The organism is Empedobacter sp. UBA5924 (genome assembly GCF_002431085.1).
Classification (GTDB): Bacteria; Bacteroidota; Bacteroidia; order Flavobacteriales; family Weeksellaceae; genus Empedobacter; species Empedobacter falsenii_B.
In genome coordinates, this window is the sequence record NZ_DJDM01000034.1 from 1 (window position 1) to 57,671 (window position 57,671).

The window sequence follows — 57,671 nt, forward strand, 5'->3', positions numbered from 1 at the left end:
GCAATTGCGAGGTTTTTTTATGCTTTTATTTTAGATAATCTAACGTATTTACTTCTTTAAACTTTGGCGAACGTCGTAAGAAATCTTTGAAGAAAGCCGTATGCGTAGCACCCATTAATACAAAAATACGATCGTCTTTTGTAATCGGCACATTGTTCATATTTGAGAACATAGCTAAATTTCTATGATAATATTTCGCCGCTTGCTCTGCTCCTACTGGATATTTTTTGTATGAAACCGTCGTTAACATATCCGCATTAACTGCAACAGAAAAATCTAAAAATTCTGGTTGATTATAGTACTGCAATAACTCTTTTAATTTTACATCTTTTTTTGTTACTCCATTTTTCGATTCATTATTTCGGAACATTTCAATGTATCTTTTGAATGTAATCGAATCATCTTGCTCTTTCAACAAATCACCAAGCATATAAAGATAATCTTCTTGATAATTAATTCCGTAAATTTTCTTCGATCCGCTTAGTCTCCCAACTTCATAAGCCAATAACTCAACTTCGTTTGGATTTTCAAACTTCATTTTAGGATTAAGTAAATAATCTTGAAAAAGTTTATTCAACACTTTATTGCGAGAAGGATTTTGTTCAACTAAAATAATTGTAGGTTTAAAAGCCGCAATCTGCTTTGCTATTTCATGTATTTGACGAACATTATCTTGGTTATTCTCATCAAATTCAGTCGTACTTGCATCTGGAGTATATCCCATGTGAAAAGTCCCAACATTAAGAACTGGAATCGCATCATCAAATTTTGTTTGAAAATTATATTTTGCCTGAGCAGATAAATTAACAGAACCTAAAACGGTAATGATTGTGATAAATAAGTTTTTCATTTGAATTAATTTTTAATTATGATTCAAATTTCTGTGATTCTGAAAAAATTGACTTCTATTTATCGACTAACCCATTTGATTTATCGACGAATCACTTCACTTTTATCTAGAAAAGAATCTAATTTTACAAAAAACAAAAACAATGGAGAGTGATAAAAAAAATTTAAGTTTCTCAAATCAAAAAAGCGTATTTATACTTTTAGGTTTTTGGGTTATTTACATTCTGTTTGATTACATAACAATTGGATTAGTTAATCTAACTAACGGAAATTCATTTTTTAAATCAATTACATTATTTGCATCAACAATGTATATTGTTCAGTTAATTACAATTTTTATTATCTATTTTTTTATTGCCCCCTATTTTCTTAAAAAAATAAATTGGAAATCGATATTATTCTCTATAGTATGTTCCTTTACAACATTCATTATTGTTCGTTATTTTATTGAGCAAATTATTACAGATTTTTTGTTCCATAAAGTCAATTATTTTGAAGGAACAACAATTAGTTTTTACATTTACGACAATTTACATTATGGTTCTTTTATCGTTTTTTCGTCACTTTTTTTATGGATGACATTCCATTCAATCCATACACTAAAACAAAATAACATCATTGAAAAAGAGAAAAAAGAAGCTGAAATTAATTTTCTCAAATCTCAAATTAATCCTCATTTTTTGTTTAATACACTCAATAATATTTATAGTTTGGTGAGTGTAAATTCTCCTCATTCGTTAAAAGCAATCGAAAATTTGAGTGCAATTATGCGTTTTACAACCTACGAAACCAATAAAGATAAAATTGAAATTGAACGAGAAATTGATTACATCAATCAATATTTAGATTTGGAGCAGATTCGTTATGGAGAAAAATTTTATGTCGAAAAAGAATTTTTGATTGAGAATTCTAAAAAATTAATTCATCCATATATTATTTCGCCTTTAATCGAAAATGCAATAAAACATGGTGTTGTAAAAGACATTAATCATCCAATTAAAATCAATTTAAAAACTAATTCTGAATACCTTGAGATTTCCGTTTCAAATAAAATTAATCAACATCAAAAAGATGAAACTTCAGGAATTGGATTAACGAATTTGAAAAAAAGATTGAATTATTATTTCGGAAATAATTATACTTTCGAAATTAAAAACGATTATGAAACCTTTCATATTTACTTAAAAATTCCATTAAATGACGAAAATTAAGTGTATTATTTTAGACGATGAACCTTTAGCTGTTGAATTATTGAAAAAACATGCTTCTGAAAATGAAAATTTAATTGTTTCACTTGCAACAACTGAAGTTTTTGAAGCAATTGATTTTCTCAAAAATAATAAAGTTGATCTTATTTTCACAGATATTCAAATGCCCGAATTGACTGGAATTCAGTTGATGAAAATCCTTGATCATTCTCAGAAATTCATTGTCACAACAGCTTATCAAGATTATGCTTTAGAAAGTTTTAATTTTCATGTGGTTGATTATTTATTGAAACCTATTACGAAAGAACGTTTTGATGCCTCTATAAAAAAATATGTTGATTTTTTTCAAACGACATCAACTAAAAATCAGTCGACTTATTTGTTTGTAAAAGCAAATGGAAAGCAAGTAAAAATTAATTTTTCAGATTTAATTTACATTGAAGGTTTGAAAGATTATATTCGAATTCATACCAAAACTGAAAAAATATTAGTCTTAGAAACCATGAAGTCTTTCGAAGAAAAATTACCAAATCATTTCAAAAGAATTCATCGTTCGTATATCATCAATCTTGATTTTTTAACTTCTATTGATGGAAATTCTGTTTATCTCAATCAGAAAATTTTACCAATTGGAGAAACTTATCGAAAAGAAATGAAGGATTTTGGTTAAGAATTATTAAGAACAAAAAATACTTGTCTTTTCGAGCTTGTCGAAAAATCTCAGATTCTTCATTTCGTAAACACTGCATTCAGAATGACAATAACAAAAAACTCCAACTTTAAAGGTTGGAGTTTTTTGTTTATATATTTCTTGTTCGTTGTATCAGCAACATATCAGCCAAAACCATCGCAGCTAAACTTTCTACAATAGGAACGGCTCTTGGAACAACACAAGGATCGTGACGACCTTTTCCATGCATTTCTACCATTTTGCCATCTGCATTCAACGTTGTTTGTTCTTGCATTAATGTCGCAACTGGCTTGAAAGCAACTTTAAAATAAATATCCATTCCATTTGAAACTCCACCTTGTATTCCTCCAGAATAATTGGTTCTTGTTGTTCCATCTTGGTTGAATTGATCATTCATTTCTGAACCTTTCATCGATGTAGAAGCAAAACCTTCGCCGTATTCAAAACCTTTTACGGCATTTATCGACATCATCGCCTGTCCTAAACGTGCATGCAATTTATCAAAAATTGGTTCACCTAAACCAACTGGCACATTTTGAATAACACAAGTTACTTCACCTCCAATTGTATCACCTTCTTTGCGAATTTCTTTGATATGATTAATCATTTTTTCTGCCATTTCTAGATCTGGACAACGAACTGCCGTTTCTTCAATTTTAGAAAAATCTAATGTAGAATAATCATTATCCAACTTCAACTCACCTACTCCGCTTACATAAGCTGTAATATTGATATTTGGAATCACATGTTTTGCAACAGCACCACCAACAACCCAATTAGCCGTTTCTCGCGCAGAAGTTCTTCCTCCACCTCTATGATCGCGAACACCATATTTGGTTTCGTATGTAAAATCGGCATGAGAAGGACGAAAAACGTCTTTTATATGATCGTAATCGTGAGATTTTTGATTATCATTCGGAATAATAAACCCGATAGAAGCACCTGTTGTTTTTCCTTCAAAAATACCTGAAAGAAATTGTACTGTATCTGGTTCTTTTCGTTGTGTCACAATTGCAGATTGTCCTGGTTTACGACGATCTAATTGCGCTTGTATCCAATCAAAATCTAATTCGATTCCACTTGGAACGCCATCAATTACACCTCCAATCGCTACACCATGACTTTCGCCAAAAGTTGAAATTTTAAATAATCTTCCGAATGTATTCACAATAGTATATGAGTTTTTGTTTTTATTTTTCGAATTGATAAATCACCGCATTAACATTCATTGTAGCTCCAACAGAAGCTAAAATAATTGTATCATTTGCGTGAAATTGATGAGGAGCTAATTCTCCTTTTTTGATTAAATCAAACATTGTAGGAACCGTTGCTACAGATGTATTTCCTAAGAATTGAACAGTCATTGGATCAATTTTTTCTGGAACAGCTACACCATATAATTTGTATAAACGCTCTATCATCGCATGATCCATTTTTGCATTTGCTTGGTGCAATAAAATTTTATCAATATCAGTAATTGATAAATTTGTTTCATCTAACAATTCTTTAATTGCTGGTGGAACATTTTTTAATACGAATTCGTAAACTTTACGGCCTTTCATATTAATTGTTTTGATTGAACCTTTATAATCTGGATTAGCAGAACGTCCATTTGTCAAATAAGCCAATTCATCACCTGTATAACTTAAAGTTTCATGATTGATGATTCCATATTTATAGTCAGCTTCTTTTGCTTCTAAAACCACTGCTCCTGCTCCATCTGCAAAAATCATCGCAGAACGATCATGTGGATCTACAGCACGAGATAACGTATCAGAACCGATTACCAAAACTTTCTTTGCAATATTTGCTTGAATAAATTGATGTCCTAAAATCAATGATTCTATCCAACCTGGACAACCAAATGTCATATCATAAGGTTTACATTTTAGGTTTTTGATTCCTAAATTATGTTTTACTTTTGCCGAAATAGACGGCATAATATCAATTTGATGACCAACAGGATCAATATCTCCAAAGTTATGCCCAACGATTATATAATCTAATTCTTCTGGATTAACGCCAGATTCTTCAATTGCTTTTTTAGCTGCAAAAGTTGCGATATCAGAATTTAATAAATCATCTTCTACATATCTTCTTTCTCTGATTTCTGTAATTTCCTCAAATTTACGCGTAATTTCTTCACCAGTTTTATCCAAACGATTTCCACTTTCGTCATAAAATTCGTGGTTAACAAAATCTTCGTTCGTAACAATTCTATTTGGTAAATAGTGTCCAGAACCTGTAATTACAGAGTTTATCATATTAATATTGTTCAATTTTAATAAAAAAATAATAGCGACAAAGTTACACATTTCATTAAAATAGTAATGAAAAATATGTAATAACTCATGCCGAAATTAATAAAGTATAATTAATTTAGCAGCATGAAAAAAAATCCTTCATTAATTGGTCTTTTAATCGTCTGTGGATTAGCTGCTTTGATCGTTGTTATTTATAACACTTTTTTGAGCAAAAAAGATGGGTATGTGATTGACAATCCATCAAACAAAACCTTGACAATCAAAATTAACGATAAAGATTTTACAATTGCACCGCAACAAAACGCAAGAGTAGACCTGAAAAAAGGAAAAGCGCATATCGTTTATAGTTTTAATAACAAAAATGTAGATACAGTTGTAGATATTACAAGAGCAAATGGTTTTATAAATCCAACGCATCAAGAATATTATACATTTACACGACCTTATGGTGTTAGAAAAAACAAAGATTCTATCTTTTTATCAAACAATATTGCAATAGATAACAAGGTTTATCACGGAATTATCGAAAAATCTTCTCAATTATACATCGAAAACTTTTACTATAACATCGATCAAGATTATCCTAAAATGTTCATAAAAAGTAGTGGAAGCGAGAAAGCAACTGATTTATCGAAAATATTTAACAAAGAAGATTTTAAACAATTTTATTTCGAGAATTACGAATAAGATTTAGATTTTATAACTTTACAAAATGGCAAATCATCAACACGATGCAGTAACTCCTTACGAAGCATCAGATCTAAATAAAAAGAAACAAGTCGAGCAAATGTTCGATAATATTTCGCCAAAATACGATTTATTAAACCGTGTTTTATCAATGGGAATCGACATTCAATGGCGAAAAGATGTTATCAAAATGGTAAAAGCTTCTCAACCAAAAACGATTTTAGATATCGCGACTGGAACAGGAGATTTAGCGATTATGATGGGTAAAAATACCGATGCAAAAATTACTGGATTAGACTTATCTAACGGAATGTTGGAAGTTGGTCGCAAAAAAGTAAAAGAAGCTGGATTAGAAAATCGTATCGAAATGGTGCAAGGTGATTCGGAAAATTTACCTTTTCCTGATAACACTTTTGACTGTGTGACCGTTTCTTTTGGTGTTCGTAATTTTGAAAACTTAGAGAAAGGTTTAGCAGAAATTAATCGTGTTTTAAGACCTGGAGGAACTTTCGTTATTTTAGAATTTTCTTATCCTACAGCTTTTCCAATGAAACAGTTGTACACATTTTATTCTAAAAATATTTTACCTGCAATTGGTAAAATGGTTTCGAAAGATCAAAGTGCTTATACCTATTTACCAGATTCAGTTCGTGCTTTTCCACATGGAGAAGAAATGAAAAACATTCTGAAAAGTGTAAAATTTACACAACCTATTGATAAAAAACTTACTTTTGGTATTGCAAGCATTTATAAAAGTATAAAATAAATTTGCTTGTTATTCGTTGAAAGTCTATGAGAAAAAATCTAATCATCGCATTATCGTTAACTGTTGCTAGCATTGCAAATGCGCAGTTTCGCCCTAATAATGACAGAAGCGAAAACAGAACTGAAACTGATCAGAAAAAATTTAGTTTTGGATATTTCTTGGGAACTAATATGATGAGTTACAAGATTGTTCCTAAAGCACAAACTAACCCTGTCCCTGGAGCTCCTCAAATTCCAGAAGATGATGGAGTAAATGAACACGGTTTAGTTTATTTAGATCAAGAAAGTAAAGCTGGTTTCTCTGTTGGATTAATCGCTAAAATGCGTGTGAATGATTACATCGACTTAAAGTCTGAACCAGGATTGCATTTTGCACAACGTATTTTACATTTTCGTAACGCCCCTTTAGCTGGAACATCAACTGGTACTTACGAAGGAGATTTAGAAGATTCTAATGTAAAACGCGAAGTAAAATCTACTTATATCGAAATCCCATTGTTACTTAACTTTCACGGAGATCGTTGGTTCAATACACGTCCATATATTCAAGGAGGTTTGGGTTATCTAATGAATTTACAATCGAACGAAAATAAAGAAGACGATAACGCTACTGGAGTTTTCAGAACAACAACGAATAACTTTAACTGGCAAGCAGAAATTGGTGTTGAAATTTATTTCAAACGATTTAAACTTACACCAGCCCTAAAAGGTATGTTCTTCTTTAATAATGAAATTGTTCCTGATAAACCTTCTACAGATCCTTATTGGACAGGAAGTTTGAATTCATTATCAACCAGAGCATTTGTTTTTTCTCTAAAATTTGAATAAAAATTTAAAGTCATAATCATAAAATAATAAAAACCATAAATAATATAATCACATGAATTTTCAATTATCGGAAGAACAATTAATGATTCAAGAAGCTGCTCGTGATTTCGCTAAAGCCGAATTATTACCAGGAGTTATCGAACGCGACGAAACATCTACTTTCCCAACTGATGCAGTAAAAAAAATGGGAGAACTTGGATTCTTAGGTATGATGGTTGACCCAAAATACGGAGGATCTGGTTTAGATAGTGTTTCTTATGTCATTGCAATGGAAGAAATAGCTAAAGTTGATGCTTCTGCTGCTGTTGTCATGTCAGTTAACAACTCTTTGGTTTGTGCTGGTATGGAAAAATATTGTAACGAAGATCAAAAACAAAAATATTTAGTACCATTAGCTTCTGGTCAAGTGATTGGAGCATTTTGTTTATCTGAGCCAGACGCTGGTTCTGATGCAACTTCTCAAAAAACTACTGCGGTAGATATGGGAGATCACTATTTATTAAATGGTACAAAAAACTGGATTACGAATGGTGGAACAGCTTCTACTTATTTAGTAATCGCTCAAACTGATCCAGAAAAAGGTCACAAAGGAATCAATGCTTTCATCGTAGAAAAAGGATGGGCAGGCTTCGAAATTGGACCAAAAGAACAAAAAATGGGAATCCGTGGTTCTGACACACATTCATTATTCTTTAATGATGTTAAAGTGCCAAAAGAAAACCGTATTGGTGAAGACGGATTTGGATTTGCTTTCGCAATGAATGTCTTAAACGGAGGACGTATTGGTATCGCTTCTCAAGCTTTAGGAATTGCACAAGGTGCTTATGAATTAGCGTTAGATTATGCAAAAATTCGTAAAGCATTCAAAACAGAAATCATCAATCACCAAGCTGTTGCATTCAAATTAGCAGATATGGCAACTAATATTACAGCTGCTCGTATGTTATGTTTTAAAGCTGCGGTTGAGAAAGACGAAGGAAAAGATATTTCTATTTCTGGTGCAATGGCAAAACTATTTGCTTCTAAAACAGCGAACGAAGTTGCTTCGGAAGCCGTTCAAATTCATGGAGGAAATGGTTATGTTCGCGAGTATCATGTAGAACGTATGATGCGCGATGCAAAAATTACTCAGATTTACGAAGGAACATCAGAAATTCAAAAAATTGTAATTTCGAGAGGAATTGCTAAATAATTTTAAATAAATATAATTATTTTTTATCTTTATAAGACATCTGTTAATGACAGATGTCTTTTTTTATTTATTTAATCAAAAAACAATACGTCGTATATTTGTGGCGGAAAAAATATAAAGAAGATGAAAATTTTTAGATTCGGACCAAAAGGTCAGGAGAAATCAGGTGTAATCATCGATGAGAAAAAATTCGATGTTTCAGCATCAGGAATTATTTATGATGATGATTTTTTTGGAAATACAGAAAAACAAGAAACTTTACAAAAATATATCGAGCTTAACATTAACAGCTTGCCATTAGTTGAAGATGATGTACGTATTGGTACACCTTTAACTCGCCCAGGAAAAATTGTTTGTGTAGGTCTTAACTTTGATGATCACGTAAAAGAAACAGGTTTACAACAACAAGCAGAACCGATTATGTTTATCAAAGCTAATCAATCGTTTAACGGACCAGAAGACGGAATTATGCAACCAAATGGTTCTACAAAAATGGACTGGGAAACAGAACTTTGTATTATTATTGGTGAAAAAGCAAATAATGTAACGGAAGAAGAGGCAATGAATCACGTATATGGTTATGCCTTAATTAATGATATTTCTGAGCGTGCTTTCCAAACAGAACGTGGAGGAACTTGGGACAAAGGAAAAGGATGTGATACATTTGCACCTGTTGGACCTTTTATTGCAACAAAAGACGAAATCGAGGATGTAAATAATTTACGTGTTTGGTTAAAATTAAACGGAGAATTAATGCAAGATGGTAATACAAGTGATTTTATTTACCGTATTCCTAAATTAATTTCTTACCTATCTCAATTTATGTCTTTCTTACCTGGAGATATTATTTCTACAGGTTCACCTGCAGGATCAGGAATGGGAAAAACACCTCAAGTTTGGCTAAAACCAGGAGATGTTATCGAATATGGAATTGAAGGTTTAGGTTCTACAACTCAAACTATTTTACCTTTCTCAAGAGGTTAAAATAAGATATCTTACAATAAAAAAAACCGTGCAATTTAAATTTTGAATTGCACGGTTTTTAAATTTTGTTTAGCGTCATACTTAATTGATTAAACAATAAAACGAATTCTTTTTCATACAATCAATCGATTAAATAGAACGTCTAATTCGAAAAAAATATTGGATATTCAATTAATTAACGTAATTTTGCAAACGTTTTGACAACCATCTAAATGGTACAAATCCATCAAAATGACGAATAATTCCTAAAATCTTTTGGGAAAACAGAATCATTTTGTACATTTGCACCCCGATCGGATTGTCGGTAATTTATAAAATATTAAAAATCAAGATAGTGGACACGTTAAGTTACAAAACTTCATCAGCCAACAAAGAAACTGCTCAGAAAGAATGGGTAGTTGTGGACGCTTCTGACTTATCATTAGGTCGTTTAGCGTCAGGTGTTGCGAAGCTTATCAGAGGTAAGCACAAAACAAACTTCACTCCTCATGCAGATTGTGGAGATTATGTAATTGTTTTAAACGCTGACAAAATTCAATTAACAGGTAACAAATGGGATGACAAATTATACATCCGTCACACAGGTTACCCAGGTGGACAAAGATCATTAACTGCGAAAGAAGTTTTTGCAAAAGATCCTGTACGCTTAATCGAAAAGTCAGTAAAAGGAATGTTACCTAAAAATAAATTAGGTAGTAAATTATTGACTAATTTACATGTATTTGTTGGTACTGAGCACAATCACGAAGCTCAACAACCAAAACAAATCGATATTAACGAATATTTATAATCTAATTCCATGGCAATAGTTCATAAAATCGGACGTAGAAAAACATCTGTTGCTCGTGTATACTTACAAGAAGGTAATGGAGAAATCTTCATTAACGGGCGCGAGTTAGCAATCTACTTCCCTACAGCAGTATTACAATACAAAGTAGAACAACCATTTTTAATCACTGGTACAAAAGAGAAATACAATGTAGATATCAAAGTATTTGGTGGTGGAATCACTGGTCAAGCTGAAGCAATTCGTTTAGCTATTTCTAGAGCTTTATGTGAAGTTGACGCAGATTTTCGTTTACAATTAAAACCAGAAGGGTTATTAACACGTGACCCACGTATGGTTGAACGTAAAAAATTCGGTCAAAAGAAAGCGCGTAAGAAATTCCAATTCTCTAAACGTTAATTTATTCAATTCATTAAAAAATCCATTTTCCGTTGGTTTAGCATCTAAACAAATAAGGCTAGAATTTTTCGACCACTTGTTTGTTGCTTGTTGAGATAACGGAACGTAAACTAAAAAAAAGAAAATGGCAAAAGTAAATGTAAAGGACTTATTAGGTGCTGGTGTGCACTTTGGTCACTTAACAAGAAAATGGAATCCGGCTATGGCTCCTTATATTTTTATGGAGAAAAACGGAATCCACATCATCGATCTTCACAAAACTGCAGTGAAATTAGATGAAGCATCTGAAGCTTTAGGAAAAATTGCTGCATCTGGACGTAAAGTTCTTTTTGTTGCAACTAAAAAACAAGCAAAAGATGTTGTAGCTAAGCATGCTGAAGAAATCAACATGCCTTATATTACAGAACGTTGGCCTGGTGGGATGTTAACTAACTTTGTTACTATCCGTAAAGCAGTTAAAAAAATGAATTCAATCGATCGTATGAAAAAAGACGGTACGTTTGAAACACTATCTAAAAAAGAAAGATTACAAGTTGATCGTCAAAGAGCATCTTTAGAGAAAAACTTAGGTTCTATCGCTGATATGACACGTTTACCATCTGCAGTATTTATTGTAGATATCGTACGTGAGCACATCGCTGTAGCAGAAGCTCAAAAATTGGGTATTCCAATCTTTGCAATGGTTGATACAAATACTGACCCTCGTCAAGTAGATTTCCCAATCCCTGCAAATGATGATGCTTCTAAATCTATCGATATCATCTTATCTACAGTAGCTGATTCTATCAAAGCTGGTTTATCTACACGTAAAGCAGAAAAAGAAAAAGCAAAAGAAGGTAAAGAAGAAGGAGCTGAAACAAAAGAAGCTTAACATTAACTTGATGATCAATTCATCGATATAATATACCTTGTAGCTCCTACACCACTTTGTGGTGTACGAGCTACTTTTATTTAAAATATTAAGAAACAAAATAAAAATATTACTATGAGCTACAAAGCAACAGCCGCTGAGGTAAGTAAATTAAGAAACGCAACTGGTGCGGGAATGATGGATTCTAAAAAAGCTTTAGAAGAAGCTGGTGGAGATTTCGATAAAGCTGTAGAAGTTTTACGTAAACAAGGACAAAAAGTAGCTGCTAAAAGAGCTGACCGTGATTCTACAGAAGGTGCAGTTATCGCTAAAGTTAACGCTGACCAAACTAAAGGTATCGTTATCGCTTTGAACTGTGAGACTGACTTCGTTGCTAAAAATGAAGCTTTCGTTGCTATGGCTAACGAAATCGCTGATTTAGCTTTAACAGTTAACTCTAAAGAAGAATTATTAGCTTTACCATTCGCAGGAATTACAGTTGGTGAAAAATTAACTGAGCAAACAGGTGTTATTGGAGAAAAAATCGAAATTGGAACTTTCCAAGCTATCGAAGGTGCTATCGTTAATTCTTACATCCACGCTGGTAACAAAATTGGTGCTGTAGTTTCTTTATCTGCTAACGTAGAAGGTGCTTCTGAAGTAGCTCGTGACGTTGCTATGCAAGTTGCTGCTATGAACCCAGTAGCATTAGATGAAACTTCTGTTGCTCAATCTGTAATTGACACTGAATTATCTATCGCTAGAGAAACTTTAGTTGCAGAAGGTAAACCAGAAAACATGATTGAAAACATCGCTCAAGGTAAATTACAAAAATTCTTCAAAGAGAATACATTAGTTCACCAAGCGTCAATCAAAGACGGAAAAACTTCTGTTCAAGATGTCGTTAAAGCTGTTAACGCTGACTTGAAAGTAACTGGATTTATCCGTTACAGCTTATAATAAGTTTATAATTTTTATTATATATCTTAAAGTGATGCTAAAATTTAGCATCACTTTTTTGTTTGGTATATATTTTGAAATGTTTGTTTTATAATTATTTATTTTTATATTTGTTAGGATTACAAGCATATGAAACACTTTATACTATTTATAACTATATTTTTATTCACCATAACATCTGCATCAGCTCAGTCGAGATTTGATCAGGACAAAGGCTCTGTTAGCATTTATCCAAATCCTGCGAGTTCTACGTTTACAATAAAATTTGATAATCCATCGAAAGCAAGTTCGGTATCTATATACTCGATTATTGGAAATGAAGTGATGAATAAAAAATTAGACGGAAGCCAGAAAGCAAACTTTAACGTACAAAGTTTGAAAAAAGGAAAATACATTGTTCGCGTTTTTAATGAAGATGGAACAACAGAAACACAATCGTTAATTAAGAATTAAGATTATTCATATAAAACAAAAAAGCTTCTCAAAAATTTGAGAAGCTTTTTTTATATCGTTACCCGAAAGTTTATTTCGCTTTCTTGTAATTATCTTCAACTTGTTTCCAATCCAAAACATTGTTAAACGCTTTCAAATAATCATCGCGTTTATTTTGGTATTTTAAATAATAAGCATGTTCCCAAACATCAATTCCTAAAATTGGCGTTCCTGCAACCTCTGCTCCTGGCATCAATGGATTATCTTGATTTGCTGTAGTTGTAACCGCCAAACTTCCGTCCGCTTTCACAACCAACCAAGCCCAACCAGAACCAAAACGTTTAGAACCTGCTTCGTCCAATTGCTTCATCAATTCTTCTGTAGAACCAAATGTTGCATCAATCTTCGCTTTAAGATCTCCTGTAGGCGCTTTCTGCGGCGTTGGAGACATAATATCGAAATATAGCATGTGATTGTAATATCCACCAGCATTGTTGCGTAAAGCAGCATTATTCATATCCATTTTTTTCAAAATGTCTACAATATCATTCGATTTGATATTTGCTTCTTTTAGCGCTGTATTCAATTTGTTGATGTATCCTAAATAATGTTTAGAGAAATGAACTTCCATTGTTTTTGCATCAATGTATTCGTTCAATTCATCGTAACCATATTTTAAAGGTTTAATTTGGAAAGTTCCTGGGTCAGCTTTAACATCTGTAGGATTTCCAACAGGCTCTGCAGCAGCTTGCACTGTATCTTGTTTTACAACTTCTTTAGTTGTTGAGTCAGCATTTTCTTTCTTCGTTTCGCATGACTGAACAAAGAAAAGAACACCCAAAACTGACATCAAAAATATACCCTTTTTCATCTTATTCTTTTATGTAGTTTACTTATGATATTAATATTTCTACTAAAATATACTAAAACTATCGAATATAAAATTGATTTCTTTTAATTTTCTGTTAAAATGGAGATTAGAATGTATTTTTATTACATTTATAATAATTAACACGAAACAAAATGACGATTAAAAATCTATTTGCAATCATAATCAAATTGATTGGTTTTTTCTTTATTATAGAAACTTTTATAACATTTTTTCCCGAGCAAATCAATCTGTTAATGAACTTTGATGTAATATTTCCTGAAGAAATAAAAAGTCAAAATATCGTTTTATTTCCTTACATCACGCTTATAATTCTATTCATTGTACTGTTTTTGATTTATTATACTTTCATTTATAAAACAGAAATTATGATTAGATTTCTTAGAATCGAAAAATATTTTGAAGATACAAGAATTGAAAATCTTACAATTCCTATTCAAAAATATGCGCAGATTTCAATAATAATCGTTTCGATTATTTTATTGATTTTTCAATTACCTATTTTTATCAATACAACAATTAAGTATTTTAGTGTAAAAGATTCTTTTCAAGATGGACTAACTTCTGATTTAATTTCGAGTTCAATTATTATTCTACTTTCATTTATTGGAATTATTTTCAGCGATAAACTCTCAAAAAATTTTGCAAAATAAACACTATTTTATTTCAGATATTTTAATTATTCTTATTTTATTAATTATAAAAAACCAAAAATGAAATATTACCTAACTTATATTCTATTTATAATTTGTTCAATTTCTTTTTCACAAAATATTGATGAAAAAAGAGATATACTAATTCATAATCTTTGTAATATCCTTTCCGAAAATAAAAATCTTAATGATTTAGATAGAATTAATTTAGTTAATCAAGATGTTAGTTTAATTAAATATTTTAAAGATTTTTCAAAAGATGAAATTCAAGCTGAAGAAGAAGCTATTTTTTATAGATTTCAAAAAAAATGTAAAGAATACACTGATATAATAAAGAAATTCTCTGAAAAAAATAATGAAAACTGGATTACTTTAGAAAATTTGCCTAAATCAACAATCAATGATAAAGATTATAATTTAGTAAAGTCAGCTTCTGAATTATATTATTTTGACTACGAAGGAAATAAAACAATTGTAAAAATTGAAGATAATAATTGGATTGAATATTTTATTGATGAATCTTTTTCTAAACTAAAATTATATTGGATAAAAAATAATGATTTTAATCTAGAGTTTTTAGAAAGCAATAATTCAATGAAAAAATCATTTAGTAGAAAAGGAGAAATATATCAATATAGAATTTTAAGTAAAGAGAATAATTATTATTGGATCGCTTATTATACAAAAGATCTAAATAATATCGTAAAATTTAAATTATATATTCAATAAAAAACCTTCCATTACGGAAGGTTTTCTTGTTATATCGAGTTTCTTAATCTCTCTTATAATTTACGACAGCTTCTATAAAAGCTTGTGCATTTTCTACTGGAATATTTGGTAAAATTCCGTGACCTAAATTGGCAATATATTTATACGGACCAAAATCGTCAATCATTTCTTTTACCATTTGCTGAATAGTTTCTGGTGGAGATAACAAGCGAGAAGGATCAAAGTTACCTTGTAACGTCTTTTTGAAACCTGTAAACTCACGCGCTAATTGTGGCGTAATTGTCCAATCAACACCCAAAGCAGAAGCTTTAGAATCTGCCATTTTCTCTAAAGCAAACCAACAACCTTTTGCAAAAACTGTTACAGGAACTACTTTAGAAACTTCGTTCACAATTTGCTCGATGTATTTCCAAGAAAATTCGTCATAATCTTTTGGAGATAACATTCCACCCCAAGAATCAAAAATCTGAATCACATTTGCACCATGTTCCACTTTTTTCAACAAATATTGAATCGTAGTTTGAGTGATTTTCTCTAACAATTGGTGCGCTGCAACTGGATTTTGGAAACAGAAACCTTTCGCTTGATCAAAAGATTTAGAACCACGACCTTCCACTGCATAACACAACAATGTCCAAGGCGATCCTGCAAAACCAATCAACGGAATATTATTATCCAATTCTTTCTTTGTGATATCCATCGCTGCATAAACGTAACCTAACTCTTCTTCAACATCAGGAATATAAACTTTTTCTACATCTTGAGCTGTACGAATACGATTCTCTAACCACGGACCAACACCAGGTTTCATCTCGAAATTCATTCCCATTGCTTGTGGTACAACCAAAATATCCGAAAAGATAATGGCTGCATCCAACGGAAAACGACGAATTGGTTGAACTGTAATTTCAGCCGCTAATTCTGGCGTTTGACAACGTGTAAAGAAATCATATTTATCTCTCAATTCGATAAATTCTGGTAAATAACGTCCTGCTTGACGCATCATCCACACTGGCGGACGCTCTACCTCCTCACCTCTCAATGCTTTTAAAAGCAAATCATTTTTTATCATTGATGTATTTTTTTATATTTTCGATAACCACTTCCACCAAAGGTGTTTGCGCAGTTATAATTTCATAATTTGGATAAACTTCTTGTATCGCAGAGGTTGTTGTATTTCCGATTGTAAAAATACGCGAACTTTCTGAAATTTCATTTTGTTGATGAAACGCTTTGAATGACAACGGACTAAAAAAAGCATACGCATCAAAAGTTTCATTTAATTGATAAACAATTTGTTCTGATTGATATGTCATAATTTGATTGACTTTGTGATTTGCTTTTGACAATTCATTTACCAACAAATCTCGGCGCGAAGAACCGCATAAAAAATTCCATTTCGGAGAATAATTTCCTGAAATCAATTTCGGAGCTAAATCTTCTGCATAATCTTCAACCAACACAACTTCTCTGTTTTGTGCTTTTAGTTTTTCTGCCGTTTTTTTTCCAACAACAAAAAAATGACCATTCAATTCCAATCCTTGAATGGCATTTACTGTATTTTGACTCGTCACGATAAATTGATGAACGGATTCATCAACCTGTGCAGAAATTTCATTTTTCGAAGTCAATTCAATTTGTAAAGTTGGTTTACAAACCACCTCAACATCAGTTCCAAATTCTTTTTCAAGCAATTCAGGAGAAATAAACTTCGTGAATAAAACTTTCGTTCGCACTATTTCGTTCCGATTTCTTTTTTAATTTCTTCAATCATTTTTGCTGCACCTTGCGCAATACATTCTTCAGCAAACTCACGACCTTTCGTCAAATATTCATCTGCTTTGAATTGTCTTTCGATTGAAATCATCTCTTGTCCATCAATTGATAAAATTGCTCCTTTGAACGAGTAATTTTCTTCATCAATTTTTTCAACTAACGCACCAATTGGCGCTGTACAACCTCCTTCTAAAACATTCAAGAATTGACGTTCTACCGTAGCAAAAAGTTCACATTGAGCATCATTAATATCACTCAAATCCAAACCTTCTTTGGCAACAATTCCCAAAATTCCTTGTGATGGCGCAGCAATCATCCAATCAATCACTTTATAATGAAGACCTTTTTCAGCCAATTCATCTAAAATATCTGAACGATCCAAACCTGCAAAAGCAAATACAGCTCCGTCCCAATCTGCATTATCTTGCAATTTTTTCAGACGTAATTGCACATTTCCACGTAAATCTACAATCGTATCATTTGGATATTTATGATTCCAAAATGCTTTACGACGCAAAGATCCTGTTGCAATAATTCGGTGTTCTTTCTCGAAAATATCTTCCGATTTGTACACCAAAATATCCGCAGAACTTGCACGTTCTGGATACGCAATCAACTCTAATGTTTCTGGTAAAACAGTTGGAACATCTTTCAACGAATGAACCGCAATATCTACTTGATCATTCAACAAAGCAATGTCCAATGAACGCGTAAAAACACCTGTTAAACCTAATGAATAAATGGGTTGTTTTAGATTTGCATCACCTTCAGAAGTAATCGGAACGATTTCTGTTGGATGACCTTTTGCCTCAAGAATAGAAGCAACTTTATTGGCTTGCCAAAGTGCTAACGGACTTTGACGTGTACCAATTTTTATTATTTTCATGATTGTATTAAGCTTGTTTTAAATGAAACATTTTTTCGATTAACTGAATTGTTTCGTCTGCATTTTCTTTATTTTCAATCAAATAAGAAGCAAACTGATTTGTAATTTTCTGAATTACTTTTTCAGTTAAAATCGTTTCATTTTCGTCAATGTTTACATTATCTTTTTTCAAATTATTTAAAGCAAAACTCTGAAAAAAGTCTAATCTATCTTTGAAAGATTGAATAGCTGGAACCAATTCTCTGGTTTCTAACCATTCGTAAAACTCTGTAGAATGCTCCTCTATAATTGCCAAAGCTTCTGGAATTGCATTGCGACGTTGCGCAATCGTATCATCTACCATTTTAGATAATCCGTCCACATTTACCAATTGAATAGATTCGCGAGCAGCCAATGTATGAATTACATTTTCTGGAACTGACATATCAATAATCGTCATTTCCTTATCGAACGGAATCATTTCTTCTGTAATCGTGTAATTACTTGCTCCCGTTGCAACAATTAGAATATCTGTTTTTTGTAATTCTTCTTTTAATTCGCTGTGATCTTTTACGGTAATATCATATTTCAATCCAAGAACTTCTGCCTTTTCTTTTGTACGATTGATTAACGTAATGTTTGTATTTGGATAATGTTTGACCAAATTAGCGCATGTATTACGACCAATTTTACCAATTCCGTACAACAAAATATTTTTGTCGACCAAGTTTCCTTGCGTTGCTTGAATAAAATTAACTGCCGAATATGCAACCGAAGCAGAACCGTTACTTAAGAAAGTTTCGTTCTTTACTTTTTTACTAATTTGGATCGCAGTATTTACCAAACGCTCTAAAAAAGCATTTGATGCGCCTTGTTTTTTGAAACGGGAAAACCAAATTTTGATTTGTCCGATGATATCAAAATCACCTAAAATCTGACTTTCTAATCCCGACGAAACACGGAATAAATGTGTAATCGCTTCTTCTCCTTCTTTTACCATCATAAATTGACGGAATTCATCTGCATTACCTTCTGTGTATTTACAATATTGCTCAACGATTTGATCTTCGTTTTCTGCAAAACCATAAAATTCAGTACGATTACAAGTTGATACAATAAAAAAGTTTTCTAAACCATTCGTTTTAGAATCTTGTGTAAACATTTCAACTTGTTCCGGGAAAAAAGTAAATTTACCTCGTGTAATGGCGTCAGCTTTTTCATAACTGATTCCGATTACGTAAAAATTTTCTTCCGTTTTATTACCTCTAATTGCCATTTCTTCAAATACTGATACAAAAGTAGTTTCAAAAGTCTTCGAAAAATAACTTTAAAAAGAAAAAATAACGCTAAAAATTAAAGTTTGCTTTTTTAGAATAATTATAAATTAAAGGTTTATATTTGTATGTAAACCATTATAAAGAGCGAAGTTGACAATTATCACGTTTTTTATATGACAAACCTCATCATTCGAAATGGATTTAAAAAATACCCATAAAAGTAAAATTAACGAGTATAAATTGTCAACAGACGTATTTATCGCTCAAATAGACAACTTTACAGCTTCTACAGACACGATTCTAAAAGGAATTGACAAGCGTTATATACAATTCTATTTTTGTACAAAAGGTTCGTTGACATTTAATTTTAATAATGGTATTTATAAAATCAATTTGAACGAAGGAAAAAGTTTTTTGTTTTATTATCCAACATTAGACATTCCATTATCGTTAAATATAAATGCAGAAAGTAAGGTTTATATTGTGGTTTTGTCTATTCAGAAATTACATCAATTGTTTGCAGAATATCAAATTCAGAATAATTTGATTTCGAGCATGACGCAAGAGAAATTTTATATTGAACGCGAAATTGGGCCAGCGATAAAATTAGTTTTGAATCAGATTGAACAAATGAAACTTTCTCCACAATTTCAAAATTTATTTTTGATTGGAAAAATGTACGAATTGTTCACGCTTTATTTTTCTGAAATCGAAAATCAAACTGAGCATTGTCCTTTCTTGAATGATGAAAATGAAGGAAAACGAATCAAAGAAATCAAAGATTATTTATTAGCTGATTTTAAAAATCCTCCAACCATCAAACAACTTTGCGAAAAATTTTCGATCTCGGAATATCATCTGAAAGAAGGTTTCAAAGAACTTTATGGAACAACTGTTTATGGTTATTTATTGGATAAAAAACTGGAATATGCGTTGCATAAATTAGAAGAAAATCAACAAATGGTAAAAGATATCTCGTTTGAAATTGGTTACGAAAATCCATCTCATTTTATATCAGCATTTAAGAAAAAATACGGCTTGACACCTAAACAATACATTAAACAATTTCAGTAAAAACTTTAATAATTGTTAATCTTAATATCATTTATTAACTACTTATAAATACTTACTTTTGTTAAATATTTATAAATAGTTATGCAAAAATTTTTACTTCTTTTATTTCCTTTTGCCGCTTTTGCGCAACAACCCGACTATTATGAAGGGATTGATTTTAAACAAAATGGAAAAACGATAAAGGAAGAATTACGCGATTTAATCAATGCTACGCATCATGCAGTTAGCTATACGCCTGGAGTTTGGAATATTTTAATGAAATCAGATTTAGAGATTGGTTCTAAAGACAGAGTTTTATTGATTTATGGTTTTACTGATAATTCTACTGTTTATGCTGAACAGCGCACACGCGATGTCAACAATAGAAATACGGGTTCTTCGGCTCCCGGTACTTGGGAACGCGAACACGTTTTTCCGAAATCATTGGCAAGTCCAAAAATGAATGAGCAAATTCCTGGTATAGGCACTGATGCGCACAATTTACGTGCAGTTGATAGACAATTAAATTCGACAAGAGGTAACAATGCTTATCGTGAAAAATGGGCGCAGGATGTGACAGGACAAGCTAAATTGATCAATGGAGGTTTTTATCCTGGTGATGAATGGACGGGAGATGTGGCGCGAATTATTATGTATATGTATGTACATTATGGGTTAGAAACCGATCCTCAATTGGTTGCGTATAACAATACCACGACAAACAAAGAAGATAGAATGCCTGATATGTTTTTGAAATGGAATGTACAGGATAAAGTATCTGAATTCGAGAAAGTGCGAAACGAAATTATTGCCGAAACGCAAGGAAGTCGAAATCCATTTATTGATAATCCGTATTTAGCAACGTTAATTTGGGGCGGAGATAAAGCTGAAAATACATGGGCTGAATTATCTGCGAACGATTACAATTATCAACAAACGCTTGTAGAAGTTTTTCCTAATCCAACAACAGACAAAGTAAAGATTAATGCTAAGAATTTTGATTATGTGAATTTATATGATTTTAACGGTCGTTTACTTGGAATTGAATTAGGTTCGGAAGTTAATTTGAAAAATTATCCAGCTGGAATGTATATTTTATCTATTCACCTAAAAGATGGAAACATCGTCACAAAAAAAGTGATTAAAAAATAATTTTAAACAAAAAATTCCAACTCTAAGAGTTGGAATTTTTTGTTTATTCATTTTAACAACCTTCATTATACATTACATCGAAAGAAACTACTTTATCATTCACTAAATAAAATTGTAGAATCGATCCATTATCATAATCTTCAACATTAAAATAACGAAAAGCTTTTGTTCTTTTATCCGTTTTATCATCATAACCATCGAAAATAGAAATATTCAGATTTTTATATTTATTAATTAACTCATCCAAAGATGAGCCAATTTTAATTCCAGATAATGTTTTAAGACTAGAATCCGAAGACTTTACACTATATACAGTTAAAGTAGAAGAACCTGCTGTCTCCTCACCATTTGTTGTCAATCCAACTTTATATGTTACTCCTTTAGAGACAATTGTTACATCACCATCAGGATAACCATATTCATTCAATTTTATTTTGAATTTTTGTCCAGTTAATTTTTCTAATTCAGACAATTTCATTCCAAGTTTTACGTCATTAATACGAGTTGTAGAAACTTGCGCTTGCAAAGCTATTCCAGCTACAAAAGCAGCTATAAAAAATATTTTTTTCATTTTTATGTATTTAGGTTTTAATCATTATTTTAAAGTGTACATTCTTCTGGGTTATAAGAACTCAATCTTATTGTTGTTACAATTTCATTTTTCAAAGAAAAAGTCAATATAACACCATTTTCTCTATCATCAATTCTAAATTCTCTGTTATTATTATTCGATTTATCCAAAAACACATTATATTTTGACGAATAAGCTTTCCACAAATCCTCCAACGTACTACCAATTCCAATTCCAGACAAAGTTTTGATATTTTTACTTGTTGTAGAAATAGAACTTAAATAGGTGTCATTTTCTGTTTTACTCAAATAACCACTTCTTATTTCGATTGTATAATCAATCCCTTTTAGGGTGACATTCGTTTCTCCTTCATCAACAATTGCAGCAATTTCTTCACCTAACAATTTCAACACTTCGAACGGACGCATACCAATTTTCAGTTCATTCATTCGTGTTGTAGAAATCTGACCAAATCCAACAACCGAAAGCAAGAAAAATCCTAATAAAGTTATTTTAATCCTCATAAATATTATTGTTTAAATATCCCGATTCATTCGACAAAACCATTTTTACGACTTTATTATTTTTCAAATAAAAATTTAATGTACATCCATTATCAGGATCATTTATTGAAAAAGCTCTAACCGATTTTGTCTCATCATCTTCAAAAATATCTTGCACCGAAATATCATATTTTTTGTATGCTTTCCATAAATCATCCAACGAACTTCCAATTTTTATTCCTGATAAAGTCGAGAGTTTAGAGCTGACAGACGAAACCGTATAGACTTCAAATTGTTTTGTTTTCAAATTTTTATAGTACGAAATATGATATTTAATTCCATTCAACTCAATGTCCTGTTCAGGCATTTCTGCATTATTTACATCATAAAGAGCTAATTGATTTGGTGTTAAAGCTGCAACTTGTTTTTGCTTCATTTCGTACGAAATATCTCCAAATTTGGAAGTCGTTACTTTTTGAGCAAACATTATCGAAGTGAATAGCAAGAAGCACCCTAAAATTGAAAAAAATCGACTAAGCATAAGCATTAATTTGAGCAATATGTTTTACAATTTTTCCATTATCCAAAACCCAAAGTGCATCATAAACACCAGCTCCATCGCTATATGTACCGAACAAATAATATTGATTTAACTCTTTATTGTAAGTAAGTTTTGTTGCTGATAAATTCGCATTATATAAATTGATAAAATATTCTTTTGGAATGATAATTTCTTTTCCTTTGAATGATATTTTAAACGATTTGAATTCTGTTTGAGGAATCATTCCATCCGAACCAAAAAAATCTTTTTCATCAATCGCATAAACAAAATCACTTTCCTTGAAAATTTTATGTTTTTTCGAATTAAATTCTTTCGTTTCGAGCTGAATGGTATAATCAGCAACCGAAAATTCTATTTTAGAATCATTGACTGAAGTTGGTGAAATAGTTTCAAAATCTTCTAACTTTTTGATTCGATCATAGTAAACATAACCAGCTTTTTCAGGTTGATATTCAACTAAATACCATTTCAAGTTTTCTTCATCAGAATCAATTGGATAAATTGAATTTGAATTGACTTTAGCAACAATTTTAGACGAAATATTTTTATCATCTCGCACATTTGCAAAACCATCTTTATCTTGCACAATCCCAAATTGAGCTTGCACAAAATAGACTAAAAAAGTAGTAAGAATGAATAAACTTTTTTTCATTTTTTGATTCGATTTTCTTGAAGTAAAGCTAACAAAATCTAAACCAAAAATTTTCACGAATTATAGTGATTTTACAAAATCAATATTTCTTTTCAAACCATCAAATTTTGTACGTTTTACAGGCGATTTCTTAAAAATTTCTCGAAAAACATCCTCTGTAATTTCTTCCCAATCTTTCTTCGAGAATTGATTAATTTTTTCGTTACCAACAAAACGAGTTTCTTTCGTTTGCAACGAAAAACGATTCCACGGACAAACTTCTTGACAAACATCACAACCAAAAATCCAATCATCAAATTTCCCTTTCATTTCGGTCGGAATTTGATCTTTCAATTCAATTGTAAAATACGAAATACACTGACTTCCGTTCACTGTTTTATTGGGTAAGATTGCCTCAGTTGGGCAAGCATCAATACAACGCGTACATTTTCCACAATGATCTGTTTCGATTGGAGAATCATAGGCTAAATCCAAATCAATAATTAATTCGGATAAAAAGAAAAACGAACCTTTTTGTTTAGATAACGTCAACGAATTTTTTCCAACCCAACCAATTCCAGCTTTTTTCGCCCATGCATGTTCCAGAATTGGTGCTGAATCGGTAAAAGCTCTTCCGCTCACCTCCCCTATTTCTTCTTGAATAAAATCTAACAACTCGCGCACTTTTTCCTTCACGACAAAATGATAATCTTCGCCTTGCGCATACATCGCAACTTTGTAAGAATTAGGATTTCGATCTAAATCTTGGTAATAATTATACGCCAACGAAATCACAGATTTTGCTCCTTCGACCAAAATTCGAGGATCCAGTCGCATATCGAAATGATTTTCCATATACTGCATTTCTCCATGATAATTATTCTTTAACCAAGACTCTAAACGTGGAGCTTCCTCTTCCAAAAAATCTGCTTTGGCAATACCACACGAAATAAATCCCAATGCTTCAGCTTTTTCTTTGATTCGATGGGACCATTTTATTTTGATATGTTCTTCTGTTTGAAGGAGCATTAGTTAATTCGTAATTATGAATTTATAATTATTATATCGACGAAATTAAATTTTGTCATTCTGAATGAAACATTAGTGAAATGAAGAATCTTAGATTCCTCCTAACATCGGAATGATATTGTCATGTTGAACTCGTTTCAACATCACATCTTATTTAATTTTTCCTAAATTGAGATTAACGATTTTCAGGTAAAATATCTTTAAATTCTCAAATTCTGTTAGATTAACTTTTTTAACACAATTTGCGTAGATGCAGTATATTTAGATAAATATTTATTTGGTCGAATAGGTCTTGGAGTAAAATTACCGCCACAATTCGGACAAACATTTTCCAAAATATTATCAACGCAATCTTTGCAAAAAGTACATTCAAATGTACAAATCATCGCTTCTGTTGAATTTGGCAATAAATTCTTTCCACAATTTTCGCAATTAGGTCTTAATTCTAACATAAAATATTTTTAATGATAAATACTATTCTCTTTTTAGATTCCTCCTAACGTCGGAATGACAACGAACTTAGAACTTAGAACTTAGAACTTAGAACTTAGAACTTAGAACTTAGAACTTAGAACTTAGAACAAAATTACAAATCAAACAAATCGGTTTGAGGTGAATTTTCTCCACGATATTTTACACCAATATGTTTGAAAGCTTTTTCTGTTGCCACACGTCCACGAGCAGTACGCATCAAATAACCTTCTTGAATGAGATACGGTTCATAAACTTCTTCTAATGTTCCACCATTTTCTCCAACTGCTGTTGCTAAAGTTGTAATTCCGACTGGTCCACCTTTAAATTTTTCAATAATTGTTGATAAAATTCTGTTATCCATTTCATCTAAACCATTATCATCAACTTTTAGAGCTTTTAAAGAAAATTCAGCAATTGATAAATCAATTTTTCCATTTCCTTTAATTTGTGCAAAATCTCGAGTCCTTCTCAATAAAGCATTTGCTATACGAGGAGTTCCACGACTACGACCTGCAATTTCTATCGCCGCTCTTTCGTCAATTGGTGTGTCTAAAATACGAGAAGATCGCTCAACAATCGTACTTAATAATTCAACATTATAATATTCGAAACGGAAATTAATTCCAAAACGAGCACGAAGCGGCGCAGTTAATAAACCAGAACGCGTTGTTGCACCAATTAATGTAAAAGGATTCAAACCAATTTGAACCGAACGTGCATTTGGTCCAGATTCGATCATAATATCAATCTTAAAATCTTCCATTGCCGAATACAAATATTCTTCGATAACGGGAGACATACGATGGATTTCATCAATAAAAAGCACATCATTTTCTTCCAAATTCGTCAATAAACCAGCTAAATCACTCGGTTTATCGAGAACTGGTCCAGATGTAATTTTGATTCCTACACCTAATTCATTCGCAATAATATTTGCCAATGTCGTTTTTCCCAAACCTGGAGGTCCATGCAACAAAACGTGATCCAACGCTTCGCCTCGAAGTTTAGACGCCTTTACGAAAACTTCTAGATTCTCGAGAATATGCGCTTGCCCAGCAAAATCATCAAAACTTTGCGGACGAACAGTATTTTCGTGATTTAGATCGTCGTCTGGATAAAATTCTTTATCAGGATTTAATAAATCTGACATAAAATGATGATATAAATTATAATGATGATATTACGAAGGACAAATTAAATTATCCTCCGTACTTTTACACCTACAAAGAACGCAATATTTTTTTAGATAAAAAGAATTATGAGCAAAGGAATATTATTAGTGAATTTAGGTTCGCCCGATTCTACCAATGTTGAAGACGTAAGAACTTATTTACGCGAATTTTTAATGGATAAGAAAGTTTTAGATTCTCCTTGGATTATTCGTAAAACTGTTGTTGAATTATTTATTTTACCAAAAAGACCAGAAAAATCTGCTGAAGCTTACCGAAAAATTTGGACAAAAGAAGGTTCTCCTTTGATTGTTTACTCTAAAATTTTGAGAGATATGGTACAAAAACAAATGGATATTCCAGTTGTTTTGGCAATGCGTTACAAAAACCCTTCAATAGAAGCTGGTTTACAAGAGCTTTATGACAAAGGAGTTCGCGACATTTTGGTTGTTCCTTTGTATCCTCAATACACGATGTCTTCTACAGAAACTGTTGCGGATAAAGTGCTTGAAATTCAGAAAAAAAGCTACAAAGATACCAACATTAATTTCTTGAAAGCTTTTTACAATCATCCAGATTATATCAAAGTTTTAGCTGAATCAATCAAAGAAAAATTACCTGAGAATTTTGATAAATTATTGTTTTCTTATCACGGAATTCCAGAACGTCACGATAATAAAGCACTTCGTGCTGCAAAAGTGAGCAAATTACCTATTGAAACTTATCGTAATCAATGTTTTGAAACGACACGTTTGGTAACCGAATATTTGCAATTACCAGAAGATAAATATACCACTTCTTTTCAGTCTCGTTTAGGTCGTGATCCTTGGATTAAACCTTATACAGACCACATGTTAGAAGAATTTCCTGCACAAGGCGTTAAGAATTTAGCGGTTTGCACCCCTGCCTTTGTTTCGGATTGTTTGGAGACTTTGGAAGAAATTTCGATGGAAGGACAAGAAGAATTCTTAAAAGCTGGTGGTAAGCAATTTACATACATCCCTTGTTTGAATGATCGTCAAGATTGGGTGGATACATTAGTGAAATGGTTGAAAGGTTGGCAAAATAATTAAGAAAGGTTTTTAGCCTTACAAAATAAATTAGATATCTTTGTTTGGAATTTTTCAATTTTAAACAAAGATATTTTTTTTAAAATGAGACTAATTTTCTCAATTATATTTTTAGTCCTATCACTTTTTAGTTCGGCTCAATTTTTAGATACTAGTGGAAATCTAATTATTGATGGTCGAAAATATCTGAAATCCAAAGTGGATACTACAGGACGAAAATCGGGTTGGGAAATTTATGGTGCAAATACTTTAACCGTTAATCAAAATACCTTTTCCAATTGGATGGCAGGTGGTGAAAATTCGGTTTCACTAAATGCTAAAGCTGATTACGAATTTAATTTCCGAAAAAAGAAACACTTTTGGGACAATCGTTTTATTTTTGAATATGGTTTTTTAGACAATAAAACCAATGGAACGCGTAAAACTGCTGACAATCTAAATATCACAACTTCTTATGGATATTTGATAAAAGAAAAGTGGTACCTAACCTCATCACTTAATATTCGTTCACAGTTTTCTACAGGTTACAATTACGGAACAACTCCAAAAACAAAACTATCAAACTTATTTGCGCCTGCATATGTAACAATTGGGGTCGGTGCGAATTATACGCCAAATTCTAATTTTTCTGTCAGTTTTCAACCTTTAACATCAAGAACAACAATTGTAGCAGACAAAGATTTGCAAAAGAAAGGAACTTATGGTTTACGAAACGATGGAGATACGTTTCTTTTTGAAGTTGGAGCATATTTAGGTGGTCGATACAAAATGAAACTTTTTGATAACGTAACTTACGATAATAATATTGGAATTTTCTCTAATTATTCGAACAAATTTTATAACCTCGATATTGTATATGCTGGATTATTAGACATGAAAATTAATAATTTTATGTCCACACAATTAACCATCAATTTGATTTATGATGAAGATCAAGTTACTCAAACACAATTTAAACAAGCCCTCGGAATTGGCTTAACATATAAAATAGACAGTACTAAGAAAAAAGATAAGAAGAAACGTAGAAAGAAGGAAATTCTCCCATATTTCGATACATCTGGCATTTCCCCAGTCAAATTACCTAGAATAAAACTGGATAAACAAAACTATGATCAAGTTTTTGATAAAAATACAATTGACGAAAAATCAACATATATTAAATCAGAATCCATATTTTTGGAGTAAGTTAATATAAATCAATCAAATCTACATGAAAAAATTTTTATTTGTATTAGCAATTTTAGGAAGTGCTACAACTTTTGCGCAAACAGTAAAAGATGGTAAAGTAGCTACTGATAGCAAGCGTTATTTAAAAGATCAAAAATTTGATGGCCGTCAACCAGGATGGTTCGTTTCGGGAAATAATTCACTTTTATTTTCTCAAAGTGCATTCAGTAATTGGGTTGCGGGAGGTGTAAATTCGTTTGCGCTGAACGGAAGTTTAGATTACGAATTTAACTTGACAAAAGAGAAACATATTTGGGATAATCGTGTTGTTTTAGGATACGGAATCCAGACTAACAAAGGCGAAAGTTCTCGCAAAACAAATGATGTTATCGACTTAACTTCTTCTTATGGTTACAGCATCGGAAATCATTGGTATTTAGCTTCCTCTATGAATTTTCGCACACAATTTACAGATGGTTTTGATTATTCAAGAGATCCAAAAACGAAGATTTCAGCCTTGATGGCTCCAGGTTATTTAAGTTTAGGATTGGGTATTGATTACAAACCAAGCGAAAATTTTCAAATTAATATTCACCCATTTACACCAAGAATGACCTTTGTCTTAGACAAAGATTTACAGAAAAAAGGAAATTTTGGACTTAAAAATGATGGAGACAATACTTTATTTGAATTCGGTGCATATTTAGGTGCGCGATATAAACTACAAATTATGGAAGGAATTTCTTATGATAACCGTGTCGGAATCTATGCAGATTACCTGAAAAATTTCGGAAATATGGACGTTGCTTATCAAGGAATTTTGGATATGAAAGTGAACAAGTTTGTTTCGGCACAAGTAAGTGTCAACCTATTGTATGATGAAGATCAAATCAAAAAAACACAGATTAAACAAACACTTGGAATTGGATTTAATTACAAATTTGATAACACGCCACCAAAAATAGAAGAAGCTCCAGCAATTGCATTTATGCAAGAAGCACCAATTTTCGAAGAAAAAGAAGAAACTGTAGAAGTAGCAACAAATATTCTAAAAAGAGAACCAATTCTTAATGAAACAAAATTAGTCACTCAATAATATTTTTAACCTGCTTTTAATAAGCAGGTTTTTTATTTTTCTTATTTTTATAACTCAATAGAAGAATAAAATGACAAAAAATATTTTCGGCGCACTTTTACCACAAATTTTAATAATTGTTTGGGCAGCTTTCGAGCTTTACCTTGGGTTCAACAACGAACAAAATAACCGCATCATTCTTAGCGCAATCGTGATATTAATCTTCGTTATTTTTACAATTATTACATTACTCAAGGTAATTAAATATCCCAACGACCCAACTTATTTGAAGAAAAAGTAATTTATATAAATGTAATTCTTAAAACTGAACGTTTAACTTTGAGACCAGTCACACTTGATGATACTGAAACAATTCATCAATTATATTCTATCGAAGAAGTTGATTAATACAACACGTAGGAATTCCAGAAAATATAGAGGTTACAATTCTTCATGTAAAAGATTTAGTAAAATCTAATCAAGGAGAACAACCACAAGCTTATACTTTTGTTATCGAAAATGACAATCAATTTGATGGATTAATTTCTTTAAATTTAGGTAGGGCTAAATACAAGAATGCAGAAGTTTGGTTTAAACTTCATCCAGATTTTTGGAACAAAGGAATTGCAACAGAAGCTTTAAGAGAAATTATTTCTTTTGGATTCAATACGTTAAATCTTCATAGAATCGAAGCTGGATGCGCAATTGAAAATATTGGTTCTTACAAAGTTCTTGAAAAAGTTGGAATGATTCGAGAAGCACATACCAGAAAGCTTCTTCCTCTAAAATCTGGTTGGGCAGATAATTATGGCTACGCTATTTTATCGACTGACTTACGATAAAAATTAAGTCATTGCAAACTCATTTTAGAATCATATCTTATTTGATAACAAGTTCAGCTTATCTACAAATTCTCCCTTAAATTTCGTAAACTTGTGTTATAAAACAACAAAAATGAAATTAATCGGTCCTTTCAGACAAATTATAACACTTGCCAATTTACCTTTAAAAGGTGCTATTCACGAAAACCAAGTCGAAGTTCTCGAAGATGGAGGAATTATTATTGATGATGAAACAATTGTAGAAATAGGAAATTTCGAAACGCTTTCTCAACAACATCCAACTATCGAAATTGAACATATCGAAACGGAACAAATTCTTCTTCCTGGATTTGTAGATTCGCATACACACGTTTGTTTTGGAGGAAATCGTGCCAAAGATTTCGCCATGCGTTTGGACGGAAAAACCTATTTAGAAATTGCCGAAAGTGGTGGTGGAATTTGGTCTACTGTGACAGAAACACGTAAGAAAACAGTTGACGAACTGAAAGATATTACGCTAAAACATATTGCCCAATTAGCTAAACAAGGAATCACAACTGCTGAAGTAAAATCTGGTTATGCTCTCTCTGTTGAGGGTGAAATTAAAATGTTAGAAGCGATAAATATGGCGAATCAAGAAAGTGAGATTGATTTGATTCCTACTTTTTTAGGTGCGCATATGAAACCAAAAGATTTTGAAGGTTCGAACAAAGAATATTTAGAACTTTTGGTGAAAGAAGTTTTTCCTAAATTAAAATCTGATGATTTAGCAAATCGTATCGATATTTTTGTGGAACAATCTGCTTTCTCTGTTGAGGAAGGCGATTATTTCTTAAACGAAGCAAAAAATCAAGGTTTTGATATTACGATTCACGCTGATCAATTTACAGCTGGAGGAAGTTATTTAGCTACAAAATTCGATGCTTTGAGTGCAGATCATTTAGAATTTTCAGGAGAAGAAGAAGTGAAAAAACTTGCCAATTCTGATGTTGTTGCAACTGTTTTACCTGGCGCTTCTATCGGTTTGGGAATGCAATATGCACCTGCTCGAAAATTGTTAGATGCTGGTTGTTGCGTTTCGATTGCTTCGGATTGGAATCCTGGCTCAGCTCCAATGGGAAATCTTCTTACACAAGCTTCTGTTTTAGCTACTTTTGAAAAATTATCAATGGCAGAAGTTTTAGCTGCAATTACTTTTCGTGCTGCAAAGGCTTTAAATTTAGTTGATCGTGGAACAATAGAAAAAGGTAAAAAAGCCGATTTTATCAGCTTCTCTACCTTCGATTATCGTAATATTATCTATTATCAAGGACAATTACAACCAACAAATGTGTGGAAAAATGGTGCGTTGATTAATCAATAGTGTAAATATTATCAGGAGTGATGGTGTTTGTCGGCGTGTAAATTAACCAATCGGTAATCATTTCTTGCGGATAAAGACCTTCATCTCCTTCATTCAAACCTTCTACAGCATAAGGACGATTCAAACAAACGCCAAAAATTTCGTTGTTCTCATTGATTCCGTACACATCAAACCAAATGTGTTCCTTATTCATTTCATGATCGACATCAAATCCTAATTTAATTAAAAATCGATAATAATTTTCTTCATCTGCTTCTGGATTAAAATATGTGTTAAATGCTTTTTTATACAATTCAAAACGTTGATAAGCCAAGGCTGACATTCGTTCCGTTTCCTGATCGCTAATAAAGAAAATCGGATTATCTGCAATTGTCGCCGCATAAACTTCTGGTGTCAATGTATGTCCTTCTTGCACCGCTAACAAAACGCCACAAGGTTCATAATTTTCGTTTTCTGGCTGACGTTCATTGTAACCTCCCGGAATTGTTGCAGGATAATCTTTCACAACATCTTCCCAACGTTTCCAACAAAATGTAATATCCAAACCATCATAACCAATATTAAATTCTTCATTTTCTGGCGAACGAAAATCTGGTTTGATAAACGCATTTACAATCATATCCAAAGCCGAATTCATCTGCTCTACTCCATCTTTGATGTTCAACATCTCCAACTCCACAGAACCGCAACGATGCAAACCATGCGTATGCATCCAATACACGCGATCGCCATTTTCATCCTCATCATAAACGCCATGAATCACATATAAATACGAAGGCGCAGGCGGAATTTCTGACTCTGCTGTCACTTTAGCCCATTTACCAGAAAGCAAACGATAAGGCATAAAATCGACAACAATAGACGGGTTTTCAACAATTGCTTGCATAATTTTTAATTGCAAATGAAAACTATCCAATGCATCATTTCCAAAATACATCACAGATTCCAAATAAAAATCTTGTTGCGTTGCAATTTCCATTTCTTCGTCCGAAATCATATTTCCAAAACCAAATTCAGAATAATCGTTACTTCTCGCATCCACAACATACAAATTCACATCAAATTCTTCCTCCAAATAAGACACTACAAGTTGATATTCTTGCTTTACAGCTCCATTTTCGTCTTTATCAATCTCGATAAGATCAAAATTGATTAATTGAAAATAATCGGTTGATTTTAGACTTTTTTCAATTGATTCTCTTGAAAATACAAAATCTTTCGACGAAGGAAAAATTCCCATTGTAGAAGGTAAACTCAATCCATCCTCTGCAATTCCTTTGTACAATTCTTGATTTGTCATAGTTATTTTTAGTTTGTTTTTTGTTAAAGATAAATGTTTTAAGTTCATCAAAATTTTAGCAAAATGTTAAACTTTAAAATGATTAAAGATGATAATTCAGTTCGCATTACGTTAATTTATTGTAATTTTGTTCGCATAATTTTACAATTATGATAGCATCTATGACAGGTTACGGTAAATCCGTATTGGAATTACCTGAGAAAAAAGTAACGATAGAAATCCGTTCTTTAAACAGTAAAACACTAGATTTAAACACGAGAATTCCTTCTTTTTATCGTGAAAAAGAATTAGAAATCAGAAACCTTATTTCAGAAAAAGTTCAACGTGGAAAAGTTGATTTTTCGATGTTAGTAGAGTTAAATCCTGCTGCAAGAAATCAAAATATAAATGCTGAATTAATCAAAAGTTATATGGCAGAATTTAAATCAATCACACCAAATGTGACTGATGGTGAATTATTGCCTGTAGTAATGCGCCTTCCAGACGTTATTTCGTACACGCAAGACGATTTGAGTGAAGACGAATGGAATCAAATTCGCGCAACAATTATTGATGCGATCGACGCATTAAATCAATTTAGATTAGATGAAGGAAAAGTTTTAGAGAAATATTTGACTTTAAACTTGAATAACATTCTTGAGCTTTTAACACAAGTTGTCCCTTTTGAAAAAGAACGAATTGAAACTATAAAAGAACGTTTCAATAAACGTTTAGAAGAATTAAAAGTTGATGTTGATCAAAATCGTTTCGAACAAGAATTAATTTTCTATTTGGAGAAATTTGATATCACAGAAGAAAAAGTTCGTCTAAAAAACCATTGCGAATATTTCTTAAAAGAATTAGCTGGAACTGAATCAAATGGAAAAAAACTAGGATTTATTTCGCAAGAAATTGGTCGTGAAATCAATACATTAGGTTCTAAATCAAATCATTCTGAAATGCAAAAAATTGTTGTTCAGATGAAAGATGAATTAGAAAAAATTAAAGAACAATCGTTAAACATTTTATAATGAAAAAAGGAAAATTAATCGTCTTTTCGGCTCCATCAGGCGCAGGAAAAACAACTTTGGTTCGTTACGCTTTAGAACAATTGGAGAATATCAAATTTTCTATTTCTTGTACAACTAGAGATAAACGCGAAGGTGAAACTCACGGAGAAGACTATTATTTCTTAACACCAGAAGAATTTAAGGCAAAAATTGCAAACGACGAATTCGTAGAGCACGAAGAAGTTTACCGCGATAATTTTTACGGAACTTTAAAATCGGAAGTTGATCGCATTACATCTGAAGGAAATTCTGTAATTTTTGATATTGATGTTATTGGTGCATTGAATATCAAAAAATTGTACGGAGATCAATGTTTAACAGTATTTGTAAATCCTCCATCTTTGGAAATATTGAAAGAACGTTTAATTTCTCGCAACACAGAAAGCGAAGATAAATTGAAACAACGTATTGATAAAGCAGGAATTGAAATGGAAAAAGCTAAAGAGTTTGATATCATTTTATTGAACGACGATTTAGAAACTGCAAAAGCAAAAACCTTAGAAATTATTACAGATTTTATTAAATAATAATTTTTAATCATCATGATATAAATGCCTCGAATAAATAAAATCGAGGCATTTTTGTTATCTTTAGCTTTCGAAAAAATCACTACATAAAATGGAAATAGAAAATAGTTTAGAAATCAACAACGCCAATATTCATTATGTTCACCACGAAATAAATCCAGAAAATCCAACACTTATTTTTTTACACGATTCCTTAGGTTGCACCCAACTTTGGAGAGATTTCCCAAAAGAAGTTGCCGAAAAAACAAATTGTAATTTATTCATCTACGATAGAAAAGGTTATGGAAAATCGTCGCCTTTTACCATTGATCGTCGCGAATTGACTTACATGCATGATGAAGCAGATTTTCTAAATGATTTGGTTCAATATTTCAACTTCAAAGACATTATTTTATTTGGACATAGCGATGGCGGATCGATTGCGTTACTTTATGCTTCGAAATATCATCAAAATTTAAAAGGAATTGTTGTAGTTGGTTCGCACATTATTGTAGAAGAAATTTCTTTACAAGGAATCAGAGATGCAAAAATTGCATATGCAGAAACTAATTTGAAAGAACGTTTGACAAAATATCATGGCGATAAAACGCAGAAAGTTTTTGAGATGTGGACAGAAACTTGGTTACGCCCAGATTTTATTGATTTTGATATTCGAAAAGAATTGCAAAACATCGAATGTCCAACTTTGGTTATTCAAGGAATTGATGATGAATATGGTTCGATTGAGCAAGTAAATGGAATTATCAACAATGTAAAAGGAAGAAAAGAAAGTTATCTTGTTCCTGATGCAAAACATACACCTTACAAAGAGAATAGGACGCCGACTTTGGCAAAAACAGTTGAGTTTATTGATTCGTTATAACGAATCAATAAACCTAAATATTACCATTTTACTCAATTTTTTCTCCTACGTTTAATCCATTTATAAACTTCAAACCACAATACAGATAACATTGCTACAAGCATCGCCATTCCTAATTCTTTTAGATTCAACGAAGAAACTTTAAAAAATAAAGAAATTGGCTTTATATACAGTATTGCAAAAAGTATAAGCAATGTAAGAATTATAACGCCAACCATTAAATTATTTTTATTTTTAAAACTTGACCACAAGCTATAATAAAACGATCTATTCGTTAAACTTAACCAAACATTTGAGAAAATCAACGTTGTAAAAACCATTGCTCGGGTTTTCTCTTCATTTCCGCCTAACTGATAAGTGTATTGATAAACAAAAAGCAATCCTAATGTGATGATAATTCCTTGAATAATACTTGTTGAAAGTTCTTTCCAATTCAGAAAAGTTTCCGTCATAGGACGAGGTTTTTCGTTCATAGAATTTTTCTCTAAAGGCTCGTTTTCATACACAATAGAACAGGTTGGTCCCATTACCAATTCTAAGAAAATAACATGAACCGGTGTGAAAATTTGCGGAAAAGCCCAACCTAAAAACAACGGCAATGAAACAATTAATATAATTGGAATATGAATCGAGATAATGTATTGAACAGCTTTTTTAAGATTCGTATAAATGCGTCTTCCAGCAGCTATTCCGATAACTAATTTTCCTAAATCATCATTTGTTAAAATTAATTGCGCAGCTTGTTTGGCTATTTCAGTTCCTTTTTCGCCCATTGCAACACCAATGTGTGCGGCTTTCAATGCTGGTCCATCGTTTACTCCGTCGCCCAACATTGCAACTACTTCTCCATCCTCTTTCAAAGCTTTCACGACGGCTAATTTTGCTTCGGGAAACATTCGTGCAAATAAGACTTTTTCGTCGGCTGCTTTTAATAATTCTTTTTCAGAAAGTTGTGTAATTTCACTTCCTGTAATACTATCTTCAGCATGAATAATTCCTGCCTGATTCGCAATACTCATCGTAGTTTCGGCATTATCGCCTGTAATTACTTTTACTTTTATTCCGGCATTATATATTTTCTCGAAAACCTCATTTATTCCCTTTTTAGGCGGATCATAAAAGACAACAAAACCTAACAATTCAAAAGGTAAATCTTGTTGTTGTTTTGGAAAATCGTTTGAATTAAAAGTAGATTTTGCAACACCCAAAAGTCGGAAACCTTTTGTTCCAAAATCGCGAATAACGTTTCGTAAATGATCTTTTTGTTGATCAGAAAGATTCGAAACTTGTAAAATAGCTTCTGGAGCACCTTTTGCCGCAATTATTCGTTGATTATCTTTATTTTTAAAACAATGCGTCATCATCGGAGGTTTTCCAGATAAAGGATATTCGAAAAACATTTGATATTGATTGCGCTCATCAACCTGTGTTTGTTCGTAAACTCGGTGCAACGTTTTTTCCATTGGATCGAATGGAACAGGTTCACTACTCCACATCGCATATTGTATAATCTTAGAAATTTCGACATCATTGAATTGAATTTCATCAAAAACCGTAGACATTTTTGCATCATAAATCGCTTTCAATTTCATCGAATTTTCGGTAATTGTGCCTGTTTTATCACTACAAATAACAGTTGTGCTTCCTAAAGTTTCGACAACGCTACTCTTTTTTACAATAATTCCTTCGCGTAATAATTTCCATGAACCCAATGCCATAAATGTAGTAAATGCAACTGGTATTTCTTCGGGTAAAATAGACATTGCCAAAGTCAAACCGTTTAATAAACTACTTACAATGTCTTTTGTTTGAAAATAATTGAATCCGCAAACCATTGCAAAAACAATAATTCCAATGATTGCCATTCCTTTCACAAATTTTTCTATCTGCAATTGCAAAGGCGATTTTTCTTCTTTTATAGATAAAATTGACGTTCCTATTTTTCCCAACTTCGTTTCTGCTCCAATGGCTGTCACTTCAAAAATAGCCAAACCAGAAACTGTCAAAGTTCCACTGTAAATTTCTGGATGATCTATATCTTTAAAAACTGACATACTTTCGCCTGTTAAAGCCGATTCATTCACCGAAAAATCATTACTATGAACAATATTTCCATCCGCATTAATCATTTTTCCTTCTTCCGTAATACACAAATCACCAATTGTAATTTCGTGTGTTGGTATCTCAACTAATCGTCCATTACGAATAACTGAACTCAAAGGTTCGTTCAACTTTTCTAACTCTTGCAGAGCTTTTTGATTACGAGAACCTTGGTAAAATGAAATTCCTGTCACAGCAACAATAGCCACAAACATAAATGCAGCTTCGCCCAAATCACCAACCAACACATAAATAATTGATACAGCAATCAAAATTAGCGTCATTGGTTCTTTTAGAATATCAAATAATAAACTATACCAAGCAGAATTCTGTTCACCCTTTATAGCATTATCTCCGTATTGTTGTTGAGCTTTTTTGACTTCAGAATCAGATAACCCTTTTAAATTTTCAGGAATTTTTATAGACATTATTTCAATCGATTAGTGTTTACTAAAGTTACAGCTAAATCCAATTAAAAAATAGTTTAATACTTGATTATATCCTATTTAGATTTGATTTCAATTAAAACAAAAAAATCATTTCTTTCGAAATGATTTTTGCTCTATTATTAAGGAATTAATTTTCGAATGCATCGCAGTTTATGCGAATATTTTTGAGAATCGGTATTGAAAATTCCATTTGTATCGATTGGATCAATTCTAACTTTTCCGTGTGCGTGCAAAATTTTTCCATTGCCACACATAATTCCGACATGAATAATTAGACCTTCTGCATTATCAAAAAAAGCTAAATCACCTGGTTCTGCTTCTTCTACAAAACTCAAAACTTCACCCATTTCCGCTTGTTGATAAGCATCTCTTGGAATTTTATAGCCACCTATTTTGTACACTTGTTGCGTTAAACCAGAACAATCAATACCGAACGAAGATTTTCCTCCCCACAAATAAGGTACATTTAGATAGGCTTTTGCAATTTCTACCAATTGATCTTTTGATTTTTTACCAGACGTATATACCCCAAAATATTCAAAACATTTTGGACCAATTTTGATTTTACTTTCATTCAAAGTACGAACCTCAGCTCCAATTGTCAACGTCATTGGCAAGCCATTTTCCATCGCATGATTATACGGATTAATTGCAAATTTCTCGATCGAATCTTTATTATATTCTTCTTCCGAAATTTCTACAATTTGTTTTGGATCTAGCCAACCTTCGTAACCATCAAAAGCTAACTGAACTTTAGTCCATTTTTCTAATTCTTCTAAAATAATCAACTTTTCTCCAAACAAAACCTGACTCACCATTTCTGATGAATCTCTTGCTTCGTAGCGCAATGGCGCAACACTTACTTGACAAATGGCGTACTTCATTATTTTTTTCGAATTAACGTAATTCCGTCACGAATTGGTAAAATTATCGACTCTACTCGTTTGTCTTTCGTTACCATTTCATTAAATTCTTTCAAAATTTTTGTCGAAGGATCTTTTTTATCTTCCTCTTCCATCATTACTTTTCCGTACCACAAAACATTGTCAACTAACATGGTTCCTCCTGGACGTAAAAGTTCTAAAACTTTTTCAAAATAATAAGGATAACTCTCTTTATCAGCATCAATAAAAGCTAAATCTACAGAATTTTTCTCGATTGTTTCTAATTCTTCGCGTGCATCATTGATTCTAAAATCAATTTTTGAAGCAAATTCAGATTCATCAAAATATTTTCTGCACAAATATTCCAATTCATCATTTTTATCCATCGTAATGATTTTTCCATCAGCAATCAAACCTTCTGCCAAACACAATGTTGCGTAACCTGTAAAAGTTCCTAACTCTAAAATAGTTTTTGGGGCTAAAATCTTTGACAAAATACTTAACAAACGACCTTGATATTCTCCCGAAATCATGTGTGGCTGCGTTGTACATTGATAAGTTTCAACACGTAAACGGCTCAAGATTTCAGGTTCTTGATCCACATGATGATCTAAATACGATTCTAAAACTGGTGAAATTTTTATCATACCTTTAAAAAGTCAACAAAATTACAAAAAATGCATTGAATATCGGCTATATAAAGGAAATTTAGAAGAGAAAATTTATCCAAAATAATCAAACCAAAAAAGCATTACTTTTTGGGTAATGCTTTTTGTTTTGAAAATTATTTTGATAAGCTTAGACTAAATCTTAACCTCAGCCTTACTTTAAACTTTTCCTTTCTGAATAACAGTTACAACATCTGGATCTAATAATGTTGATGTATCGCCAAAATCAGTTTCGTTGCTTGCTATTTTTCTTAAAATACGACGCATAATTTTTCCGCTTCGCGTTTTTGGTAAACCTGAAACAAACTGTATTTTATCTGGCTTTGCAATTGCTCCAATTAATTTAGAAACTCCATTTTTTATTTCTGCTTCAAGTTCTGGTGAACCTTGTACTCCATCTTGCAAAATCACATAAGCATACAATGCATTTCCTTTGATATCATGAGGATAACCAACAACCGCGCTTTCTGCTACAGCTTCGTGTTCATTTATCGCATTTTCTATTGGTGCAGTTCCTAAATTGTGTCCAGAAACAATCACTACATCATCTACACGTCCTGTAATTCGATAATTTTCCATTACATCACGATACGCTCCATCTCCTGTAAAATAATATCCCGGAAATGTTGAAAAATAGGTTTCTACATAGCGTTTATGATTACCATAAATAGTACGAGCCATAGATGGCCAAGGAAATTTAATTGCTAAACGTCCTTCTGCTTTTTCATTTACTGCTTCTACTTCTTTTCCATGTTCATCCATTAAAACTGGCTGAATTCCTGGAAGCGGTAATGTTGCAAACGTTGGACGAAGCGGCGTAATTCCTGCTAATGGCGAAATCAAAATAGATCCCGTTTCTGTTTGCCACCATGTATCTACAATTGGACAATTTCCTTTTCCAATATAATCATTAAACCAGTGCCAAGCTTCCTCGTTAATTGGTTCACCAACTGATCCTAAAACTTTAAGACTTGATAAATCATATTTCTCGACATAATCTAAGGATTCACGAGCTAACGAACGAATTGCTGTTGGAGCTGTATAGAAATGTGTCACTTTTAATTTTTCGACAATTTCCCAAAAACGTCCAAAATCAGGAAAACTTGGAATTCCTTCGAACATTACTGAAGTTGCTCCACAAGCCAAAGGTCCATAAATAATGTAACTATGTCCTGTAATCCAACCGATATCTGCTGTACACCAATAAATATCGTTGTGCTCCATTTGAAAAATATTATCGAACGAATAAGCCGTTTCCACCATATATCCACCACATGTATGCACCATTCCTTTTGGTTTTCCTGTAGAACCAGAAGTATACAAAATAAACAAAGGATCTTCGGCATCCATAATTTCCGCAGGACAATTATCGTCTACCTTATGCATTTCATCAATCCAAAATTTATCACGTCCACCAACCATAGAAGTAGGCTCGATAGCACGTCGATAAACAATACACGACTGAATAGAAGCACAATCTTTTAAGGCTTCATCACAAATTGCTTTTAAGTTAATTGATTTCGTTCCACGAAAAACTTCGTTTGCTGTCACCAAAACCTTACATTGCGCATCGTTGATACGAGAGGCAATTGCAGCAGAAGAAAATCCTGCAAAAACAATAGAATGTACCGCGCCAATACGAGCACAAGCTAACATCGCGATGGCTAATTCTGGAATCATTGGCATATAAATACACACACGATCTCCTTTTTGTACGCCATTATTTTTTAAGACATTCGCAAATTGGCAAACTTTTGAATGCAATTGACGATATGTAATAATTCTAGATTCCTCTAAAGGATTATTTGGTTCCCAAATTAAAGCTGTTTTGTTTCCATTTTTTTCCAAATGACGATCCAAAACATTTTCGGTAATATTTAGTTGTCCACCTTGAAACCATTTAAAATCTGCTTGTTCAAAATTATATTCAAGTGTTTTGTCCCATTTCTTTTGCCAAACGAAGTTTCCAGCAATTTTATCCCAAAATTTTTCAGGCTCCTCGACACTTTTTTTATACGCTTTCTTATATTCAGAAAACGAATTGATTCTAAAATTGTTAATCATTTTAATTTTAATTGTGGTTTTGAATACTAAATATAAAAAAAGCGAATCAATTTATCAAATTAACTCGCTTATATTTTACAAATGAATAAAAACTATTCTATTTTCCTTTATACGGACTTGCATTGTAATATGCTAAAGCAGTTGGTAAGGCTTCCTTTATTTTAGCCATACGCGTCGCATCCGAAGGGTGAGTACTCAAGAATTCTGAAACTCCTGCATTTCCACTTTTCGCCGCCATACGTTCCCAAAAAGGAATTGCTTGAGAAGGATCATAACCCGCCATCGCCATTAAATACAATCCTGTAACATCAGCATCTAATTCCATTTTACGAGAATAGTTTAGTAAACCAACTTGTGCACCTACAGGATATAATTGTTCAAAAACTTTTGCATATTCTGCATTTCCAATGGATCCACCAACTATTTGTCCTAAACCTTGTGCGGCCATTTGCTGAGAAGCTTGCTCCGCACTATGACCAGCCAAAGCGTGACCAATTTCGTGACCTAAAACAACAGCCAATCCCGTTGCATCTTTGGTAACAGGTAAAATACCTGAATAAACCGCAACTTTACCTCCAGGCATACACCATGCATTTACTTCGTTTGCATTTAACAACGTAAATTGCCATTGATAACCTTGTAATTGAGAAGATATTCCCTTTTCTTGATAATATTTTTCAGCGGCATATTTTAAACGTTCCCCTACTGTTTGCACCATTTTAGCATCGGCAGTACCTGTAATTACTTTCCCTTGTTTAAGAACCTGAGAATATTGATTGTAAGCTGTCGGAAATAAATCTGCATTAGAAACTAATGACAACGATTTACGTCCGGTAACAGGGTTTGTAGCACAAGAAGCTAATACTAAAGCTCCTGCTACAGTTAAAATTATTTTCTTCATATTTTTAAGTTTATTTACCAAGTTTCTTTTTGATTTCGTTCAATTTCATCAATGCTTCAACAGGTGTTAACGTATTGATATCTGTGTTCAGAATTTCTTCTCTTATAGAATCTAAAATTGGATCATCTAACTGAAAGAAACTTAATTGCATATTATCTTGCGTTATTTTCTCCGTTTTATTCGAGATTCCTTCATCTGTTTTCGTTGCTTCCAAAATTTTCAACACATCATTTGCTCTGTCCACCACTCGTTTTGGCATCCCAGCCATTTTAGCAACATGTATACCAAAACTGTGCTCACTTCCTCCTGGAACTAATTTTCTCAAAAATAATATTGTATCTTTTGTTTCTTTGATACTAACATTAAAGTTTTTGATACGTTCCATCGATTTTGACATTTCATTCAATTCATGATAATGCGTTGCAAACAATGTTTTTGGTTTCAAGGCACTTTGATGTAAAAATTCTGCAATTGCCCATGCAATCGAAATTCCATCGTAAGTCGAAGTTCCTCGACCAATTTCATCCAATAAAATCAAACTTCGTTCCGAAATGTTATTTAAGATACTTGCTGTCTCATTCATTTCGACCATAAATGTCGATTCACCTGATGAAATATTATCTGAAGCACCAACTCGAGTAAAAACTTTATCAATGATTCCTAAATCTGCAGCTTGAGCTGGAACAAAACTTCCCATTTGCGCCATCAAAACAATCAAAGCAGTTTGACGTAAAAGCGCCGATTTACCAGACATATTTGGTCCAGTAATCATAATAATTTGCTGATGATCCGAATTTAACTCAACATTATTCGACACATATTGTTCACCAATTGGTAATTGTTGCTCAATCACAGCATGACGACCTTCTTTTATATTTAGTTCAAAACCATCATTAAGAGAAGGTTTTGTGTAATTATTTTTCTCTGCTATTTCTGCAAAAGTTGACAAAACATCCAAAAATGCAATTGCTTTTGCCGTTTGTTGAATCGGTAAAAGTTTAGTGATAATTTCTTGTAACAATTCAATAAATAATTGATTTTCTATAGCAAGAATTTTTTCTTCTGCACCAAGAATTTGTGTTTCGTACTCTTTTAATTCTTCGGTAATATAACGCTCTGCATTCACCAAAGTTTGCTTACGAATCCATTCTTCTGGCACTTTATCTTTGTGCGTATTTCGAACTTCAATATAATAACCAAACACATTATTGAATGCAATTTTCAAGGACGAAATTCCAGTTCGTTCTGTTTCGCGTTGACACATTTGATCCAAATAATCTTTTCCAGAAAACTGAATTTTTCGTAATCGATCCAATTCTTCTGAAACACCTTCTCTAATTACATTTCCTTTTACAATTTGATGCGGAGGCTCGTTAGAAAGTGTATCAAAAATCTTTTGTGTTAAATGATCAATTGGTTCGATTCGAGAAAATAAATCTGCAACTTCTTTGATATTCGATTGTTCAGCAACTTCTTTTATTTCTTCCGAAATTTTCAAACTTTGTGCTAATTGTTGCAATTGACGAGGTGTAATTTTACCTGTCGAAACTTTTCCAGCCAAACGTTCTAAATCGGTTAATTGACCTAATTTTTCTCGCAAATCGTAACGTAAATCTCCAAATTTGTAGAAGTATTCGACAATATTTTGACGACGTTGAATTGATTTCAAATCTTTCAACACCATTACCATCCAACGATTCAACAAACGTGCTCCCATCGGAGTTTTGGTATCGTCTAAAACATTTAATAACGTAACACCTTTTGGATGTGGAGAATAAACCAATTCGAGATTGCGAATCGTAAATGGATCCATCCACACAAAACTATCTTGATTAAGACGCTGAATAGATGTTAGATGCTGAATTTCGAAGTGATGTGTGTCATCCAAATAAGCTAAAATTGCACCCGCAGAAATGATTCCATCTTTTAAATCCTCAATTCCAAAACCTTTTAGATTCTTAGTTTTAAAAAGATTGGTTAATTTATCAACTGCAAAATCATATTGAAAAGCCCAATCATCCAACAAAAATTTACTTTTGACATCAGAAAAATTATATTTAACACGTTTTTGGTAAATCACTTCACTTGGTCGAAACGATTGAATAATTTTCGCTACTTGATCTTCTTGTCCTTCCGAAACCAAAAATTCTCCTGTCGAAACATCTAACAACGCAATTCCAAAAGCTTTATCACCTTGATGAACAGCCATCAAAAAGTTATTCGATTTTGACGATAAAACCTCATCTTGCAACGCAACACCAGGCGTTACCAATTCTGTAACACCACGTTTTACGATACCTTTTACCATCTTTGGATCTTCGAGCTGATCACAAATTGCAACGCGTAAACCGGCTTTCACCAATTTCGGTAAATAAGTATTCAAACTATGATGAGGAAACCCTGCCAAAGCACTATTATCAGAACCATTGGCGCGTTTTGTTAAAACTATATCTAAAATGCGAGAAGCTCGCACAGCATCTTCTCCAAATGTTTCGTAAAAATCTCCCACACGGAACAACAACATTGCATCAGGATATTTCGCCTTGATGGTGTTATATTGTTTCATTAGAGGAGTTTCCTTATTCTTTACTACTTTTGTCAAATTATTATAAATTTTGAACAGCTAAGTTAGTTAAAAACGAAGTGATGAGAAAACTAAAATTAGACGAATTAGGTCGCGTTTCTGCGGAAGAATATAAAGCTATTGAAAAACACCCGATTGTTGTGGTGTTGGATAATGTGAGAAGTATGCACAATGTTGGTGCAGTTTTTAGAACTTCGGATGCATTTTTAATTGATAAAATTTATTTGTGTGGAATTACAGCAACTCCACCTCATAAAGAAATTCATAAAACGGCCATTGGTGCAGAAAATTCTGTTGATTGGGAATATGTGAAAGATTCGAATGAATTGGTTGCTAAATTAAAAGAAGATGGTTATCAAATTGTAACGATTGAACAAACGGAAGGTTCTGTTTTGTTAAATGAATTTGAAGTTGACCAATCTCAGAAATATGCAATTGTGATGGGAAATGAGGTTGATGGTGTGCAACAATCAATCATTGATCAATGTGATACGTGTATCGAAATTCCACAATCAGGAACAAAACATTCGCTTAATGTTTCGGTTTGTACAGGAATTATTTTATGGAAATGGTATGAAAGTTTTATGAAATAGCGTTAAGCAAAAATATAAACTCCAACTTTTCATCAAGTTGGAGTTTTTTGTTATTAAAAATTCACCGAAACATTAATCCATTCTGGATCAAAATCTGCGTTATATTTTTTATAGAAATTAATTGCAGGTTCATTCCAATCCAGAACTTGCCAAACCATTCCGTGGTAATTATTCGCTTTTCCATAAACAATTAATTCATCCAATAATAATTTACCAATTCCAGAACCGCGCATTTTTTCGGTTACAATCAAATCCTCCAAATATAATCTGCGTCCTTTCCAAGTCGAATAACGATCGTAATGCAACGCAATTCCTTCCACATTTCCGTCCACTTCTGCAACCAAAGAACCCCAAACTGGTTTATCTCCAAACCCGCATTCTTCCATTTCTTCTAAGGTTACCGTTACTTCGTCTGGTGCTTTTTCGTATAAAGCTAATTCGTGAATTAACTCTAAAATTCGAGGACAATCTTCTTTTCTTGCTTCTCGTATTGTTACATTTTTCATTATTGTGTGATGTTATTTAGTTATTCGTTATTCGAGACTAGAAATTAGTTATCTAGTTTACGAAACGTAGAATTCATTATTTTTTGTCATTCTGAATATAGCTTCAGCGAAATGAAGAATCTATAGATTCCTCCATTCGTCGGAATAACAAATTCGCTAATTTTTGATGAGATACTGAAACGAGTTCAGCATGACAATTTCTCTAAATTCGAGCTTCGTATTTCTAACTTCGTACTTAAATCGTCATTCCAATTTCGATTCCTTTGATACGACGATATAATTCTGTTGCGTAATTATCAGTCATTCCCGAAACATAATCCAAAATTCCCATTACCTTTTGATACTTTGTTCCTTTCTCATATAAAAACTGAGCAGGAACTAAACGCAAGGCTTTTTTCTCAAACGTTTTGCGTTCTTTTTCATCTTTTAAAATTGGAGGAATAAATTGCGAAAGCAATTCTGACATTACATTATAACCTGCATTTTCAATTTCGAGAACAGAACGATGATTATAAATATTTTCAATCGAGAAACGTTGAATTTCGTCTAAAACTCGTTTCGTTACTTGTTCCGTTTCATTTTTAATCACATCTAATAACGCCGTTTTAAATTCTCCTTTTACAATTTGATCAAAATTATTTTGGTAAACTTCAACCGATTTTTGCGTCAATAAATTAATTGATTTTGCACGTAAATAGGCTATTCGATCATTTTTATCTGAAATTGATTTTAATGTATTTTTTGTTTTATCAATTTGAGATGGATCTAAAGATTCAACTAAATTCAAAAATAATTTTCGGCATTTATCATGATCAATAATTCCTAAACGTTGCGAATCTTCGACATCGATAATCGAATAACAAATATCGTCAGCCGCCTCTACCAACCACACAAACGGATGTCGCTTGTAAATAATTGGTGAATCTTGTTCCAAAATCATATTCGTTTTTTCAGCAATTGTTCGGAAAGCTTCCTTTTGCGCCTGAAAAAATCCAAATTTCTTACGATGCAATTGATTTTTATCTTTTGCAACCGATTCACATGGATATTTTGCAATCGCAGCCAATGTTGAATACGTCAAACGTAAACCACCTTCCGATTTTCCGTTTTGTTGTTGTGTTAAAATTCGAATTGCATTTGCGTTTCCTTCAAAATTGATTAAATCAGCCCATTCGGCTTCAGTAAAATATTGTTTCAAATCTGTTTCATGGCGATCAAAATAAGAAGCAATTGCATCTTCGCCCGAATGTCCAAAAGCTGGATTTCCGATATCGTGACACAAACATGCCGCTGAAATAACATCGTGAATACTATATTTATAAAATTCTTGTGATTCTTTTGTTAATTTATAATTTTCGGAAATAAACTTTCCTACCAAATTTCCCATCGAGCGTCCAACAGACGAAACCTCTAACGAATGCGTCAATCGATTGTGGACAAATACACTTCCTGGCAAAGGAAAAACTTGCGTTTTGTTCTGCAAACGACGAAAGGCAGACGAAAAAATAATACGATCATAATCACGCTGATATTCTGATCTCGCATCCGACGTATCGTTTGTATTGCTGCGTTGATTGGTGTAAATATGATTGAGAAGTTCCATAAACTGATTTAGAAAACGAATTTAACGAATAATGTTCAGTCATAAAAAAATCCGAACGGTTTCGTTCGGATTTTTGGGTTTATTCGTGAAATTTTAAAAGATTTTTCATTCTTTCTGTAATATATTCATCTTGAAGAAAATTTGCTTCATTAAAGTTTAAATCAAACTTATATTGAACAGCTAACTCTTTTAGAATTTCAATTTCAGCTTTTATCTCTCCTTCAAACCAGTTGTCCCAAGCAAACAAAATTATTTTTTCATTTTTAGCTAATTTGTAAAAGTCGAAATCAATTGATTTATCAAAAATTTCATCATCATATTCACAAATAATTTTCCATTTATCTTTTACTAATTCATTAATAATTAAATAAAAAATATCAGTTTCAATATTTGTGACAATTTTAAAATTCATTAATCAAAATAGTATTTCTACCAACTACCAGATGCTCCTCCGCCTCCGAAGCTTCCGCCTCCGAAACCACCAAAGCCGCCTCCGCCACCAGATGATCCACCCCAAGAACTACCTCCTGAGCCGAAACCTCCGCCACCGAAAACAGAACTTCCTGTGTTCATAATGATAATATCATCTAACAAACTTCTTCGTCTGCCACCATTTCCTCCATTATTTCCTCCTTTACCTTTCGAAATAATAATAAAGATAAAAATGAAAAATCCTATGGCAAAAATCAATGCAAGCCAATCCATTTCTGGTTCTTGCGATTTTGGTTTGTCTTGCTTATATTTTCCTGCAAAAGCTTGAAAAATAGAATTGACTCCAGCATTTATTCCACCAGCATAATCACCTTGTTTGAAATACGGAATAATAACATTGTCAATAATCGATTTGTTGACACTTGGCGGTAAATAAATTTGAGCTCCATAACCTGTTCTAATCGTAATCTTACGATCTTGTTCACTTAAAACAATTACAACTCCATTATCTTTTCCTTGTGTACCAACTTTCCATTTTTCACCAATATCATTTGCAAACATTTCTAACGGATAACCATCTAGAGACTTCACTGTTAATACCAAAATTTGAGTAGATGTTGAATCATCATAGGCTACTAATTTTCGTTCTAATTCATCCAATTGCATTGCATCAAAAACATGTGCATAATCTTGCACAAGCTTTTTAGGCGGATGTTCCATCTTCACCAATTCATCCGGTGTCTGCCCAAAAACGGTTAAAATTGAAAGAAAAAAAGTTAGAAAAAAGTATTTAACTGTAGCTAATTTCATCTGGTAATTCGTTTGTATCATCCTCTTGATAAGGAAAATATTTTTTAAGTGCTTTGCCTGTTTTTTTTATTCCTTCACAAAGCCCTTTTACATAATGTTCTTTTTTGAAATGCTTGATGACCTCTTCTTTTATATCATCCCAAAAATCATCTGGTGTCACTTGATCAATTCCTTTATCACCAATAATTGTAAAGTTATGATCGGTTGGTGAAACATGAAACAACACACCATTTCTATCTTTGGTTTTGTGCATTTCCAATTGCTCGAAAACTTCTAAAGCTTTGTCAAAATGATTGGGAGAAGATTCGAATTCAATATGAACTCGAATTTCCCCACTTGTATTTTTCTCCGCTTTTTGGATGGCTTCGATTATTTTTTTTTCATCATTAGAGGAAAGAAATTTATGTTTCTTATTTCCCATAATGATTAGAATTCTACTTTAGGAGCATTCTCAGATCCTGCAGCAGCTTTGAAATAACCTTTTTTCGTAGCACCTGTAAAACCAGCGATTAAGCTGTTAGGGAAAGTTACAATCATGTTGTTAAATTTCTCTGCAGCATCGTTGTATTTTTTTCTTTCAAATAAAACTTCTTGTTCGATAGAAGATAATTCTGCTTGTAAAGAAGTAAAGTTTTGATTGAATTTAATATCTGGATATTTTTCAACAGAAACCAATAAGCGGCTTAATGTAGATCCTAATTGATCTTGAGCTTGTTGAAATTTCGCAATATTTGCATCTGTTAATTGACTTGGATCATCAATTTTAATTTGATTAGAAGTCGCTTTTGCACGTGCATCAATCACAGCTGTTAACGTTTCTTTTTCCATATTCGCAGCACCTTTTACCGTGTTCACTAAATTTGGAACTAAATCTGAACGTTTTTGATATGTATTTTCTACATTCGACCATTGTTTTTGCACACCTTGGTCTGTTGTTTTGATCGTATTCGAAACTCCAATTCCCCAGAAAACGATTCCTGCAAGAAGTAAAAGAATCACTCCGCCAATAAGACATCCTTTGTTTTTCATAGTATTTTTAATTTATTATTACGTAAAAATAGTGTTTTTTAAACAATATTTTATCAAAAATAAAACCGAGCTTATTTCTAAACTCGGCTTTAATATTTTTTGGATTTTAAGCGTTTAATTTAATAATGTTTTCGCCCAACTTTCTTCAATCGGTAATAACCAATTTTGCTTAAAATCATTCAAAGAAGAAATTCCATTATTGAAAACTTTTACATTTTTGATTTCTCCTTCTTTTACTTTTTGTTTGAATGTTGGTAATTTTTCGATAAAAACTTCCTGTTCATTTTCATACGAAACTAACATTCTGTTCAATAAATCGAACGAATAATCTGCATCAATTTCGCGTACGATTTTCGTTAATTTATCGATAGAACAACCACTTGCTGTCGCTTGATTTTCGTCTACACCAACTACAATAAATTGATCATAAGGTAAATCAAAATCAGCTAAAAGTTCAGCGCCATGCGCATTCCAATCCGCTATAAAAGTATTTAGTTTAGCTGTAATAGCTTGCTTTTCTTCTGTTGAGAATTTACGATTGGCTTGAAAAATCCAAATTCTTGAATCGTCTGCTAAATTCATTTTCTCTTTGTTTAAAATTTGTGTTTCAAAGATACGGAAATTTTAGATGTTAGATGTTAGATGTTAGAAAGCTAAAATTTTTACATAAAAAAGCCATCTCAAAGAGATGGCTTTTTTATATTATTTTTATAAATTCGATTATAAATCTTTCGCTTCCATAATCAATTCAGCTAAGTCTTTTACCATAACCGTTGATTCTTTTTCGAAGTGTTTTACACCGTCTGTCATCATTGTATTACAAAATGGACAACCTGTTGCGATAATGTGCGGCTCTTTCTCTAAAGCCTCTTCTGTACGTTCTACATTGATGTCTTTGTTTCCTTTTTCTGGTTCTTTGAACATCTGCGCTCCACCAGCACCACAACATAATCCACGTGTTTTGCAACGTTTCATTTCGACTAATTCGGCATCTAATTTTTCGATTAATTCGCGAGGCGCTTCGTACACATCGTTACCGCGACCTAAATAACAAGGATCGTGGAAAGTGATTCGTCTTCCTTTGAACGTTTCAGAACCTTCTAATTTCAATTTACCTTCGTTGATTAACTGCTGTAAATATTGAGAATGATGCAAAACTTCATACTCTCCACCTAAACTTGGATATTCATTTTTCAACGTATTGAAACAATGTGGACAAGTTGTAACGATCTTTTTCACTTCGTAAGCATTCAGAACTTCAATATTCATCATAGCTTGCATTTGGAAAACAAATTCGTTACCAGCACGCTTTGCAGGATCACCTGTACACGATTCTTCTGTTCCTAAAACGGCGAATTCTACGCCAATATTATTTAAAATTTTAACGAATGCTCGTGTTATTTTTTTAGCTCTGTCATCAAAACTTCCGGCGCAACCAACCCAAAACAAAACTTCTGGTTGTTTGCCTTCGGCCATATATTGAGCCATTGTTTTAACTGTAATATTTGACATATTTTTTTGTAGTCTTTGTGTTATTTGAATGGATTTAGTTTAATGTTTTCCATCATCAAAAACTTGAATCGAAACATTTTTTTCAACCAAATCTGTAAATTTACCATTGTATCGTGTCGCTTTTACTAAATGGTTGTCAACCCAATGATAATTTCCTCCACGAGGTTTTCCCATTAAAAGTCCATGGTATTTGAAACCATGTTTTTTCAACCAAATTTCTGTGTACTCACGATGTTCTTCTGTACGTGATGTAAAAAATGTGATAATATGTCCTTCGTCGTACCATTTGTTTAATGTTTCTAAAGCATCTGGATATAATTCTGCTGTTAGCATACGTTCTGGTTCTTCGTTTGGAATATCATCGCAAATTGTTCCATCAATGTCAATTAAATAATTTTTAACATTTTCTGGTAAAATAGGACTTACTCTTTCTCCGTTTTCAATTTTTTCCTCTAAGAAATTTTCCATGTGTGCTGTGTTTGTGTGTTATGTACAAAAATTAATAGTTCTTTGAGAATGAGTAATTGTATTTTACAATTTTAATCGTTTGCCCAATTCAATCTATCCGCATTGTTAAATTGCCAAGGAGCTCCATTGTTTTCGACATTTGTCATCATCATGTTCAACTCGTTTGGTGCAGCAGATTGTTCCATTACCAAATAACGACGTAAATCAACAATAATTGATAACGGATCGATATTTACTGGACAAGCCTGTGTACATGCATTACAAGATGTACATGCCCATAATTCTTCTGGTGAAATGTAATCGTTGACAAGCATTTTACCATCATCCACAAAACTTCCGTTTGCATCGATGTTTTTACTTACTTCTTCTAAACGATCACGAGTATCCATCATAATTTTTCGAGGAGATAATTTTTTCCCTGTCAAATTTGCTGGACATTCAGATGTACAACGCCCACACTCCGTACATGTGTAGGCATTCAATAATTGTACTCTGTTTAAATCAAAAATATCTTTTGCTCCAAATGTTTCTGGCTCTCCCTGTGGTTCGGCAGGTGCTGCGTAAGGATCTGCATTTGGATCCATCATCATTTTTACCTCATCTGTTACAGATTGTAAATTATTGAATTCTCCTTTTGGTTCTAACTTAGAAAACCATGTATTTGGAAAAGCCAAAATGATGTGTAAATGTTTTGAATAATACAAATAATTTAAGAAAAAGAAAATTCCGATGATATGAAACCACCAAGCTGCTCTTTCTATAATTGTAATAAATGTGATGTCGTTGAATTGACTAATAATTGGTGCTGTTAACCAAGAAGAAATTGGAAAAGATCCTGTTTCGATATAATGAGGTGCACCCATTTTTTGTAACACTTGATCTGCACCATTCATTGTAAATAAAGCCAACATAAATGCAACCTCCATAATTAGGATATAATTAGCATCGTCTTTTGCCCAGCCTTTCATTTCTGGTTTCCAAAAACGTCCAACTTTTACAAAGTTTCTTCTACAGAAGAAAATGATACACGAAACCATCACCAAAAAGGCTAAAATCTCGAAAAACCCTATCATTCCGTTATAGAAACCTCCTAAGAAACTTAGAATACGGTGTGTTCCGAATACACCATCGATGATAATTTCTAATACTTCGATATTGATTAAAACAAATCCTACATAAACAAAAACATGTAGAATACCAGCAAGAGGACGAACAGTCATTTTACCTTGTCCTAAAGCCACACGAGCCATCGTTTTCCACCTTTCCGCAGGATGATCGAAACGATCTATTTCTTTCCCTAATTTGATGTTACGTATAAGTTTCTTTACGTTTTGCGCAAAGAACCAAATACTTCCTATCATAATTAGAAGAAAGATTACATTTGGAATGTACTTCATCATTTTTTATTAGTCTTTTTGTGAGTTTTGAGTATTTAAATTTTAGTTTTGATTTTATGGCTGAACTGGTTGCTTTTTACCAAAAACAGAGATGTTCACATAACGACTTGGGTTTTTCTTTAAGTCTGTTACCAATTCATTCATATTTTTGATTGTTGCTTCAAGTTCGTTAGCAAGCGTTTCATCTTTTGCTAATTTTCCTAAAGAACCTTTTCCATTATTCATATCTTCTAACAATGTATTTAAGTTTTTAGACGCATTTTCAAAATTCTTAATCACTTGATCTAATTCTAACGCGTTTAATTTATCCGCAGTTTTTCCAAATTTGTCAACCGTAGCTTTTGCAGAAGCCATTGTAGCACTTGCATTGTTAAGCGTTGTGTTCAATGTCTTTTCGTTTGTTTTGATCAAATTATTTGCACTATTTGATGTTGCAGTCAACGATTGCGCTGTTTTGTCGAACGAATCAATTGTATGATTCAAGTTTCTCAACATTGCTTTAATATCTTGTTGAGTTGACGGATCCAAAACATTGTTTACACTTCCTAATGTTTGATTAAAACTTAATAAAACACTATCTAACTTTGCTTGTGTTGGCGTTAATTGTTTCGTCAAACCATCTAACATTCCGCCTGCAATACGACCTTGTAAATAATCACCATCTTTTGCTACATCTGGTCCATAGTCTAATAAAAGTCTAACTTCTGGTCCAGACATAATTCCTGGTTCGTAAATTTCTGCAATTGTTTTTTTCGAAAATTGAATATCTTTTTCGACAGAAATCACGACTTCAAAATAGATAGGTTTTGCAGTATCTATAATTTTAATTTCTTTCACCTGACCAACTCTCAAACCGTTTACAGAAACAGGTTTAGAAGGAGCTAATCCGCTTACATTTTCGTATTTTACAGTAAACAAACGTCCTGATGAAAAAATATTTTGACCTTTTAAGAAATTGAATAGCATGAAAAAACCTACTAAGGTTAAGATGGTAACAACTCCTATTTTTAATTCTTTAGATAACTTCACTTGTTATGATTTTATGCAAAAATAAAATTTAATTTGTAAAGAAACATTTTATATTACGTTTACATTGGTTCTTCACCATTAAATGTAACGATAAAGGCGTTTCTAAAACCTTTGTCTTGTACTTGTTTCAATGTTTTTTGAGCAGATTCCATTGTTTTATCAGAGCCATAATAATATTTCTGAAGTCCACCTTCTTTTACTCGCAACACATTTGTCAATCCATTAAATTTTTCGTCTTTGTCTTTATATTTTTTATTTGATGTCATAAACTGAACACGATAATTTTTACCACCTTCTAATTTTTTATTCGTTTCAAATTCTACAATTTTTGCACCAGAAAATCCTTTACGTTTTACCGTTTGCAACAAATCATCTGCACGAGATTGTAAATCTGTTTCTCCGTAATAATACACGTAATTATCACCTTCCTGAATTACATCTAAATCTGTTAAACCTCTTAATTGCGGCGAAGTTGAAGAAAATTTCATTTTAGACTCCATTACCCTTACCTTCAATTTTTTTCCTTCTACAGGTTTTTCAACTTTTTTAACTGGTTTAGGTTTTTCGTCCTCGTCCTCTACTCCACTTCTACGATCATATTCTTTTTTGAATTGTTTAAAAGCTTCATAAATTGTAGTCGTCGTTTTATCTTTTCCTTCGTCTGATGCTAAAAATGTTCCTTCATCATAATTCGAAATAAATCCTAACTCTACCAAAACAGAAGGAGAAGCATTTCCTCTCAACACGTGAAAATTTGCTTGTTTAACACCTCTACTTTTTCTGAAATCACGATTTACGAAACCTTTTTCTACCAAATCTGCAAAACGAATAGATTGTTCTTTATAAGCTGCATTCATAATCTCAAAAGCGATAACCGCTTCCGGATCATTTGGATTAAATTTTTCGTAACGTTCTTGATCTTTCTCTAAAAACACAACCGAGTTTTCACGTTTAGAAACTTCATCTGTTTCGTTAGATCGTTTCAATCCCATTACAAATGTTTCTGTTCCTGTTGCGCTTTTGTTATCAGCCGAATTACAGTGAATCGAGACAAATAAATTCGCATGATTATCATTTGAAATTCGTGTACGTTCCCATAATTCTAAAAAAATATCTGTATCACGTGTTAAAACAACTTTAACATCTTTGTGATTTTTCTTAATTAACTCCGCTAATCTTTTCGAAACATCTAACGTGATATTCTTTTCATAATCAGCGACTCCCCTTGCTCCAGCATCATGTCCACCATGACCAGCATCAATAACAATTACAAAATTTTGCTTTTTTTGTGCAAATGAAAATGTAGAAAATACCATCATCATCGCAAAAAATAAATACTTTTGTATGTTAATCATTTTTAAACTCATACTATAGGTTTGTTTTTTTGATTAATTTTGACGCAATTTATAAAAAATAAGTTTTTCAATTTGTTTACAAAGGCAATTAAATCGATTTTATTTTTTAGTCCAGTTATGGTTTGCACCGTTTCTTTTGGACAAGTTAAGCAAAATAATAACGATAAAGATCACTCTAAGATAGTTTCTGATTCTGTAAAATTAGATACTATTATCCCTGTAAAAGAGAAATTAGAGTTTGTGGTAGAGCACAATTCCGAGGACGAAATACATAATCGTAAAAAACGTATGACTTACCTTTTGCGTAAGGCACATGTAGTTTACGGCGATATGACTATTGATGCAGATTATATCGAACTAAATTGGGATACAGGTGATGTATATGCCGAAGGTAAGCGCGATTCTATTGGGAATATTATTGAAAAAACTAAGTTTACACAAGGTCAACAAGAAATTTTGCAAGATGCTTTCAAAGTAAATTTCAAAACGAAAGTTGGAATTGCGTATAACATTCGCATGACGCAAGAAGATGGAATCATCATTGCTGATAAAGCGAAGCGTGTCAATGATTCGGTAATGTTATTAAAACGTGCCGATTTTACAACGGATACATATTTTAAAGAAGGAAAAGATACTCGACCAGATTATTTTCTTCGCGCCAAAGAAGGAAAAATGATTGATAAAAATGGTAAGAAAACATTAATTACCGGACCTATCAATATGTGGATTTATGACGTACCAACACCGCTAGCTTTACCATTTGGTTACATTCCAGCGATGGGTGCAAAACGTGCCGCAGGTATTTTGATGCCTCGCCCAGGTGAACGTACAAATCTTGGTTTCTTTATCGAAGATTTAGGGTTTTATGTTCCATTTGGAGATAATTTTGATTTAAAACTTTCGGGGGATGTTTATACAAAAGGTAGTTGGGCTGCTAGAGCCGAGTCTACCTATAAAAAACGTTATAAATACAATGGACGACTTGCAGCCAATGTAGAAAATCGCTTAACTGGTATCAAAGGTCTTACAGAAGGTTCTAATGCGTTTTCTAAACAAAATATGTTTGGTGTAATGTGGTCGCATAGCCAAGACCCAAAAGCAAATCCATATTGGTTATTCAATGCTAATGTTAACTTTTCGAGTTCGAAATATTACCGTGAATCTGTACGAAATCAATACATCAATACTGGACAAGTTTTTACAAACAACGTTAACTCGTCTATCAACTTAACAAAAAACTTTGAGAATGCACCTCTAACAGCTCAATTGAGTATGTCTCACTCTCAAAACTATAATACTGGAGATATTAACATTGCATTTCCTCGTTTCAATTTGACAATGTCTCGTATTTTCCCTTTTGCAAAGAAAAATATGCCAAAAGAAGGTTTAATTCAAAATCTTGGTTTAACATATAGTATGCAAGCCGGAAATGAAGTTAACACCAACGACAAAGATATTTTTACAGATAAAATGTGGAAAGATCAAATGCGAATGGGTGCGAATCACAAAATTGGTTTGCAAACAGGTATTACACTTGCTAATTATTTCCCATTAACACTTTCTTCTGACTATAATGAAGTTTGGGGTGATAATCGTTTGATTAAAAATTACAATTCTGTTAACGGAAAAGTAGAAGATACAACATTGAAAGGATTCAATTCTTATCGAACATTTAATTTCAATGCTTCTGTTTCAACAAATATTTATGGATTATATCTTAATCCAAATAAAGATGCTAAGATTTTAGGAATTCAGCACGTAATTACACCATCTATTGGTTATAGTTATACGCCAGATTTCCAAAGTCAATCTTGGGGATATTAC

The 57,671-nt window shown here is 32.4% G+C and carries 59 protein-coding genes and 1 pseudogene (1 of these 60 running past the window's edge); 26 read left to right on the forward strand and 34 right to left on the reverse strand.

The genetic code is table 11. From position 1 onward, the window contains the following. Nucleotides 1-25: 25 nt before the first annotated feature. Nucleotides 26-850, reverse strand: coding sequence for a DUF5694 domain-containing protein (locus tag B3792_RS09380; RefSeq protein WP_291069458.1), 825 nt, complete (start codon nucleotides 848-850; stop codon nucleotides 26-28). A 469-nt stretch (nucleotides 851-1,319) separates the two neighbouring features. Here B3792_RS09380 and B3792_RS09385 point away from each other — a divergent pair, with 469 nt between their 5' ends. Beyond that, nucleotides 1,320-2,060 (forward strand): sensor histidine kinase, encoded by a 741-nt coding sequence (locus B3792_RS09385; protein WP_185144074.1) that lies wholly within the window; start codon nucleotides 1,320-1,322, stop codon nucleotides 2,058-2,060. Continuing rightward, nucleotides 2,047-2,727: a LytR/AlgR family response regulator transcription factor gene (locus B3792_RS09390; protein WP_125348776.1), complete on the forward strand. Its 681-nt coding sequence runs from the start codon at nucleotides 2,047-2,049 to the stop codon at nucleotides 2,725-2,727. The genes B3792_RS09385 and B3792_RS09390 overlap by 14 nt, the downstream gene beginning before the upstream one ends. A 130-nt stretch (nucleotides 2,728-2,857) precedes the next feature. Here B3792_RS09390 and aroC read toward each other — a convergent pair whose 3' ends face one another. Further along, nucleotides 2,858-3,916, reverse strand: coding sequence for a chorismate synthase (gene aroC, locus B3792_RS09395; protein ID WP_291069460.1), 1,059 nt, complete (start codon nucleotides 3,914-3,916; stop codon nucleotides 2,858-2,860). 22 nt (nucleotides 3,917-3,938) lie between these two features. Continuing rightward, entirely contained in the window at nucleotides 3,939-5,012 is a 1,074-nt protein-coding gene (locus B3792_RS09400) for a 3-oxoacyl-ACP synthase III family protein (protein WP_180904964.1), read from the reverse strand. A gap of 123 nt (nucleotides 5,013-5,135) precedes the next feature. On the opposite strand from B3792_RS09400, the gene B3792_RS09405 reads away from it, so the two are divergent. The 10 genes from B3792_RS09405 (at nucleotide 5,136) to B3792_RS09450 (ending at nucleotide 12,917) form a co-directional block, all read left to right on the forward strand. Further along, a complete protein-coding gene (locus tag B3792_RS09405) occupies nucleotides 5,136-5,699 on the forward strand; it encodes a hypothetical protein (RefSeq protein WP_291069462.1) in 564 nt (187 codons plus the stop codon). A 25-nt stretch (nucleotides 5,700-5,724) separates the two neighbouring features. Continuing rightward, nucleotides 5,725-6,465: a bifunctional demethylmenaquinone methyltransferase/2-methoxy-6-polyprenyl-1,4-benzoquinol methylase UbiE gene (ubiE, locus tag B3792_RS09410; protein WP_038334486.1), complete on the forward strand. Its 741-nt coding sequence runs from the start codon at nucleotides 5,725-5,727 to the stop codon at nucleotides 6,463-6,465. Between the two features lie 26 nt (nucleotides 6,466-6,491). Further along, nucleotides 6,492-7,292, forward strand: a complete 801-nt coding sequence (locus B3792_RS09415) for a porin family protein (RefSeq protein WP_038334485.1) — start codon at nucleotides 6,492-6,494, stop codon at nucleotides 7,290-7,292. 52 nt (nucleotides 7,293-7,344) lie between these two features. Then, entirely contained in the window at nucleotides 7,345-8,484 is a 1,140-nt protein-coding gene (locus B3792_RS09420; RefSeq protein WP_115001412.1) for an acyl-CoA dehydrogenase family protein, read from the forward strand. Nucleotides 8,485-8,607: 123 nt separating this feature from the next. Continuing rightward, nucleotides 8,608-9,468 carry a fumarylacetoacetate hydrolase family protein gene (locus B3792_RS09425; RefSeq protein ID WP_125348772.1) on the forward strand — a complete coding sequence of 287 codons (861 nt, stop codon included), beginning with the start codon at nucleotides 8,608-8,610 and terminating at the stop codon, nucleotides 9,466-9,468. 334 nt (nucleotides 9,469-9,802) lie between these two features. Continuing rightward, a complete protein-coding gene (rplM, locus tag B3792_RS09430; RefSeq protein WP_038334665.1) occupies nucleotides 9,803-10,258 on the forward strand; it encodes a 50S ribosomal protein L13 in 456 nt (151 codons plus the stop codon). 9 nt (nucleotides 10,259-10,267) lie between these two features. Then, nucleotides 10,268-10,654 carry a 30S ribosomal protein S9 gene (gene rpsI / locus B3792_RS09435; RefSeq protein WP_038334481.1) on the forward strand — a complete coding sequence of 129 codons (387 nt, stop codon included), beginning with the start codon at nucleotides 10,268-10,270 and terminating at the stop codon, nucleotides 10,652-10,654. 124 nt (nucleotides 10,655-10,778) lie between these two features. Then, nucleotides 10,779-11,525 (forward strand): 30S ribosomal protein S2, encoded by a 747-nt coding sequence (gene rpsB, locus B3792_RS09440; protein ID WP_038334479.1) that lies wholly within the window; start codon nucleotides 10,779-10,781, stop codon nucleotides 11,523-11,525. A gap of 114 nt (nucleotides 11,526-11,639) precedes the next feature. After that, nucleotides 11,640-12,464, forward strand: coding sequence for a translation elongation factor Ts (tsf, locus tag B3792_RS09445; protein ID WP_038334478.1), 825 nt, complete (start codon nucleotides 11,640-11,642; stop codon nucleotides 12,462-12,464). Between the two features lie 129 nt (nucleotides 12,465-12,593). Beyond that, complete coding sequence (locus tag B3792_RS09450) at nucleotides 12,594-12,917, forward strand: T9SS type A sorting domain-containing protein (protein WP_115001418.1); 324 nt, start codon at nucleotides 12,594-12,596, stop codon at nucleotides 12,915-12,917. A gap of 70 nt (nucleotides 12,918-12,987) precedes the next feature. On the opposite strand, the gene B3792_RS09455 is transcribed toward B3792_RS09450, so the two are convergent. Then, a complete protein-coding gene (locus B3792_RS09455) occupies nucleotides 12,988-13,767 on the reverse strand; it encodes a superoxide dismutase (protein WP_038334476.1) in 780 nt (259 codons plus the stop codon). A 386-nt stretch (nucleotides 13,768-14,153) separates the two neighbouring features. Between B3792_RS09455 and B3792_RS09460 the strand changes: the two genes are divergently transcribed. Next, complete coding sequence (locus B3792_RS09460) at nucleotides 14,154-14,438, forward strand: hypothetical protein (RefSeq protein ID WP_147280018.1); 285 nt, start codon at nucleotides 14,154-14,156, stop codon at nucleotides 14,436-14,438. A 60-nt stretch (nucleotides 14,439-14,498) separates the two neighbouring features. After that, nucleotides 14,499-15,167: a hypothetical protein gene (locus B3792_RS09465; protein WP_115001420.1), complete on the forward strand. Its 669-nt coding sequence runs from the start codon at nucleotides 14,499-14,501 to the stop codon at nucleotides 15,165-15,167. A 43-nt stretch (nucleotides 15,168-15,210) separates the two neighbouring features. Here B3792_RS09465 and hemE read toward each other — a convergent pair whose 3' ends face one another. The 4 genes from hemE to hemA are packed head-to-tail and all read right to left on the reverse strand — an operon-like array spanning nucleotide 15,211 to nucleotide 19,084. Beyond that, entirely contained in the window at nucleotides 15,211-16,239 is a 1,029-nt protein-coding gene (gene hemE, locus B3792_RS09470) for a uroporphyrinogen decarboxylase (protein WP_115001423.1), read from the reverse strand. Beyond that, nucleotides 16,226-16,903 (reverse strand): uroporphyrinogen-III synthase, encoded by a 678-nt coding sequence (locus tag B3792_RS09475; protein ID WP_280051037.1) that lies wholly within the window; start codon nucleotides 16,901-16,903, stop codon nucleotides 16,226-16,228. Before B3792_RS09475 ends, hemE begins: the two co-directional genes overlap by 14 nt. Continuing rightward, a complete protein-coding gene (hemC, locus tag B3792_RS09480; RefSeq protein ID WP_291069467.1) occupies nucleotides 16,903-17,829 on the reverse strand; it encodes a hydroxymethylbilane synthase in 927 nt (308 codons plus the stop codon). Before hemC ends, B3792_RS09475 begins: the two co-directional genes overlap by 1 nt. Before the next feature lie 7 nt (nucleotides 17,830-17,836). After that, complete coding sequence (hemA, locus tag B3792_RS09485; protein WP_180904971.1) at nucleotides 17,837-19,084, reverse strand: glutamyl-tRNA reductase; 1,248 nt, start codon at nucleotides 19,082-19,084, stop codon at nucleotides 17,837-17,839. A gap of 196 nt (nucleotides 19,085-19,280) precedes the next feature. Between hemA and B3792_RS09490 the strand changes: the two genes are divergently transcribed. After that, nucleotides 19,281-20,159 carry a helix-turn-helix domain-containing protein gene (locus tag B3792_RS09490; RefSeq protein WP_286478751.1) on the forward strand — a complete coding sequence of 293 codons (879 nt, stop codon included), beginning with the start codon at nucleotides 19,281-19,283 and terminating at the stop codon, nucleotides 20,157-20,159. An 81-nt stretch (nucleotides 20,160-20,240) separates the two neighbouring features. Continuing rightward, entirely contained in the window at nucleotides 20,241-21,290 is a 1,050-nt protein-coding gene (locus B3792_RS09495; RefSeq protein ID WP_291069472.1) for an endonuclease, read from the forward strand. Nucleotides 21,291-21,342: 52 nt separating this feature from the next. On the opposite strand, the gene B3792_RS09500 is transcribed toward B3792_RS09495, so the two are convergent. The 7 genes from B3792_RS09500 to ruvB all read right to left on the reverse strand — a co-directional run bounded on the left by B3792_RS09500 (nucleotide 21,343) and on the right by ruvB (nucleotide 26,210). Beyond that, entirely contained in the window at nucleotides 21,343-21,861 is a 519-nt protein-coding gene (locus tag B3792_RS09500) for a hypothetical protein (RefSeq protein ID WP_052217554.1), read from the reverse strand. Between the two features lie 29 nt (nucleotides 21,862-21,890). Further along, nucleotides 21,891-22,385 carry a hypothetical protein gene (locus B3792_RS09505; protein WP_038332097.1) on the reverse strand — a complete coding sequence of 165 codons (495 nt, stop codon included), beginning with the start codon at nucleotides 22,383-22,385 and terminating at the stop codon, nucleotides 21,891-21,893. Then, on the reverse strand, nucleotides 22,375-22,851 hold the full coding sequence (locus B3792_RS09510; RefSeq protein WP_291069474.1) for a hypothetical protein: 477 nt from the start codon (nucleotides 22,849-22,851) through the stop codon (nucleotides 22,375-22,377). The genes B3792_RS09505 and B3792_RS09510 overlap by 11 nt, the downstream gene beginning before the upstream one ends. 46 nt (nucleotides 22,852-22,897) lie before the next feature. Next, on the reverse strand, nucleotides 22,898-23,578 hold the full coding sequence (locus B3792_RS09515) for a hypothetical protein (protein ID WP_221854356.1): 681 nt from the start codon (nucleotides 23,576-23,578) through the stop codon (nucleotides 22,898-22,900). Nucleotides 23,579-23,638: 60 nt separating this feature from the next. Beyond that, nucleotides 23,639-24,586 (reverse strand): tRNA epoxyqueuosine(34) reductase QueG, encoded by a 948-nt coding sequence (gene queG / locus B3792_RS09520; protein ID WP_221854355.1) that lies wholly within the window; start codon nucleotides 24,584-24,586, stop codon nucleotides 23,639-23,641. A 218-nt stretch (nucleotides 24,587-24,804) separates the two neighbouring features. After that, complete coding sequence (locus tag B3792_RS09525; protein ID WP_291069477.1) at nucleotides 24,805-25,038, reverse strand: DUF1272 domain-containing protein; 234 nt, start codon at nucleotides 25,036-25,038, stop codon at nucleotides 24,805-24,807. A gap of 134 nt (nucleotides 25,039-25,172) precedes the next feature. Next, nucleotides 25,173-26,210: a Holliday junction branch migration DNA helicase RuvB gene (gene ruvB, locus B3792_RS09530; protein ID WP_038332085.1), complete on the reverse strand. Its 1,038-nt coding sequence runs from the start codon at nucleotides 26,208-26,210 to the stop codon at nucleotides 25,173-25,175. Between the two features lie 108 nt (nucleotides 26,211-26,318). Here ruvB and hemH point away from each other — a divergent pair, with 108 nt between their 5' ends. The 5 genes and pseudogenes from hemH (at nucleotide 26,319) to hutI (ending at nucleotide 31,725) form a co-directional block, all read left to right on the forward strand. Further along, entirely contained in the window at nucleotides 26,319-27,302 is a 984-nt protein-coding gene (hemH, locus tag B3792_RS09535) for a ferrochelatase (RefSeq protein ID WP_291069479.1), read from the forward strand. Nucleotides 27,303-27,383: 81 nt separating this feature from the next. Continuing rightward, nucleotides 27,384-28,484, forward strand: coding sequence for a DUF3078 domain-containing protein (locus B3792_RS09540; protein WP_286494668.1), 1,101 nt, complete (start codon nucleotides 27,384-27,386; stop codon nucleotides 28,482-28,484). A gap of 25 nt (nucleotides 28,485-28,509) precedes the next feature. After that, nucleotides 28,510-29,562, forward strand: a complete 1,053-nt coding sequence (locus tag B3792_RS09545; RefSeq protein WP_286494669.1) for a DUF3078 domain-containing protein — start codon at nucleotides 28,510-28,512, stop codon at nucleotides 29,560-29,562. A 491-nt stretch (nucleotides 29,563-30,053) separates the two neighbouring features. Then, a pseudogene (locus B3792_RS14090) lies at nucleotides 30,054-30,284 on the forward strand (GNAT family N-acetyltransferase); the annotation flags it as partial. 211 nt (nucleotides 30,285-30,495) lie between these two features. Beyond that, nucleotides 30,496-31,725, forward strand: a complete 1,230-nt coding sequence (gene hutI / locus B3792_RS09555; RefSeq protein ID WP_291069481.1) for an imidazolonepropionase — start codon at nucleotides 30,496-30,498, stop codon at nucleotides 31,723-31,725. On the opposite strand, the gene B3792_RS09560 is transcribed toward hutI, so the two are convergent. Continuing rightward, nucleotides 31,715-33,025, reverse strand: coding sequence for a DUF4026 domain-containing protein (locus B3792_RS09560; protein ID WP_038332152.1), 1,311 nt, complete (start codon nucleotides 33,023-33,025; stop codon nucleotides 31,715-31,717). The two genes, hutI and B3792_RS09560, sit on opposite strands and share 11 nt — an antisense overlap. 149 nt (nucleotides 33,026-33,174) lie before the next feature. Between B3792_RS09560 and B3792_RS09565 the strand changes: the two genes are divergently transcribed. From B3792_RS09565 to B3792_RS09575, 3 genes are all read left to right on the forward strand, one after another. After that, a complete protein-coding gene (locus B3792_RS09565; protein ID WP_236688172.1) occupies nucleotides 33,175-34,035 on the forward strand; it encodes a YicC/YloC family endoribonuclease in 861 nt (286 codons plus the stop codon). Further along, nucleotides 34,035-34,601, forward strand: a complete 567-nt coding sequence (gene gmk, locus B3792_RS09570) for a guanylate kinase (protein ID WP_221854349.1) — start codon at nucleotides 34,035-34,037, stop codon at nucleotides 34,599-34,601. Before B3792_RS09565 ends, gmk begins: the two co-directional genes overlap by 1 nt. A 91-nt stretch (nucleotides 34,602-34,692) precedes the next feature. Continuing rightward, on the forward strand, nucleotides 34,693-35,463 hold the full coding sequence (locus tag B3792_RS09575) for an alpha/beta fold hydrolase (RefSeq protein WP_221854348.1): 771 nt from the start codon (nucleotides 34,693-34,695) through the stop codon (nucleotides 35,461-35,463). A 32-nt stretch (nucleotides 35,464-35,495) separates the two neighbouring features. On the opposite strand, the gene B3792_RS09580 is transcribed toward B3792_RS09575, so the two are convergent. From B3792_RS09580 to mutS, 6 genes are all read right to left on the reverse strand, one after another. Next, nucleotides 35,496-37,991 carry a cation-translocating P-type ATPase gene (locus B3792_RS09580; protein WP_291065316.1) on the reverse strand — a complete coding sequence of 832 codons (2,496 nt, stop codon included), beginning with the start codon at nucleotides 37,989-37,991 and terminating at the stop codon, nucleotides 35,496-35,498. Nucleotides 37,992-38,131: 140 nt separating this feature from the next. Further along, on the reverse strand, nucleotides 38,132-38,896 hold the full coding sequence (locus tag B3792_RS09585) for a C40 family peptidase (protein WP_219033619.1): 765 nt from the start codon (nucleotides 38,894-38,896) through the stop codon (nucleotides 38,132-38,134). Continuing rightward, nucleotides 38,896-39,543: an O-methyltransferase gene (locus tag B3792_RS09590; protein ID WP_286494672.1), complete on the reverse strand. Its 648-nt coding sequence runs from the start codon at nucleotides 39,541-39,543 to the stop codon at nucleotides 38,896-38,898. Before B3792_RS09590 ends, B3792_RS09585 begins: the two co-directional genes overlap by 1 nt. A 180-nt stretch (nucleotides 39,544-39,723) precedes the next feature. Beyond that, nucleotides 39,724-41,628, reverse strand: coding sequence for an acetate--CoA ligase (gene acs / locus B3792_RS09595; protein ID WP_286494673.1), 1,905 nt, complete (start codon nucleotides 41,626-41,628; stop codon nucleotides 39,724-39,726). A gap of 97 nt (nucleotides 41,629-41,725) precedes the next feature. Further along, complete coding sequence (locus B3792_RS09600; protein WP_221854344.1) at nucleotides 41,726-42,529, reverse strand: M48 family metallopeptidase; 804 nt, start codon at nucleotides 42,527-42,529, stop codon at nucleotides 41,726-41,728. A gap of 10 nt (nucleotides 42,530-42,539) precedes the next feature. Beyond that, on the reverse strand, nucleotides 42,540-45,095 hold the full coding sequence (gene mutS, locus B3792_RS09605; protein WP_286494675.1) for a DNA mismatch repair protein MutS: 2,556 nt from the start codon (nucleotides 45,093-45,095) through the stop codon (nucleotides 42,540-42,542). A gap of 80 nt (nucleotides 45,096-45,175) precedes the next feature. On the opposite strand from mutS, the gene B3792_RS09610 reads away from it, so the two are divergent. Further along, complete coding sequence (locus B3792_RS09610; protein ID WP_125348748.1) at nucleotides 45,176-45,706, forward strand: RNA methyltransferase; 531 nt, start codon at nucleotides 45,176-45,178, stop codon at nucleotides 45,704-45,706. Nucleotides 45,707-45,759: 53 nt separating this feature from the next. Here B3792_RS09610 and B3792_RS09615 read toward each other — a convergent pair whose 3' ends face one another. The 12 genes from B3792_RS09615 to B3792_RS09670 all read right to left on the reverse strand — a co-directional run bounded on the left by B3792_RS09615 (nucleotide 45,760) and on the right by B3792_RS09670 (nucleotide 55,847). Then, on the reverse strand, nucleotides 45,760-46,212 hold the full coding sequence (locus B3792_RS09615) for a GNAT family N-acetyltransferase (protein ID WP_115001464.1): 453 nt from the start codon (nucleotides 46,210-46,212) through the stop codon (nucleotides 45,760-45,762). Nucleotides 46,213-46,447: 235 nt separating this feature from the next. Continuing rightward, nucleotides 46,448-47,815, reverse strand: a complete 1,368-nt coding sequence (locus B3792_RS09620) for a deoxyguanosinetriphosphate triphosphohydrolase (protein WP_286494676.1) — start codon at nucleotides 47,813-47,815, stop codon at nucleotides 46,448-46,450. A gap of 79 nt (nucleotides 47,816-47,894) precedes the next feature. Further along, complete coding sequence (locus B3792_RS09625) at nucleotides 47,895-48,227, reverse strand: hypothetical protein (RefSeq protein WP_221854340.1); 333 nt, start codon at nucleotides 48,225-48,227, stop codon at nucleotides 47,895-47,897. A gap of 17 nt (nucleotides 48,228-48,244) precedes the next feature. Next, nucleotides 48,245-49,057, reverse strand: coding sequence for a TPM domain-containing protein (locus B3792_RS09630; RefSeq protein ID WP_280036030.1), 813 nt, complete (start codon nucleotides 49,055-49,057; stop codon nucleotides 48,245-48,247). Continuing rightward, the gene (locus B3792_RS09635; protein WP_291066886.1) at nucleotides 49,038-49,478 is read right to left on the reverse strand and encodes a TPM domain-containing protein; all 441 of its coding nucleotides are present in this window, start codon (nucleotides 49,476-49,478) and stop codon (nucleotides 49,038-49,040) included. Before B3792_RS09635 ends, B3792_RS09630 begins: the two co-directional genes overlap by 20 nt. A 5-nt stretch (nucleotides 49,479-49,483) precedes the next feature. Continuing rightward, nucleotides 49,484-50,086 carry a LemA family protein gene (locus B3792_RS09640; protein WP_180904995.1) on the reverse strand — a complete coding sequence of 201 codons (603 nt, stop codon included), beginning with the start codon at nucleotides 50,084-50,086 and terminating at the stop codon, nucleotides 49,484-49,486. Nucleotides 50,087-50,200: 114 nt separating this feature from the next. After that, nucleotides 50,201-50,668 (reverse strand): ABC transporter ATPase, encoded by a 468-nt coding sequence (locus tag B3792_RS09645; protein WP_125348739.1) that lies wholly within the window; start codon nucleotides 50,666-50,668, stop codon nucleotides 50,201-50,203. Between the two features lie 138 nt (nucleotides 50,669-50,806). Beyond that, nucleotides 50,807-51,598, reverse strand: coding sequence for a (Fe-S)-binding protein (locus B3792_RS09650; RefSeq protein WP_038332021.1), 792 nt, complete (start codon nucleotides 51,596-51,598; stop codon nucleotides 50,807-50,809). A gap of 39 nt (nucleotides 51,599-51,637) precedes the next feature. Then, nucleotides 51,638-52,066, reverse strand: a complete 429-nt coding sequence (locus B3792_RS09655) for an LNS2 domain-containing protein (protein ID WP_125348737.1) — start codon at nucleotides 52,064-52,066, stop codon at nucleotides 51,638-51,640. Nucleotides 52,067-52,137: 71 nt separating this feature from the next. Further along, on the reverse strand, nucleotides 52,138-53,463 hold the full coding sequence (locus B3792_RS09660; RefSeq protein ID WP_185144083.1) for a (Fe-S)-binding protein: 1,326 nt from the start codon (nucleotides 53,461-53,463) through the stop codon (nucleotides 52,138-52,140). A 54-nt stretch (nucleotides 53,464-53,517) separates the two neighbouring features. Further along, nucleotides 53,518-54,492 carry an MlaD family protein gene (locus B3792_RS09665; RefSeq protein WP_038332017.1) on the reverse strand — a complete coding sequence of 325 codons (975 nt, stop codon included), beginning with the start codon at nucleotides 54,490-54,492 and terminating at the stop codon, nucleotides 53,518-53,520. Between the two features lie 59 nt (nucleotides 54,493-54,551). Continuing rightward, nucleotides 54,552-55,847 carry an N-acetylmuramoyl-L-alanine amidase family protein gene (locus B3792_RS09670; protein ID WP_257467976.1) on the reverse strand — a complete coding sequence of 432 codons (1,296 nt, stop codon included), beginning with the start codon at nucleotides 55,845-55,847 and terminating at the stop codon, nucleotides 54,552-54,554. A 72-nt stretch (nucleotides 55,848-55,919) separates the two neighbouring features. Between B3792_RS09670 and B3792_RS09675 the strand changes: the two genes are divergently transcribed. Next, nucleotides 55,920-57,671: the 5' portion of a putative LPS assembly protein LptD gene (locus tag B3792_RS09675; RefSeq protein ID WP_115002116.1), read on the forward strand. Its footprint extends 861 nt past the window's final position; 1,752 of the gene's 2,613 nt are visible here — the first part of the coding sequence; its start codon is at nucleotides 55,920-55,922; the stop codon falls past the right edge of the window.

Bases quoted from the DNA above. Each gene is read 5' to 3' on its own strand.
- B3792_RS09645 (WP_125348739.1), bottom strand. From the start codon at position 50,668: ATGAATTTAGCAGACGATTCAAGAATTTGGATTTTTCAAGCCAATCGT.
- B3792_RS09525 (WP_291069477.1), bottom strand. From the start codon at position 25,038: ATGTTAGAATTAAGACCTAATTGCGAAAATTGTGGAAAGAATTTATTG.
- hemA (WP_180904971.1), bottom strand. From the start codon at position 19,084: ATGGCAATTAGAGGTAATAAAACGGAAGAAAATTTTTACGTAATCGGA.
- B3792_RS09425 (WP_125348772.1), top strand. From the start codon at position 8,608: ATGAAAATTTTTAGATTCGGACCAAAAGGTCAGGAGAAATCAGGTGTA.
- B3792_RS09465 (WP_115001420.1), top strand. From the start codon at position 14,499: ATGAAATATTACCTAACTTATATTCTATTTATAATTTGTTCAATTTCT.
- B3792_RS09450 (WP_115001418.1), top strand. From the start codon at position 12,594: ATGAAACACTTTATACTATTTATAACTATATTTTTATTCACCATAACA.
- B3792_RS09640 (WP_180904995.1), bottom strand. From the start codon at position 50,086: ATGAAAAACAAAGGATGTCTTATTGGCGGAGTGATTCTTTTACTTCTT.
- B3792_RS09420 (WP_115001412.1), top strand. From the start codon at position 7,345: ATGAATTTTCAATTATCGGAAGAACAATTAATGATTCAAGAAGCTGCT.
- B3792_RS09655 (WP_125348737.1), bottom strand. From the start codon at position 52,066: ATGGAAAATTTCTTAGAGGAAAAAATTGAAAACGGAGAAAGAGTAAGT.
- B3792_RS09660 (WP_185144083.1), bottom strand. From the start codon at position 53,463: ATGAAGTACATTCCAAATGTAATCTTTCTTCTAATTATGATAGGAAGT.
- B3792_RS09415 (WP_038334485.1), top strand. From the start codon at position 6,492: ATGAGAAAAAATCTAATCATCGCATTATCGTTAACTGTTGCTAGCATT.
- ubiE (WP_038334486.1), top strand. From the start codon at position 5,725: ATGGCAAATCATCAACACGATGCAGTAACTCCTTACGAAGCATCAGAT.
- tsf (WP_038334478.1), top strand. From the start codon at position 11,640: ATGAGCTACAAAGCAACAGCCGCTGAGGTAAGTAAATTAAGAAACGCA.
- rpsB (WP_038334479.1), top strand. From the start codon at position 10,779: ATGGCAAAAGTAAATGTAAAGGACTTATTAGGTGCTGGTGTGCACTTT.
- B3792_RS09620 (WP_286494676.1), bottom strand. From the start codon at position 47,815: ATGGAACTTCTCAATCATATTTACACCAATCAACGCAGCAATACAAAC.
- mutS (WP_286494675.1), bottom strand. From the start codon at position 45,095: ATGAAACAATATAACACCATCAAGGCGAAATATCCTGATGCAATGTTG.
- B3792_RS09510 (WP_291069474.1), bottom strand. From the start codon at position 22,851: ATGTTTGCTCAAAAAGTAACGACTTCCAAATTTGGAGATATTTCGTAC.
- acs (WP_286494673.1), bottom strand. From the start codon at position 41,628: ATGATTAACAATTTTAGAATCAATTCGTTTTCTGAATATAAGAAAGCG.
- B3792_RS09635 (WP_291066886.1), bottom strand. From the start codon at position 49,478: ATGGGAAATAAGAAACATAAATTTCTTTCCTCTAATGATGAAAAAAAA.
- B3792_RS09405 (WP_291069462.1), top strand. From the start codon at position 5,136: ATGAAAAAAAATCCTTCATTAATTGGTCTTTTAATCGTCTGTGGATTA.
- hemH (WP_291069479.1), top strand. From the start codon at position 26,319: ATGAGCAAAGGAATATTATTAGTGAATTTAGGTTCGCCCGATTCTACC.
- B3792_RS09455 (WP_038334476.1), bottom strand. From the start codon at position 13,767: ATGAAAAAGGGTATATTTTTGATGTCAGTTTTGGGTGTTCTTTTCTTT.
- hutI (WP_291069481.1), top strand. From the start codon at position 30,496: ATGAAATTAATCGGTCCTTTCAGACAAATTATAACACTTGCCAATTTA.
- B3792_RS09650 (WP_038332021.1), bottom strand. From the start codon at position 51,598: ATGTCAAATATTACAGTTAAAACAATGGCTCAATATATGGCCGAAGGC.
- gmk (WP_221854349.1), top strand. From the start codon at position 34,035: ATGAAAAAAGGAAAATTAATCGTCTTTTCGGCTCCATCAGGCGCAGGA.
- B3792_RS09495 (WP_291069472.1), top strand. From the start codon at position 20,241: ATGCAAAAATTTTTACTTCTTTTATTTCCTTTTGCCGCTTTTGCGCAA.
- B3792_RS09400 (WP_180904964.1), bottom strand. From the start codon at position 5,012: ATGATAAACTCTGTAATTACAGGTTCTGGACACTATTTACCAAATAGA.
- B3792_RS09565 (WP_236688172.1), top strand. From the start codon at position 33,175: ATGATAGCATCTATGACAGGTTACGGTAAATCCGTATTGGAATTACCT.
- B3792_RS09490 (WP_286478751.1), top strand. From the start codon at position 19,281: ATGGATTTAAAAAATACCCATAAAAGTAAAATTAACGAGTATAAATTG.
- B3792_RS09540 (WP_286494668.1), top strand. From the start codon at position 27,384: ATGAGACTAATTTTCTCAATTATATTTTTAGTCCTATCACTTTTTAGT.
- hemE (WP_115001423.1), bottom strand. From the start codon at position 16,239: ATGATAAAAAATGATTTGCTTTTAAAAGCATTGAGAGGTGAGGAGGTA.
- B3792_RS09590 (WP_286494672.1), bottom strand. From the start codon at position 39,543: ATGATAAAAATTTCACCAGTTTTAGAATCGTATTTAGATCATCATGTG.
- B3792_RS09615 (WP_115001464.1), bottom strand. From the start codon at position 46,212: ATGAAAAATGTAACAATACGAGAAGCAAGAAAAGAAGATTGTCCTCGA.
- B3792_RS09500 (WP_052217554.1), bottom strand. From the start codon at position 21,861: ATGAAAAAAATATTTTTTATAGCTGCTTTTGTAGCTGGAATAGCTTTG.
- B3792_RS09585 (WP_219033619.1), bottom strand. From the start codon at position 38,896: ATGAAGTACGCCATTTGTCAAGTAAGTGTTGCGCCATTGCGCTACGAA.
- B3792_RS09380 (WP_291069458.1), bottom strand. From the start codon at position 850: ATGAAAAACTTATTTATCACAATCATTACCGTTTTAGGTTCTGTTAAT.
- B3792_RS09625 (WP_221854340.1), bottom strand. From the start codon at position 48,227: ATGAATTTTAAAATTGTCACAAATATTGAAACTGATATTTTTTATTTA.
- B3792_RS09600 (WP_221854344.1), bottom strand. From the start codon at position 42,529: ATGAAGAAAATAATTTTAACTGTAGCAGGAGCTTTAGTATTAGCTTCT.
- queG (WP_221854355.1), bottom strand. From the start codon at position 24,586: ATGCTCCTTCAAACAGAAGAACATATCAAAATAAAATGGTCCCATCGA.
- rpsI (WP_038334481.1), top strand. From the start codon at position 10,268: ATGGCAATAGTTCATAAAATCGGACGTAGAAAAACATCTGTTGCTCGT.
- B3792_RS09545 (WP_286494669.1), top strand. From the start codon at position 28,510: ATGAAAAAATTTTTATTTGTATTAGCAATTTTAGGAAGTGCTACAACT.
- B3792_RS09670 (WP_257467976.1), bottom strand. From the start codon at position 55,847: ATGATTAACATACAAAAGTATTTATTTTTTGCGATGATGATGGTATTT.
- hemC (WP_291069467.1), bottom strand. From the start codon at position 17,829: ATGAAAATAATAAAAATTGGTACACGTCAAAGTCCGTTAGCACTTTGG.
- ruvB (WP_038332085.1), bottom strand. From the start codon at position 26,210: ATGTCAGATTTATTAAATCCTGATAAAGAATTTTATCCAGACGACGAT.
- B3792_RS09610 (WP_125348748.1), top strand. From the start codon at position 45,176: ATGAGAAAACTAAAATTAGACGAATTAGGTCGCGTTTCTGCGGAAGAA.
- B3792_RS09505 (WP_038332097.1), bottom strand. From the start codon at position 22,385: ATGAGGATTAAAATAACTTTATTAGGATTTTTCTTGCTTTCGGTTGTT.
- B3792_RS09515 (WP_221854356.1), bottom strand. From the start codon at position 23,578: ATGAAAAAAAGTTTATTCATTCTTACTACTTTTTTAGTCTATTTTGTG.
- B3792_RS09460 (WP_147280018.1), top strand. From the start codon at position 14,154: ATGATTAGATTTCTTAGAATCGAAAAATATTTTGAAGATACAAGAATT.
- B3792_RS09390 (WP_125348776.1), top strand. From the start codon at position 2,047: ATGACGAAAATTAAGTGTATTATTTTAGACGATGAACCTTTAGCTGTT.
- B3792_RS09575 (WP_221854348.1), top strand. From the start codon at position 34,693: ATGGAAATAGAAAATAGTTTAGAAATCAACAACGCCAATATTCATTAT.
- B3792_RS09580 (WP_291065316.1), bottom strand. From the start codon at position 37,991: ATGTCTATAAAAATTCCTGAAAATTTAAAAGGGTTATCTGATTCTGAA.
- B3792_RS09560 (WP_038332152.1), bottom strand. From the start codon at position 33,025: ATGACAAATCAAGAATTGTACAAAGGAATTGCAGAGGATGGATTGAGT.
- B3792_RS09630 (WP_280036030.1), bottom strand. From the start codon at position 49,057: ATGAAATTAGCTACAGTTAAATACTTTTTTCTAACTTTTTTTCTTTCA.